Here is a 47,072-nt window from a genome sequence, read left to right as displayed (position 1 = left end):
AAAAAATCCTCGGGGCGCTCAACGCCCTTCAGCAGCTCATCCAGTAGTTCCTTGGAGATCGTCATGCATGCTTCCTTTCGATGAAGCATGGACCGGATCACTCATACACAAAAGACAGGACACTCTCGGCTGCCGGGGAATTCAGCACGCAGATTTCAGAGCGCGGTTTTCAGCAAAAAGCCTCAGGCGGCTTCCGACAGCACCCTGGCCAGATCGAACAGGCGGCGGCGCTGCGCCTCGGGAATGGCATAATAGGAGCGCACCAGTTCAAGCGCCTCTTTATCCGCCATCATATCGCCCTGCTGATGGCGCGGCTTTTCCGAACCGGCTTCGCTCAGCCCCTCAAAGAAGAAGGAAATCTGCACGCTGAGCGCATCAGACACGTCCCACAGACGAGAGGCGCTGACCCGGTTCATCCCGGTTTCATACTTCTGGATCTGCTGGAATTTAATGCCGACCTTATCGGCCAGCTGCTGTTGGGTCATGCCCAGCATCCAGCGACGATGGCGAATGCGCTTGCCGACATGTGCGTCAACGGGATGTTTCATCTATTTAACTCCATACTCACTAATATACAACAATCCGTTCCGACTGAACCGCGACACTTCCGCTCAACCCCGGTGTATTAGACCACAGCGCAGGCTTCAACCCAGGCGCGTCTCTCAAACTCCGCCAGATTTCGCATCACAATTTCTCATCCATCCCGTTACAGACATCGAAAATCCGCCACCCCGCCCCTGTCGCGCGCCGCATTCCTGCCCTGCCTGCCCCGCTTCGGGAGCAGGGCCTGGGCCCGGAGCTGCAACCGGGCCGGGGTGCAGATCTGACTGTTAACGCGCTTCACGCGAGTTGGCTGCCTTGCTGTGCAGATTTTTTCTTGGCAGATGCCTCGCAGCCCGCCAGGGTGCCGCGGAGCCGCCAGGGGATGACGGGATCCCTCTGGCATCTGTTCTGGCTAAGGATATGAAATAATGCGTAAAATGATGGCCTGGCAGATCAGCAGAACCGGTGAGTCTGCAAGCCTGACCGAGCTGCCGGTTCCGGTGCCCGGGCCGGGAGAAGTGCTGGTGCGCATCCGGGCGGCAGGTCTGAATTTCGCCGATCTGCTGATGGTTCAGGGCCGCTACCAGGTGCGCAACCCCCTGCCCTTCATCCCCGGGCTTGAACTGGCCGGAGAGGTTGTCGCGCCGGAATCAGGCGGCGCGGGCCCGGCTGCCGGCACCAGGGTGGCGGCGCATGTGAAATGCGGCGCCTTTGCCGAATATGCTCTGGTGCCCCGGCGCGATCTGCTGATCCTGCCGCCCGGAATGCCCTTCGCCACCGCCGCCGGGTTTCAGATCGCCTGGGGCACCTCGCATCTGGCGCTGAAAGAAAAGGCGCAGCTGCGCGCCGGCGAGACGCTCTTCGTTTCGGGCGCATCGGGCGGGGTCGGGCTGACCGCGGTCAGCCTTGGCCATCTGATGGGGGCACGGGTGATCGCCTCGGTGCGCGGCGCGGATAAAGCACAGATCGCCCGCGCTGCCGGGGCCGATGTGGTGATCGACAGCGACACCCCCGATCTGAAGGCCCTGCTGCGCGACCTCGGCGGTATCGATGTCACCTATGATACGGTGGGCGGGCCGGGTTTTGATGCGGCAATGCGCGCCACCCGGCCGGGCGGGCGGATGCTGGCAATTGGCTTTGCCGGGGGCGACGTGCCCCAGGTACCGCTCAACCAGCTCCTGGTGCGCAATATCTCGGTGATCGGCCTGTGGTGGGGCGGCTATCTTGATTTTGCCCCCGAAGTGCTGCGCGACAGCCTCGCCGAACTGCTCAGCTGGTGGGGCGAGGGCCGCATTCAGCCGCTGATTGCCGCCGAGCTGGCCTTTGCCGATCTGCAGCAGGGGCTCGACGCGATCCGCAGGCGCGAGGTCAGCGGCAAACTGGTGCTGCTGACCGGCTGAGCCCGGCCAGAGCTCAGCCAGGGTTCAGGCGGCCCTGTCGCAGCGGATCAGGCCGCGCTGCGATAGGCAAAGCGCAGCTCATGCAGCAAGGCCTCGGCCACCTCCCCCTTAAACCGCTCCTGGCGGTAAAGGCCGATCCGGGTCTGGCCCAGCGGCGGCAGCGCATTCTCATTCAGGATCGGCATGGTCGCCTCGGGCACGCCGCCTGCCACACGTACCGTCACCGCCAGATCCGCGGCGACCGAGGCATCGATCACCTGATCGCTCTCGCCATCCACCGCCATTTCCCAGGGGATACCCGCCGCCTCCAGCGCCTCCTGCGCCAGCGGGCGGAAGATACAGGCCTGTTTGAACCCCAGCCGCAAGGGGCGACGCTGCCAGCACGTGCCGTCAACCGCACCGATCCAGTACAGATTACGCTGATCCAGCACCTCGGCCCCGGCATCGGGCTGCTGTTCGGTGGTGACGATCACATCGAATTTGCCGCGGGCGAATTCCTCTTTCAGCAGCACAGTGAAAGACGAAACGAGGCTGATCCGCATCAGCGGATAGAGCTGGGACAGCCGCTTCATGATCGGCGGTATGGCGGGATAGACCACATCATAGGGCACGCCAAGCCGGATCTCGCCCTCAAAAGCCCCTGCCCCGAGCCGCGACACCGCCTCATCATTGAGCGCGATCATACGCCGCCCGTAAGACAGCAGCAGCTCGCCCTCGGGCGAGAGCACCAGCCGGCGCTGCGCGCGCAGGAACAGCACCTGCCCCAGCGCCTCCTCCAGCCGCTTCAGCTGCATCGAGACCGCCGATTGCGTCAGATTGAGAAATCCTGCCGCCCGCGTCACCCCGCCGGTATCAGCCACGGTGACGAAAGCGCGCAGCGCCGTCAGATCGAGGTTCCGCATCATATCACAAATCCTGATGTACCATGTCACAATCATTCGTTTTCATTATGCTAAATTCTTTGCCACAACATCAAGGGTGATGATGGCGCAGCCGATACAGATCACAAAAACAGATGGATCAGCAAAAGCCGAGGATGTGATGCCCGATCTTCCCCCCACCCTCTCCCACCGCTCCGGCTGGCTGCTGATCCTGCGGCCCGTCCGGCTGGCTTTGCGGCTCTGGCGCGGTTTTCTGCATGCGTATAGCCTCAGCGGGCAGCGCCGCGATCTGGCCCGGCTCGACGCCCGGATGCTGGAAGATATCAGCGTGACCCCGGATCAGGCGCGCAGGGAAAGCAGTCGCGCCTTCTGGGATGCACCGGACCACTGGAGGTTGTGAGCCCCCGCCCCGGGAGTGGTTTTTCCGGCCCGGACAGCGATAACGGTGCTCTCGCATGATTTTTCAGAAAACCGGGGGAGAATTTCTTGAAATCTGAGGCCTTAGCACCGATATTTCCCCCATAAGGTGCGCCGGACTCCCCGGCGTTGCCCTCAGGGACAACATCGGAGGCTTTAATGGCTCAGTATGAAACGGTGCGTGGTGTCGGCGTTGGCGCCCGCGCTCAGATTGATGAAGGGCTGCGCGCCCATATGAATAAGGTCTACGGGCTGATGTCCGTAGCGATGCTGATCACCGGGGCTGCGGCCTGGGCGATCTCGGGCCTTGCGGTCACCTCGGATGCCGCAGCCGGCGTCGCACAGATCGGCGCCAATAAATATCTGACCGATTTCGGCTATGCGCTTTATGCCTCGCCGCTGAAATGGGTTGTGATGTTCCTGCCGCTGGTGCTGGTCTTTGCCTTCTCGGCGATGATCAACCGTCTGTCGGCCTCGGCGGCGCAGCTGTTCTTCTACGTTTATGCCGTGGCAATGGGCGTGTCGATCTCGTCGATCTTCCTCGTCTTCACCGCGACCTCGATCGCACAGACCTTCCTGATCACCGCAATCGCTTTTGCGGGCCTGTCGCTCTATGGCTACACCACCAAGCGTGACCTCTCGGGCATGGGCACCTTCCTGATGATGGGGCTGATCGGCCTGGTGGTCGCTTCGATCGTCAATATCTTCATCGCTTCCTCGGCCCTGTCCTTCGCAGTGTCGGTGATCGGTGTGCTGATCTTTGCCGGTCTGACCGCCTATGACACCCAGAACATCAAGAACACCTATATCGAACATGCGGTGCATGGCGATCAGGAATGGCTGGGCAAAGCCGCGATCATGGGCGCGCTGAGCCTCTATCTCGACTTCATCAACCTGTTCATGTTCCTGCTGCAGTTCATGGGCAACCGCGAATAAGCGACGGAACCGAAAATGCGAAAGGGCCGGTCCATGCGACCGGCCCTTTTCATTTTGCGGGCAGGCTTTCCAGCCAGGCCCGGACCGCCGCCCGGCTTTGCAGATGCACCAGCCTGCCCTGCGCCGCCTCGCTGGCGGCAAGCCTCTGCATCTGCCGGCGCGCTGAATGCCGGCTGTCCCAGATCCAGCGCCAGAAGATCAGCGTATTGCGGTCCAGCCGCTCGGGGCAGCCCTCGGGCAGATCGGGCCGCGAGCGGCCCAGATAGCGCAGGCTGCGTTTCACCACCAGGTAAAACCGCAGCCCCAGCGGCAGGTCGAGCCAGATCAGCAGATCGGCCCGCGCCAGACGATTATCCCAGGTGGCGGAATGCCCGCCTTCGAACACCCATTCCTCTCCGGCCTCAACCCCATGGCAGAGCATGGTTTTCTCAGGGCGTGGCCGCTCGGACCAGCCAGGTTGCCAGTGGATATGATCGATATGGAAAACCGGCAGACCCAGCCTCTGGCCCAGGATTCGCGCCAGGGTCGATTTGCCCGATCCGGGCTGGCCGATGATCATCACCCTCTGCATTGCGCCCCCCCTTTACGCCAGTTGCAGCTCTGCCGCCCTGCCCGGGTGGCAGGAATGCGAAAAGGCCGCACCCTTGAGGGTACGGCCTTCATCCCGAAGGGAAAAGCAGATCTTACTTGATCTTGCCTTCTTTATATTCGACATGCTCGCGCTTGACGGGGTCATATTTCTTCACGACCATCTTTTCGGTCATGGTGCGGGCATTCTTCTTGGTCACATAGAAGTGCCCGGTGCCCGCCGTCGAGTTCAGACGGATCTTGATCGTCGTCGGCTTCGCCATAGTTCGTCTCTCCTGGATCGGGAAAAGACGCCTCTTCCCGCGAATATTCTTTGAACCAGCCTTTTAAGGGTCCAGGGGTCAGAGTCAACAGCCAAACCACAGGGTTTGGGGAATTATCCACCGCCTCCTCCACAGGAATGTGTCAGCACTGCCGCAGGCCCTTGACCCCCGGATTTTGCAAAGCCACGATCAGCTTTGCAAAACGGAGCTGACCATGGCCACGCAAAAGCTTTATGCCGGGGTAAAACTGCGCGAAATCCGCAGCCGCCTCAGCCTCACGCAGAAAGCCTTTGCCGAAAAGCTGGGCGTCTCGCTGCCCTATCTGAACCAGATGGAAAATAATCACCGCCCGGTCTCAGCCGCGGTGGTGCTGGCGCTGGCCCAGGAATTCGGTCTTGATGTGACCGAGCTGACCGTGGGCGAAAGCGAGCGACTGGTCACCGATATGCGCGAGGCCCTGGCCGATCCGGTTTTTACCGCCTCGGCCCCGCCGCTGGCCGATCTGCGCCTTGCCGCCTCCAACGCCCCGGCGCTGGCGCGGGCTTTCCTCGATCTGCACCGCGCCTACCGGCAAAGCCATGAGCGCCTTGCCTCGCTGGATGAGGCTCTGGGGCGCGAGGATACCGGCCTGCGCCCCTCGCCCTGGGAGGAGGTGCGCGATTTCTTCCATTATTGCGACAATTATATTGATGCCGTCGACCGCGCCGCCGAGCATTTTGCCTCCTCTGCCGGGCCGAAACGCGATGTCCTGAAACTGGCCGAGGATCTGCTGCACCGCAAAGGCATTTCGCTGCATTATGCCGAGTTGCCCGGGCTGCGCCATTACGATCCCGAGACCCGCCGCCTGACCATTTCCTCGCGCGCCCAGGATGGCACGAGGCGCTTTCAGCTGCTGTTCCAGCTGGCGCTGCTGACCCAGAATGAACTGATCGAGGCGACGCTGGATCTGGCGCGGTTCTCGACGCCCGAGGCGCGCGATATCGCCAAGATCGGCCTGGCTAACTACTTTGCCGGGGCGGCGCTGCTGCCCTACCGCGCCTTTCTTGAGGCCGCCCGCGAGACCCGCCATGATCTCGCCCGGCTTGCCGATCGCTTCGGCGCCTCGATCGAGCAGGTGGCGCATCGCCTCTCGACGCTGCAGCGCCCCGGAGCCAAGGGCATCCCCTTCTTCTTCGTCCGCGTCGATCAGGCCGGAACAATCACCAAGCGTCATTCAGCCACAAGGCTGCAATTCGCCCGTTTTGGCGGCGCCTGCCCGCTCTGGAACGTGCACCAGGCCTTTGAGACGCCCGGCAAATTCCTGCGCCAGTTTGTCGAGACCCCCGACGGGGTGCGCTATCTCAATATCGCCTGCGAAGTCTCCAAACCCGCCGAGGCCTTTCTCGCCCCGGTGCGCCGCTATGCCATTGGTCTGGGCTGCGAGGTGCAGCATGCGGCTGAGCTGGTCTATTCCGACGGGCTCGACCCGCGCGGCCGGTTCGAGCCAATCGGCATTTCCTGCCGGATCTGCGAGCGGGCGCATTGCCATCAGCGCTCGGTGCCACCGCTGGAGCGGCGGCTGCGCATCAACCCGCATGACCGCAACCTGCTGCCCTATGAGATTGCGCAATAGCCCGTGAACGTAAAAAGGGCAGAGCCGCAGCCCTGCCCTTTTCTGACTATTGATCCTGAGCCCCGGTCAGCTCAGACCGTGGCGCGCAGCGCCGCCGCGATCTGGTCTTTCAGCCGCGAGCGGTTGCGGCGCAGGCCTTCCTCATGCTCTTCCGATACGGTGTCGATGCGGCTCTCGGCCCGGTGCACCTGATCATTCACCACATCATATTCTTCCAACAGGCTGGCAAAGCGGCTGTCCGAGGTTTTCAGCGCCGTGATCCGGGCCTCTTCACCGGGGAATTCATCCTTCAGCGTATGCGGGGTATTCGACATGGGTCTGCTCTCCTTCCATTCTTTCCCCCTGTCTGACAGGTCTGATTCCGCCGCGCTTTGACCCCGATCAAATCAGCGCTGCGAAACCCGCCAGTCGGGATTGATCCAGGGCTCCTGGTTGGACGGCGGCAGCGGCTGGCGACCCAGAATGTGGTCGGCGGCCTTTTCGCCGGTCATGATCGAGGGACCGTTGAGATTGCCATTGGTCACCTGGGGGAAGATCGAGCTGTCGGCAAGGCGCAGCCCCTCGACCCCGATCACCCGGCATTCGGGATCGACCACCGCCATCGGATCGCTGGCGCGCCCCATCCGCGCCGTGCCGCAGGGGTGATAGGCGCTTTCGGCATGGTCGCGGATAAAGGCGTCGATCCCGGCATCGGTCTGAATATCCGCGCCGGGCTGGATCTCCTGTTTCACATATTGCGCCATCGGCGCCTGTGCGAAAACCTCGCGCGTCAGCCGCACACAGGCCCGGAAATCCACCCAGTCCTCGGGGTGAGACATATAGTTAAAGCGGATCACCGGCGCATCCTCGGGCCGGTTTGAGCGCAAAGTGACCGAGCCGCGCGATTTTGAGCGCATTGGCCCGACATGGACCTGGAAGCCATGGCCTCCCGCCGCCGCCTTACCATCATAGCGCACCGCAATCGGCAGGAAATGATACTGAATATCGGGATATTCCTTGCCCGCGGCCGAGCGGATAAAGCCGCAGCTCTCAAACTGGTTCGACGTGCCGGGGCCGCGATTCAGCAACAGCCAGTTCGCCCCGACCCAGGCTTTGCCGAACAGATTCCAGTATTTATACAAAGTGACCGGCTGCGAGGCCTGGTACTGCATATAGATCTCCATATGGTCCTGGAGATTGGCACCCACGCCCGGCCGGTCGGCCAGCACCTCGATGCCATGTTCACGCAGATGCGCCTCGGGCCCGAACCCCGACAGCATCAGCAGTTTCGGTGAATTGAGCGAAGAGGCGGCAATGATTACCTCCTGGCGCGCCCGGATCAGCTGACGCCCGGCCTTACTGTCGATCTCGACCCCCACCGCGCGGCCATCCTCGATCACCACCCGGCGCGCGAGGCCACGCACCATGGCGACCCTGCCGGTTTTCAGCGCCGGGCGCAGATAGGCACTGGCCGCCGACCAGCGTTTACCCCTGTGGATCGTCGCCTCCATCGGGCCGAAACCCTCCTGCTGGCGGCCATTATAATCTTCGGTCACCGGATAGCCTGCGGCCCGGCCTGCCTCGATAAAGGCATTGAACAAAGGATTGTCGCGCGGGCCCCGGCTGACGTGCAAAGGCCCATTGCTGCCGCGCCAGTCCGGGCCCGAACCGCCATGGCTGGTTTCCATCCGCTTAAAATAGGGCAGCACATCGGCATAGGACCAGCCATCCGCCCCCATTTCGGCCCAGAGGTCATAGTCTTTGGCATGGCCGCGCACATAGACCATGCCATTGATCGAGGAGGAGCCGCCGATCACCTTGCCGCGCGGCGTGGCCAGAACCCGCCCGCCCAGATGCGGCTCGGGCTCGGTTTTCAGCCCCCAGTCATAAAGCGGCATATTCATCGGATAGGACAAAGCGCCCGGCATATTGATAAAAGGCCCGGCATCCGAGCCGCCAAATTCGATCACCGTGACGGTTTTTCCGGCCTCGGCCAGCCGGTAAGCCATAGCGCAACCCGCCGAACCCGCTCCGATAATGACGTAATCGCGATCCATCGCGCTTTCTCCCTGCAATCGGGGCAAATCTTCGCCGGGGCCGGACTCTGCATCCGGCCGCCGGGCCTGCCGCCCTCTTCTTCATCGTGGTTTACGCCCCGGCACCCCTCCCGGATGCCGGTCCTTTCCGGCTCAGTAAGGCGCGTCGACCGGGCTCAGCCCGAGATAGACGCTTCTGACCTGAGAATAATGTTCGATAGCCGCATGGCCGTTTTCACGACCGACACCCGAGAGCTTAACCCCGCCAAACGGGGCCTCGACCGGGGTCAGATTATAGGCATTGATCCAGCAGGTTCCGGCCTCGAGCTGGCCGATCACCCGATGCGCCCTGGCGATGTCGCGGGTGAAAACCCCGGCGGCGAGGCCGAAATCGCTGGCATTGGCCCGGGCGATCACCTCTTCCTCGCTGTCGAAATCCAGAACCGCCATCACCGGGCCAAAGACCTCCTCGCGCGCCAGCTCCATGTGATCGGTGACATCGGCAAAGACCGTCGGCTCGACAAACCAGCCGTCATTTTGCGGCCCGCGCCCGCCGCCGGTGACCAGCCGCGCGCCCTCGGCCTTTGCCCGGGCGATAAAGCCGGTGACCTTCTCCAGCTGCAGGGCCGAGACCAGCGGCCCCATCTGCGTGCCCTCATCCTGCGGATCACCGAGCACGATCTTTTCGGCTCGTTCTTTCAGCCGGGCCAGGAAGCGCTCTTTCAGCCCCTTTTGCACAAAGACCCGCGTGCCATTCGAGCAGACCTGACCGGCGGAATAGAAATTCGCCAGCATGGCCGCGCCCACCGCATCCTCAAGGCTGGCATCATCGAACAGGATCAGCGGCGATTTACCGCCCAGCTCCATCGTGACATGGCGCAGCCCCTCGGCGGCTCTGGCATAGACCTTCTGCCCGGTGGCGACCGAGCCGGTCAGCGAGACCTTGGCGACGCGCGGATCCGAGATCAGCCCCGCGCCGACCGCGCCCCGGCCCTGCAGCACATTGAAAAGCCCTGGTGGCAGACCGGCCTCGATGAAAATCTCGGCCAGTTTCAGCGCGCCAAGCGGCGTCACTTCCGAGGGTTTGAAGATCATCGCATTGCCCATGGCCAGCGCCGGGGCCGATTTCCAGCAGGCGATCTGGCTGGGGTAATTCCAGGCGCCGATGCCGACGCAGACGCCGAGCGCCTCGCGGATCGTATAGACCATATCGCCGCCGAGCGGGATGGTCTCGCCGGTCACAGTGGGCGCGAGGCCGGCGAAATATTCCAGCGCATCCGCCCCCGAGGGCCAGTCGGCCACCCGGGTTTCCTGGATCGGCTTGCCGGTATCGAGGGTTTCGAGCTGCGCCAGCGCCTCGCCCCGGGCGCGGATCAGCGCCGCAGCCCGGTTCAAGATCCGGCCGCGCTCGACCGGGCGCAGAGCGGCCCAGGCCTTCTGCGCCCGCGCCGCCGAGGCGAGGGCGCGTTCCACCAGAGCCGGGGTCGCCTCATGCAGCCGCGCGATCACCTCGCCCGTGCCGGGATAGACCACCTCGATGACCGCCCCTGCCGCATCTTCGGCATAGCTTCCGTCGATAAAATGGCTGCCCTTCGGTTGCGCTTTCATGCGGCTTCTCCCTTCGCCAGCTCAGCATTCAGATAGGAAATGGCCATCCGCGCCGCGGCCCTGCCATCGGGCGTGCCCGATTTCAGCACCTCGCGCAGATAGAGACCGTCGATCATCGCCCCCAGGGCCTCGGCCAGTTCTGCAGCCCGCTCCCCGGCGATGGGACGCAGATTCGCCATCAGGTTTGACCTGAGTCGGCCCTGATAAATCGCCAGCAAACGCCGCGCCCCATCCGAGGTCTGGGCCAGAACCCAGAAATTCAGCCAGGCCCCCACAACCTCGCGGCGAAAATTTCCGGCGCTGAATGAGGCGCGCAGAATGGCCTCCAGACGCGCCTTTGCCCCCTCGCTGACCGCCAGTGCACCCCGCACCTCAGCGCCGTAAAGCGACAGCACATGGCGCATGGCCGCAAGGAAAATTTCTTCTTTTGAACCAAAGTAGTGATGCGCCAGCGCCGAGGACATTCCGGCCCGTTTGGCGATCTGACCCACGGTCACATCCAGCGAGCCCGAGCGGCCAATTTCAACGATCGTGGCTTTGATAAGAGCGTCCTTTCGGATAGGCTCCATTCCAAGCTTCGGCATGACCCGGCTCCATAAAACTCTTGCCATAAGGGGAAAGCATGAAGTTTATTGACTCGTCAATCAACAATAACATTTCAATCTGACACCGGGAGTCGAAATGAAAATTCGTTCCATGCTTCTTGCGACCACCCTCACCATGGCCACCGGCTCTGCAGGCCTGGCGGCGGGCTGCGATAAAATCCTGTTCTCGGATGTGGGCTGGACCGACATCACCGCCACCACCGCAGCCACCACCACCTTGCTCAATGCGCTCGGCTATGAGACCGAGATCATGCTGCTGGGCCTGCCGGTGACCTTCGCCAGCCTCGCCGAGGGCAATATCGATGTCTTCCTCGGCAACTGGATGCCGACCATGGAAGCCGATATCGGCCCCTACCGCGAGGCAGGCACCATCGACATCGTGCGCACCAACCTGCAGGGCGCGAAATATACCCTCGCCACCAATGCCGCCGGGGCGGCGCTGGGGATCACCGATTTCGCCAATATCAAAGACCATAAAGACGCGCTCGAGGGCCGGATCTATGGCATTGAGGCCGGCAATGACGGCAACCGCCTGATTATCGAGATGATCGAGAAAGATCAGTTCGGCCTGACCGGCTTTGAGATCGTTGAAAGCTCGGAGCAGGGTATGCTGGCCCAGGTCGAGCGCAACAGCTCGGACAATAAGCCGATCGTCTTCCTCGGCTGGGAACCGCATCCGATGAACTCGAATTTTGAGCTGACCTATCTCGCCGGCGGCGATGATGTTTTCGGCCCTGATTTCGGCGGCGCGGTTGTCGATACCAATACCCGCAAAGGCTATGTCCAGGAATGCCCCAACCAGGGTAAGTTCCTTGAAAATCTCGAATTTTCTCTGAAAATGGAAAATGAGATCATGGGCGCCATCCTCAATGACGGCACCGATCCGGCCGTGGCGGCCAAAACCTGGCTCGCCGCCAATCCCGAGGCCTGGAAGCCCTGGCTCGAGGGTGTGACCGCGAAAGACGGCTCGGATGCCATCGCCGCAGTCGAAGCAGGGCTGAAATAAGCCCCGGCATGCAGGCCGCGCCTTGCGGCCTGCATCTGCCCTTCCCGAGCCTCGGGCGCGTCGCATACTGCGCAGGGCCTGCCTTTTTCTTCTGCTGACACCTGGGTGACAATGAACTGGCTTGATATTCCCAAAATTCCGGTCGGGCCGACGGCAAAAACCGTGGTCGACTGGCTTAAAGCCAATTTTAAACCTGTATTTGACGCGATCAGCGATGGTCTCGGCTGGCTGATCAACAGCACGCTCCACCTGCTGCAATATCCGCATCCGCTGGTGATTGTGGCGCTGTTTCTGGCCTTTGCCTGGTGGCGGCACCGCTCGTGGAAGCTATGTCTGGTGGTGGCGCTCGGATTTCTGTTCATCCTGAACCAGAATTACTGGAAGGCCACCACCGAGACCCTGGTGCTGCTGTTTTATGCCTGCATCTTCTGTATGAGCCTTGGCGTGCCGATTGGCATTGCCTGTGCGCATCGCCCGCGCCTCTACGCCTGGATCTCGCCGGTGCTCGATCTGATGCAGACCCTGCCGACCTTCGTCTATCTGATCCCGGCGGTGGTGTTCTTCGGCCTTGGCATGGTGCCCGGTCTGCTGGCGACGGTGATCTTCGTGCTGCCAGCCCCAATCCGGCTGACTTATCTCGGCGTCTCCTCAACCCCCACCGCGCTGACCGAGGCCGCGACGGCTTTCGGGGCCACGCCCTGGCAGAAGCTGCGCAAGGTTGAGCTGCCCTGGGCGCTGCCACAGATCATGGTCGGGCTGAACCAGACCATCATGCTGTCTTTGTCGATGGTGGTGATCGCGGCCATGGTGGGCGCCAATGGCCTTGGCATTCCTGTGGTCCGGGCGCTGGGTCAGGGCAATACCGCGCTTGGCTTTGAATCCGGGCTGGTGATCGTGGTGGTCGCCGTCATGCTCGACCGTCTGCTGCGGGTGAGACAGAAATGAACAACGCCGTTGAATTTGATAATGTTTCCATCGTCTTCGGCGATGAGCCCGAAACCGCCCTGCCGCTGATGGACCAGGGGCTCAGCCGGGCCGAGGTTCAGGCGCAATCGGGCCAGGTTCTGGGGGTGCATGATTGCAGCCTCAGCGTCGCCCAGGGCGAGATCCTCGTGCTGATGGGCCTGTCAGGCTCGGGCAAATCCACCCTGCTGCGCGGCGTGAATGCGCTCAATCCGGTGGTGCGCGGCGAGGTCCGGGTCTGGGATGGCAGACAGATGGTCTCGGTCACCAAAGCCGGGCCGGATCAGCTGCGCGGGCTGCGCGCCAACCATATCGCTATGGTGTTCCAGCAGTTCGGCCTGCTGCCCTGGCGCACGGTGCGCGACAATGTCGGCCTCGGGCTGGAGCTGGCCGGCGTGGCCCCTGCCGAACGGCGCGCCCGCGTCGATCAGCAGCTGGAGCTGGTCAACCTGTCGCAATGGGGCGATCGCAAGGTTGGCGAGCTTTCGGGCGGGATGCAGCAGCGGGTGGGCCTCGCCCGCGCCTTTGTCACCGAAGCGCCGATCCTGCTGATGGATGAGCCTTTCTCGGCGCTTGATCCGCTGATCCGCGCCCGGCTGCAAGATGAGCTGCTCGATCTGCAGGCCAAGCTGAAGCGCACCATCGTCTTTGTCAGCCATGACCTCGATGAGGCTTTCAAGATCGGCAATCGCATCGCGCTGATGGAGGGCGGGCGGCTGGTACAATGCGGCACGGCGCGCGAGATCATCGCCAGGCCGGTCTCGGATTATGTGGCGGATTTCGTGGCGCATATGAACCCGCTCGGCGTGCTGACCGCGCGCGATGTGATGGCGCCGGGCGCCCTGGCCGGGGCCGGTGCGCAGGCGATTGATGCCGAGGCGCCGGTGCGCCAGGTGATGGAGGCCATCACCTCGGGCAGCGAAAGCCTGAGCGTGACCGAAAACGGCCAGGCCCTTGGCACGATCCGGGCCAAAGAAGTGCTGGCCCGGCTGCTGAACCCGCGCGGCTGATAAAAAGGGGCGCCACCCGCGCCCCTTCCCATTATCTGGTTCATCTGTCTGAAAATATCCTGCGGGGGTCCGGGGGTGCAAAACCCCCGGTGCCGTCGTGGTTCGGCAGGCCTCAGCCCAGCGAATAACCCGCGCCGCGTACCGTGCGCAAAGGGTCATCGCCGCCATATTGCATCAGCGATTTGCGCAGCCGTCCGACATGGACATCGACGGTCCTTGTATCGACATAGATATCGCGGCCCCAGACCCGGTCGAGCAGCTGTTCGCGCGACCAGACCCGGCCCGGCTTTTCCATCAGCGTGGTCAGCAGCCGGAATTCGGTCGGGCCAAGCTTCAGCAGCTGCGCGCTGCGATAGACCCGGTGGGTTTCCGGATCGAGACGGATATCGCCATATTCCAGCACCACCCCCACCACCGAGGGCCGCACCCGGCGCAGCTGCGCCCGGGCCCGGGCCATCAGCTCAAGCACCGAATAGGGCTTGATCACATAATCATCCGCGCCGGTTTCCAGACCACGGATCCGGTCCACCTCCTCGGCCCGGGCCGAGAGCATGATGATCGGGGTGGCGCGGGTCTCGGGGCGGATCTTCAGCCGCCGGCACACCTCGATCCCCGACAGCTTGGGCATCATCCAGTCGAGAATGATAATATCGGGCGCTTCCTCATCGACCAGCAAAAGCGCATCCTCGCCATTATCGGCGGAAACCACCCGAAAGCCTTCTGCATCAAGGTTATAGGCCAGAACCTCACGTTGTGCGGGTTCATCCTCAACCAGCAGCACCACCGGTCTGCCATCCTGTGCCATATACTGCTCCTTCACCTTTTAAACGCCGGAGATTCAGCTCCGGGCGGTGACCGCGTCATGTTTGGGCCGGTCATCCGAAGGCATTTCGCCCTCAACCAGATAGATCACCTGTTCGGCGATGCTGGTGGCGTGATCGCCGACCCGCTCGATATTCTTGGCGATGAAATGCAGATGCATCGAGGCGGTGATGGTGCGCGGATCCTCGAGCATATGGGTCAGCAGCTGGCGAAACAGCCCGCCATACATCTGATCGATCTCTTCATCGCGCAGCCGCACCTCGCGCGCCTTGACCGCATCGCGGGCGATATAGGCATCGAGCGCATCCGAGAGCTGCTGCACCACCAGCCGCGCCATGCGCCGGATCGTGCCCGAGGCGGTGCCGACCGGCGCGGCCTGCATCAGCACCAGGCTGCGCTTGGCGAGGTTTTTGGCATAATCCCCGGCCCGCTCCAGCGCCGAGGCCAGACGCATCACCGTCAGCACCGTGCGCAGATCGCTGGCCGCAGGGGCACGCTGTGCGATGATCCGGGCGCATTCGGTCTGGATGATCTCTTCCAGCCCGTCGATGGCCCTGTCCCCGGCCCGCACCTTCTCGGCCAGGGCCTCATCGCGCAGCTCCAGCGCCTCGGCCGCATCCAGCAGGGCTTTCTCGACCAGCCCGCCCATTTTCATCACCTGGGCCTGAACGCCCTCCAGCTCGCGGTCGAATGCGGAAACGATATGCTCGCTCATGCTCGGGCCTCCTCAGCCGATCCGGCCGGTAATGTAGGATTCAGTGCGCGGATCTTTCGGATTGGTGAAGATCTGCGAGGTATCATCATATTCCACCAGGTTGCCGAGGTGGAAGAAAGCGGTCTTCTGGCTGACCCTTGCGGCCTGCTGCATCGAATGGGTGACGATCACCACCGAGAAGTTTGAGCGCAGCTCGTCGATCAGCTCCTCGACCTGAGCCGTGGCAATCGGGTCAAGCGCCGAGCAGGGCTCATCCATCAGCAGCACCTCGGGCGAGGTGGCAACGGCACGGGCGATGCAGAGCCGCTGCTGCTGCCCGCCCGACAGGCCGGTGCCCGGCGCATGCAGGCGGTCCTTCACCTCATTCCACAAAGCCGCCTTACGCAGGCTCGATTCCACCACTGCATCCAGATCGGCCTTATTGCGGGTCAGACCATGGATGCGCGGGCCGTAAGCCACATTGTCATAGATCGATTTCGGGAAGGGATTGGGCTTTTGAAACACCATGCCAACCTTGGCGCGCAGCTGCACCGGATCGACGCGTTTATCGTAGATATTCTCGCCATCAAGCTCGATCATCCCCTCGACCCGGCAGATCGGGATGGTGTCATTCATCCGGTTCAGCGTGCGCAGAAAGGTCGATTTGCCGCAGCCCGAAGGGCCGATGAAGGCGGTCACGGCGCGGTCGAGGATCTCGATATTCACATCCCGGATCGCCTGGGCTTCGCCGTAATAGACCTGCACATTACGGGCACTGATCTTGCTCAGGTTGCTGTCCACGCTACGCTCCACCACTCGCATATCATTCATGTTCATACTCGCGTTTCTGACCGCATTTACCAGCGGCGTTCGAACTTGCGGCGCAACAGAATGGCCGTGACGTTCATGACAAGAAGGAAGATCAGCAGAACGATGATCGCGCCGCTCGAGCGTTCAAGGAAGGCCGGATCCGAGCGCGACACCCAGGAATAGACCTGGACCGGCAGCGCGGTGGCCGGATCGAGGAAACCGCCATCCACCGGGCTGGCGGGATAGTTCGAGACGAAAGCCACCATGCCAATCAACAGGAGCGGCGCGGTCTCGCCAAGCGCCGAGGCCAGGCCAAGGATGGTGCCGGTCAGAATGCCCGGCATCGCCAGCGGCAGCACATGATGGGTCACGGTCTGCATCTTCGAAGCCCCGATCCCAAGCGCCGCATCGCGGATCGAGGGCGGCACGGCGCGGATCGCGGCCCGGGTGGCGATGATGATCGTCGGCAGGGTCTGCAGGCTCAGCACCAGCGCGCCCACCAGCGAGGAAGACTGCGGGAAACCGGCGAAATTGATGAAGATCGCCAGGCCAAGGATACCATAGACAATCGAGGGCACCGCCGCGAGATTGGCGATATTGACCTCAATCAGATCGGTCCAGCGGTTCTTCGGCGCGAATTCCTCGAGATAGATCGAGGCGGCGACGCCCACCGGCACACACATGATCAGCACCAGCAGCATCATATAGGCCGAGCCGAGGATGGCGACGCCAAGCCCTGCCGATTCCGGGCGCTGATCCGAGGAATCGCTGTTGGTCAGGAAATCCCAGTTCCATTTCAGCCCCAGCATCCCCGCTTCCTGCAGCCGGTCGGCAAGGGTCAGCTGCGCTGCAGTGACATTGGCGTCGCGCTCGATACTGGCGCGGCTCACCCGGCCCTTGAGATAGCCGTCGATCCGGCCGGTGGTCAGCAGATCGACCCCGATCGTCTGGCCGATCAGCGCCGGGTTATCAATTACTTCAAAGCGCAGCTCGGCCGGGGCAGCTTTCGAGATCATGCCGGTGACATCTTTCGCCGGAATATCATCGGTCTGCACGCCTCTGGCGGCGAGGGCCGCGAGGAAGGCCTCATTCAGCACTTTGCCATAGGTGACAGTGGTCTGCTTCATCAGCTCATCGCGCTGACCATTGCCTTTCGGATCCAGCACCGCTTGCTCCAGCGTGACCGGCAGGGTGATCCGGGCCTGCCAGAAGGCGGATGAGCCATCGCGGATGATGGTGAAGATCATGAAGGCCAGAACGGCAAGGCTGGCGAGGATCGCGGCAAGGCCGATGTAGCGAAACAGAAACTCGGTCTGATTGCGCTGCTTCATCCGGGCACTGGCCCGATAAAGCGAACCGGCCTGCTGCTGCGGGCCGCGCGGCGGCGGGGCGCTGATATCGCTCATTCGTATTGCTCCCGGTATTTGCGCACAATCCAGACCGCCATCACATTCAGCATCAGCGTGATGACGAAGAGGGTCATGCCAAGGGCAAAGGCCACAAGGGTCTCAGGGCTGTTGAAATCGGTATCGCCGGTCAGCTGGCCGACGATCTTGACCGTCATCGTGGTCATCGCCTCGAAAGGGTTCATCGACAGTTTGGCCGCCGCCCCTGCCCCCATGACAACGATCATGGTCTCGCCGATGGCGCGGCTCGCGCCCATCAGCACCGCCCCGGCAATCCCGGGCAGAGCGGCAGGCAGAACCACCTGGCGTACGGTCTCGGACTTTGTCGAGCCAAGGCCAAGCGCGCCATCACGCAAAGACTGCGGCACGGCGTTGATGATGTCGTCGGAGAGTGAGGAGATGAAGGGGATGTTCAGAATGCCGATCACGATACCGGCGGTCATCACCGACGAGCCGGAGCTGCCAAGGCCGAGCGGCTGGGCGAAGAAGTCGCGCAGGAAGGGGCCGACGGTGGTCAGGGCAAACAGGCCGTAAACCACGGTCGGAATGCCTGCGATCACCTCGATCATCGGCTTGACCCAGGCCCGGGTGCGCTTTGAGGCATATTCGGCCAGATAGATCGCCGCGAACAGGCCTAGCGGCACCGCCACCAGCAAGGCGATCACCGTGATATAGATCGTGCCCCAGAACAAAGGGATAAAGCCCAGTTCCGAGCCGCCGCCGAATTTCGGATTCCAGGTCAGGCCAAAGAAGAAATCCGCAATCGGATACTGGCGGAAGAAATTGATGCTTTCCGAGAGCATCGACCAGACAATGCCGACCGTGGTCAGAATGGCGATCAGCGAGGCCAGCATCAGCAGCTTCATCACCACATTCTCAACCCGGTTGCGGGCCCAGAAATCGGGGGCGATCTGCTTCAGGGCAAAGACCAGCCCGGCCAGCGCCAGGGCCAGCACCAGGAAAGCGCGGAAGGTCGAGGCGGTGGCAACCGTGCTGCGGTACTCTTTCGCTGCGGTCAGTACCTCGGCCGAGACCGCCGAGCCGAGCGCGATCCCCTGTTTGCCAAGTTCGGCCCGGATATCGGTGGCAGCGGCATCAAGCGCGGCAATCGCCGCCTCATCCAGCGTGCCGCGCTCCAGCGCAATATCAAGCCCGGTGGCAAGGCGGCGCACATCCGCCATCGCCAGCTGGCGCGCGGTCGGATCGGCCTGAACCGTTTCCGGCAGATGCGCGGCGATATTACCCTCAATGGCAAAGGGCTGAACAACCAGCCAGACCAGCATCACGAGGAAGGCCGGCACAAAGGCCATAATGGCAGCATGCCAGCCGTAATAGGCTGGCAGCGAATGCAGTTTACCCGGCAGGCCCCCGGACAAAGCCAGCGCACGCTGGCGGCCGAGGACGAAACCGGCAGCGGCGAGGACCGCGAGGATCGTCAGTAGCAGGAGGACCGTCATGACCACGTCCGTATTGAGGATGGGAAGCCCGGACCGGGCCCGTCCCTTCTGCGCCGGATATGCTGCGGTTTTGTAACCTCTGTGTGACAGTTTCCTGAAAATCGTCACAAAACCGGAGAGAGACAGGGGCTCTGGCCCGGGCGGGAGCGCCGCTTAAACGGGCCGGAGCCCGTGCAAAAACAGCTGAAAACGGATCATCGACAGAAAAATCCCCGCCAGGTTGCCCGGGCGGGGAAAAAGCGAAAAGGTTCAGCCCCGGGCCAGCAGGGCGTCTATCTCGGCCCGGCTCGCCATTGAATCTGATGCCCCCGGCCGGGTAACGCTGATGCCGGCCGCGGCATTGGCGAATCGCAGGGCCTCTTCCACCGGCTGGCCCTCGGCCAGAGCGACGGCGAAGGCACCATTAAAGGAATCGCCCGCGCCGGTGGTCTCGGCCACCGCACCGGCCCGTGCCACCGGCACATGGATGGTACGGCTCTGGTCGCGGTAGAGCACGCCATTCTCGCCCAGAGTCACCACAACCGCCCCCACGCCGCGTGCCATCAGCGCATCAGCCGCAGCCTCGGCCCCGGCGCGGTCGGTGACCGCAATGCCGGTCAGCAGCTCGGCCTCGGATTCGTTTGGTGTCAGGTAATCGCACAGCGCCAGCAACTCATCATCAAGCGCGCGCGCCGGAGCCGGGTTGAGGATGGTTTTCACCCCGGCTTTGCGGGCAATCGCCAGACCGGCGCGCACAGATTCGACCGGGGTTTCGAGCTGGGTGACAAAGACCGAGGCCGAGCCGATCAGATCCGCGCGCGCCTCCAGATCCGCTGCTGTCATTTTACCCGCCGCGCCCGGGCAGACGATAATGGCATTATTGCCGGTTGCGGCCTCGATGAAGATGAAGGCCGAGCCGGTATGGGTTTCGGGATCTTCGGTCACATCAGCAATGATCCCGGTCTCGGACCAGATCTTGCGCGCCATTTTGGCGAAATCATCGGCACCGAGGCGGCTGATGAAATGCACCTCCGGCCCGGTTTCGCCTGAAGCGCGGGCTGCCGAAACCGCCTGGTTCGAGCCCTTGCCTCCGGCTTCGAGCTTGAACTTCTCGCCCATCACGGTCTCGCCGATCTTCGGCTGACGCTCAGCGCGGTAGACGGCATCAGCATTGAAAATTCCGAGAACCACGACAGGTTTCACAACGGACATAATCTTCTCCGGCAAAGATGAATCAAAGGGCGAGGCTCAGGTGTCAGGTGCGATCACGCCCTTGCGGAACATGAAGCAGCCATAGAAGCGGCGCTCGCCGGTTGCCACGACCGCATAGGCCTGTTTGGCCAGATCGTAAAAGGCAAAACGCTCGATCCCCGGCAGATCGCGCGCGCGGCCCTCTGCCGCATCCACCACTTTCTGCACCTCCTGCTGCACCTCCGGACGGGCTGCGGCATCGCCGACCACCTCCATCCGCCCGGCGAAATCGGCAACGAAATCATCGAGCGGCAGCACCGACAGGATCGCCTCGGCCGCTTCGGCCGCGGTCAGATTCTCCATGCTGAGCGGCTTACCGGCCACGGTATGGCGCGCCACCGCATCGGCCGGAAAGTTGGTATCGACAAGGATCAGCATATCGCCATGCCCCATCGCGCGCAGCGCGCCCAGCACCTCGGCATTCAGCCGGTGGTCAATTCCCTTAAGCATGGTCTTCCTCCGCTCTTTGCGCCAATTTACGCCCCAGGCCGGGCGACGTCCAGCAGCCCGCCCGGCGTCCGGAACAGGAGCAGCGCAATGCAGATCAGGCCAGAACAGCCCCAGGATCACAGCGGAATAGCCGCCCTGACCAGCGAAGCCTTTCGCAACGCCCCGCATAGCGGTGGCAATGAGGCGGCCATTATCGAGGCTTTGCGCGCCGATCAGGCGCTGATCCTGTCACTGGTGGCCGAAGCGGCGGGCGGCGCCGGACTGACCGGCCATATCTCAGCCTCGCGCTGCCGGATCGGGACGGCGGATCAGGCGCTGATCGCGCCGGTCTCGGTGCTGCCCGCGCATCAGGGCCAGGGCATTGGCTCGGCCCTGATCCGCGCCGCGCTGGAGGCGCTGCGCCTTCAGGGCTGGCCTGGTGTGGCACTGGTCGGCGATCCGGCTTTCTACGCCCGGTTCGGCTTTCAGGCGCGCCCGGGCCTCAGCTGCGAAGGCATCCCCGCTGAATATGTCCAGAGCCTGAGCCTCGGCAGCGCCCCTGCCCCCGTTGGCCCGCTGATCCTTCACCCGGCGTTTTTCACCGCCTGAATGACAAAGGGCCGCAGGAAAATCCCTGCGGCCCCTGTTTTCGTTCAGAGGATCGCTCAGCCGAAGACGCGGGTCAGCGCCACATCAATCGCACCGGTGATCTCGTCGATATTATCGGCGGTGGCGATCAGCGCCGGCGACAGGCAGAGGGTATTGTTAAAGCCCGGCAGCGAGCGGTTGGTCGCACCGATGATCACGCCCTGGGCGCCACATTCGGCCACAACCTGCTGCACCAGCTTTTCGGCTGCCGGTTCCTTGGTGATCCGGTCGGCCACCAGCTCGGCGCCAAGGAACAGGCCCTTGCCGCGCACATCGCCGATGATCTTATGCTTTTCCATCAGCACCTGGAGGTTCGCAAGGCAGCGCTCACCCATGGTGACGGTATTGCCGATCAGATCCTCGTCTTCGATGATGCGCATATTCTCCAGCGCCGCCGCCGGGCCGGAGGTGCAGCCGCCGAAGGTCGAGATATCGCGGAAATAGCTCATCGGATCAGCGGCATCCGATTTGAAGTAATCAAACACCCGCTCCGAGGTCACGGTGCAGGAGATCGCCGCATAGCCCGAGGCCACACCCTTCGCCATGGTGACGAAATCAGGTTTGATATCATAGAGCTGATAGCCGAACCAGGCGCCTGCCCGGCCCATGCCGCAGACCACTTCGTCGATATGCAGCAAGATATCATATTTGCGGCAGATTTCCTGGACCCGCTCCCAGTAGCCCTTCGGCGGCACGATCACACCGCCGCCTGCGGTCACCGGCTCAAGCACGAGGCAGCCGATGGTATCGGGGCCTTCGCGCAGGATCACTTCCTCAATCGCATCGGCGGCGCGCTCGCCGTAATTCTCGACATCCCACTGCTTGCGGTATTCGAGGCAATGCGGCACCCGGACGAAGCCATCCGGATAGGGGCCGTACTGCTCGGCGCGCTGGTCCTGGCCGGAAGTGGCCAGAGTGCCGATGGTGGTGCCGTGATAATCGCGGTCGCGGTAGAGGATCTTCCACTTCTTGCCGCCGTGATGTTTATGCGCGATCTGGCGCACCATCTTATAGACTTTCTCATTCGCCTCGGAGCCCGAGTTCGAATAATAGACCCGGCTCATCCCCGGCATTTTCGCGATCAGACGCTCGGCGAAGAGCGCGCCCGGGACCGAACCGGCAGCACCGGCGAAATAGTTCATCTTCACCAGCTGATCGCGCACGGCATTGGCAATCGATTCACGACCATAGCCGACGTTCACCGTCCAGACGCCGCCCGAGACCGCGTCGATATATTCCTTGCCCTTGGCATCCCAGACCCGGATGCCCTTACCCTCAACGATCACACGCGGATCGCTGGTCTCAAAAGCTTTGTGCTGCACCAGATGGTGCCAGATATGGGCGCGGTCAGCTTCAACCACGCGCTGCATATCATTCATACCCTGAATGGATTCCATAGCCTGTCTCCCGTCGCTCGGACTACCCCAGTGAGGGATTAGCACCCTCGCGGCAACAATCTTAGGGCCAGAAATATCCCAGACTTATAGCCAGTTCAGTGTCTGCCCCGCCCGCCCCGGGCTGGGGCGGCGACAAAGGCAATATTGACTAGGATTTGAAGAATTTTCAGCCGCGCTGGCAGTGCTGCGGCAAGGGATTGTTAAGGCTCTGCCCGCTATCAGCTGTGACTGAGGCAATATCGCCAGACATGGGACCAGGGCCTATGAATCATATCGTCAGCTACGATCTGCCCGCAGCAGGCGGCCCCGCTGCCGATGCCACGCTCTATGCCTTTTTACAGGGCCAGCGCGGGCAGCCGGTCTGTCTTTGCGCGCCGCCGGATTTTCGCCTCAGCAGCGGGCTGCTGCAGCTGCTGCTGGTCGCGGCCGCCGACTGGCAGGCCCGCGGCCTCGCCTTCACCATAGAGGGGGTCTCCGCCGAACAATCCGCTTTGCTGGATCTGACCGGTCTCACCGCCTTTCTCCCGAGGCAGGAGGCTGCCATTTGCCCCTGAAAGTGCTGGCCATCGACGATTCTCTGACCATCCGCACCCTGCTGCAGCACGCGCTGGAGGGCGAGGGTTTCAGCTGTACCATCGCCAGCGACGGCCTCGACGGGGTGGAACGCTTTGCCGAGGTCGCGCCGGATGTGGTGATCACCGATATCAATATGCCCCGGATGGACGGGTTCGGGGTGATTGCAGCGATCCGCTCCGGCCCGGGCAATACCAGGGTGCCGATCCTCGTGCTCAGCACCGAGAATGGCGAGGCGCTGAAGGCCCGGGCCCGGGCCGCCGGGGCAACCGGCTGGCTGGTCAAACCCTTTGAGCAGCAGCTGCTGATCACCACCCTGCGCCGGGTCACCGGCCGCCTGACACCGGGGGCAAATCCAGGATGAGCACGTTAAACGCGATCCGCGATACATTCTTCGAAGAGGCTGAAGAGCTGCTTGAGGCGCTGGCCGAGGGGCTGGCGCTGATGGAAAGCCAGCAGGCCGATGCGGAAACCGTGAATGCGGTGTTTCGCGCCGTGCATTCGATCAAGGGCGGGGCCGGCGCCTTTTCCCTGACGGCGCTGGTCGGTTTTGCGCATCGCTTTGAAACCGTGCTCGATGCCCTGCGCTGTGAGCGGATCGCGCTCAGCGATGAGGTGATCCATGTGCTGCTGCGCTCGGCTGATCATCTCGCCGACCAGGTCGAGGCGGCGCGTCAGGAGCGCGGGATTGAAGCCGGGCTGACCGCCGGTTTTCTTGCCAATCTGGACCTCTGCCTTGGCGATGAGGCGGCCAGCCTGACCGCCGAGGCTGATCCCGAGGCCGATTTTGGTTTCACCGCGCTGCGGCTGGAAATTCCCGACAGCCTGCCAGAACTGACCATTACCGGGGCCGAAGCCGGAGTGCCCGGCTGGCAGATCCGTTTTCAGCCCTGGCCACAGCTGTTTCACAACGGCCATGAACCGCTGCATCTGCTGACCGGCCTCAGCAGCCTCGGCAGGCTGCAGATCACCCCCGATCTCTCCGCCCGGCCCGGATTTGACGGCTATGAGGCGGAAAGCCTCTGGCTTGCCTGGGACATTTCGCTGAGCGGCCCGCAGAGCGCGGCCGAAATCGAAACCGCCTTCGATTTTGTCACCGGCCTGTGTGGTCTCACCATCCTCCCCGCCCCGCCCCCTGGCGCAGCAGGGGCTGATGGTGCCGCGGCAGAAAGGGCGGAAAGGGCCGGACCACCCCTTACCGCCACCACCGATGCGGCCTCGCAGCCGGAGGAAACCGCGGAACCCTCTGCCCTGCCCGAGACTCTCGCCGCAGAAGGGCCGCTGCGCCGCCGCGAACCACGCCCCCTGCCCGATGACAGCGATGGCCGCAGCCCCAAACCGACGCTGCGGGTCGAGCTGGAGCGGGTCGACCGGCTGATCAATGCGGTGGGCGAGCTGATCATCAACCAGGCGATGATCGAACAGAGCGTCCTTGATCTGGCCCTGCCCACCGATTGCGAGATTATCACCCATACCGAGGATTACCGCCTGCTCGCTCGCGATCTGCAGGAGGCGGTGATGGCGATCCGCGCCCAGCCGGTCAAACCCCTGTTCCAGCGCATGTCGCGCATCCTGCGCGAGGCGGCAGAGGCCACCGGCAAGGCGGCGCGGCTGATCAGCCTCGGCGAGGCAACCGAGGTCGACAAGACCGTGATCGAACGTCTTGCCGATCCGCTGACCCATATGATCCGCAACGCCGTCGACCATGGGCTGGAAAGCCCCGAGGACAGAATTGCGGCCGGAAAGGATCCCGAGGGCACCATCCGCCTCTCGGCCGCCCATCGCTCGGGCAGCGTGCTGATCACCCTGCGCGATGACGGCGCGGGACTGAACCGCGCGCGCATTCTCGAAAAAGCCGTGGCGCGCGGCCTTGTCGCCAGCGATGCCGAACTCAGCGATGCCGAGATCGATAACCTGCTGTTTCTTCCCGGTTTTTCTACGGCAGAAAAGGTCTCCAGCCTTTCAGGGCGCGGCGTGGGTCTGGATGTGGTCCGCAACGCGGTCACCGCCCTTGGCGGGCGGATTGCCATCACCTCCTGGCCCGGCCAGGGCACCGAATTCATGATATCCCTGCCGCTCACCCTCGCAGTGATGGACGGGATGATCATTTCCGTCTCCGGCCAGACCATGGTGATCCCGATCGCCTCGGTGATCGAGACCATTCGCCCCACCCCCGCCGATCTGCATCTGATCGGCACTTCTGACAATCTTTTGGCCATCCGCGGCCGCTTCCTGCCGATGATCGATGTTGCCCGCTCGCTCGGCTTTCCTGAGCGCGATCTCAGCCAGCCACCGCTGGTCCTGCTGGTTGAAACCGAAAGCCAGGCCCAATGCGCCCTGGTGGTGGATGCGGTCCATGACCAGCGTCAGGTGGTGATCAAAGGTCTTGAATCCAATTATGGCGCCATTCCCGGCGTCTCTGCCGCCACAGTGCTCGGCGATGGCCAGATTGCCCTCATTCTGGATGCCGAAGCCCTGACCTCTCATCGCCTCACCCAGATGCCGGCACGCAATCCGGCCAGCAGCGGAGCCTCTCATGCCACCCACTGATGCTGAAAGCCGGTCCGACGCCGAATTTGTCACCTTCTTCGCCGGCGGGCAGAGCTTTTCCCTGGACATCACCCATGTCCGCGAAATCCGCCGCTGGAGCACGGTCACCCCGCTGCCCCACACCCCCAAAGAGGTGCTTGGGGTGATGAACCTGCGTGGCTCGGTGATTCCGATCTATGATCTTTCCGCAAGATTTGGTCTCGGCGCGACGGTTGAAAATGCCCGCAACGTGGTTGTGGTGGCCACGATCGAAAACCAGACCGTCGGCCTTCTGGTCGAGGCTGTCTCGGAAATTCTTTCGGTTTCCAAAGAAGTTATTCAGGAGATGCCCGATGTGCGCAGTGATCCTGGCCGCGCCAGCATCACCGGCATCATCCGTATCGAGGAGGGCATGACCCGGGTCATCGATCTGGCCGCGGTCATCCGAAGCTGCGGGCGGCAGGCCGCATGACCCTGCTGTCTCCCGCGCCGCTCCGGCAAAACCGCCCCCCTCTCCCCGAAGAGCCACAGCTCTCCGAAAGCGATTTCCAGCGCATCGCGGCCTTTTCTCAGCGCGAATTCGGCCTGTGCCAGTCGGGGGACAAAAAGCAGCTGGTCCATTCGCGGCTGATCCGGCTGCTGCGTGAGACCGGCTGCCCCGATATTGCCACCCTGCTGCTCCGGCTCGAAACCGATCCGCAATGCCGCGAGCGAACCGCGCTGATCAGCGCGCTGACGACCAATGTCACCGCCTTTTTCCGCGAACCGCATCATTTCCGCCAGCTCGCCGATGAGCTGCTGCGCCCCCGGCTTGAGGCGCTCAGGCGCGGCGCGCGGCTGCGCATCTGGTCAGCGGGATGTTCTGCCGGCCAGGAACCCTGCTCCATCGCTCTGACCATTCTCGACCATCTGCCCGAGGCCTGCCGTCTTAATATCCGTATCCTCGCCACTGATATCGATGCGGCGATGATCTCGCGGGCCAGGCGCGGGCTATACTCGGCGGAAGAATGTTCCGGCCTGTCTGCACAGATGGAGCGCGAACATTTCCGCACGACCCCGGATGGACAAAGGCAGATCGGGCCAGAGGCCGGTGAAATGATCCGCTATGCGGCGCTGAACCTGATCGAGGACTGGCCGGTCCAGGGCCCTTTTGATGCCATTTTCTGCCGCAATGTCGCGATTTATTTCGACAAGCCGACGCAGATGACCCTCTGGCAGCGCTTCGCCCGCCTGCTCGCGCCGGGCGGCCTGCTGTTCATTGGCCATTCCGAACGGGTCAGCGGCCCGGCCGGCGACTGCCTGACCAGCGCCGGGATCACCACTTACCGCCTGTCTGCAACCCCGGATCGGAGGATGAAATGAGCCTGAAAGACAATCTGCGGGTGATGGTGGTCGATGATATGTCGGTGAGCCGGGCCCTGATCTCGCAATCGCTCGAGGAAATCGGCATCCGCCATTTCGCGACTGAGGCCGACAGCTCAGCCGTGCTCGGCAAGCTGGCGGCGCAGCCGGTGCATCTGGTGATCTCGGATATGAACATGCCCGGATTATCCGGTCTCGATCTGCTGCAGGCGCTGCGCCATAATGCGGCCACCCAGAAAATCGGCTTCATCCTGATCACCGGCACCCCCTCTCCCGAGGTGATGAAGCGCGGCCAGGAGCTGGGCCTGAACAATCTGATCCGCAAGCCTTTCACCGCGGCCTCGGTCAGATCCGCGATTGAGCGGGTGGTAGGGCCGCTGTGAGCGCGCGCGCCAGGCCAGAACCCCGGCTTTGCCGCTCCTTGTCGGATGCGCAGATTTTTGCCGCCCTCGCAGCCGGAATAACGGGGACGCGGGATCTTTTGCTGGGCCTCGAACGCAGCCTGCTCGAACCCCCGGGCGCAGCGACAGCGCTTAATCCGGCGCTTAGCAGCTGCCTCCAGGAGCTCGACCGTGCCTGCCAGCGTCTGCAGGATCTCGGGCAAATGGCAGCGACCGCCCGGGAAACCAGCCCGATGCGATCCCCCGATATGTCAGAAATCATCGCAAATCTGCCCCGTCTGGCCGAGATCCGGCAGCTGCTCGCCCACCGCTGTCAGAAGGAGGATGGCCCTGACAAAGACCAGGAGCACCCTGCCCAGCTGCTCTCTGCCGCACCTTCTGACCCCCTGTTCTGAACGGAGGCAGACCCGCCCATGTCAGTTCCCTGCCGCCACATTGCCGGATCAGACCAGCCCCCCGCAACAGGCTCCGACGACGGCTCAGGCCCCGGGGCATGGCCCACAGAACGGGCGGCGCGCCATGAAGCCGCGTAAGGTCGTTCTCGCCACATCGCGGGCGATTACCGCCGCACGTCTGTCACGGCGCATTTCCGCGCTGCCGGATTATCTGGTCTGCGGGCAGGCTGCGGATCTGTCCGCCGCCTATATCCTTGCTGAAAGCTGCGAGCCGCATCTGCTGCTGATCGGTGCCGAACTGACACGCCAGGCCGATTTCGACGGGCTGCTTGCCTTGCTGCGGGTGATCGGCATCGCCTGGAAGACCATCCCTGACAGGATTGCCGACCCCGAGGGGCGCTTCACCTTCCCCGAAGAGGGCGATACCGCCAGCCTGCTCAGCTGGCTCTCCGATCTTCCCGCGCCACAAAGCACACCACCTCCGCCAGCGCCTTCCGCCCCGGCCCAGGCCGCAACGCCTGGATTTCTGCCCGATCGGATCATTCTGATCGGCGCTTCGACCGGCGGCATTGACGCCCTGCTGACCATTCTTGCCAGTTTTCCGCCGGATTGTCCGCCCACCGTCATTGTCCAGCACACCGGCGCCGCGTTTTCGGACAGTCTGATCCGGCTGTTCGCCCGCTGCGCCGCCGCGCGGGTTGTCGCCGCCACGGCGGGCCTGGCGCTGCGGCCGGGCATGATCATGGTCGGAGCAGGCTGTGCGGGGCATCTGCGGCTCGACCCTTCCCGTCCCTGGCGCAGCGATCTCTCACCGGGGGCGCCGGTCTCGGGACATCTGCCCTCGATCGACGTGCTGTTTCGCTCGGCCGTACCCTTTGGCGCTTCGGTCAGTGCCGCCTTGCTGACCGGGATGGGGCGCGATGGGGCGAGGGGGCTGCTTGATCTGCGCCAGGCTGGTGCCACCACTTTCGCCCAGGACGAGGCCAGCTCGACCGTCTATGGCATGCCACGCGCGGCGGCCGAACTTGGCGCAGCCTGCGAAACCCTGCCGCTGAGCCGCATCGCCGCCGCATTGCTGGCATCATGTCACAATAAACCGGTCTCGCTGGTCAGATGAGGCTGCTGATGCAAAAAGCGCCCGCCGCCATGGCATCCCGGCTGATCCGGCTGTGGCGCAGGCTGCCCCGCGCCCGCCTGCCGAAGACATCAGCCCAGCTGCGACGGGGGCCCGGTTGGCCGCTGCCGCTGCCGCTGCAGATCAGCTTGCGGCCTATCACGCTCCGGGCAAGGCCCGGCTCAGCTGTCCAGCCGCAGCGAGATGCGGCGGCTCTGCCGCCCCTTCTCTTCGATCCTGTCGACCAGGATTGTGCCGATCTCGCCGGTCCGCGCCACATGTGTGCCACCACAGGGCTGAAAATCGATCCGCCCCTCGCCCTCGCCAATGCTGATCATCCGCAACCGGCCCTGCGCGGTGGCCGGTCGGCTGGCGAGCGCCGTCGCAAGCCCCGGCTCCCGGGTCAGCTCCTCATCGCTCACCCAGCTTTCACTGACGCGCAGATCCTGACCGGCAAGGCTGTTCAGAGCTTTTTCCAGCTCTACCCGGGGCCTGGCCATCGCCGTCATACTGAAATCAAGCCAGCCGCGACCGGCCCCGATCTGGCCGCCACAGACCGGGCGGGCAATCACCACCGACAGCAGGTGCAGCGCAGTATGCATGCGCATATGGCGATGCCTGCGGCTCCAGTCGAGGCGCTGCCGGATCTGCGCCCCCTTTGGCGGCAGCGAGACCGGTACCGAAGGCACCAGCACCAGCTCGCCACCAGGCTGGCGCAGCGCGGTGGCAATTGCGATCCGCCCCTGCTCCCAGAGCAGCAAACCGGAATCTCCTGGCTGACCGCCGCCCTGTGGATAGAAGATGCTGCGATCGGCAATAATCCCGCCTTCCGGCGTATGTCCCAGCACCCGCGCCTCACATTCCTGGAGGTAGGGATCCCTGCGGTACAGCAAGGTGGTCATTTCTCGCCTTCTGCGGCACGGCCTTGCGGATCGGCAACTGCACGGTCAGGCGCGGGTTCGGCCCGCTCACCCCCGGCACCGCTGATCAGCCGGGCCAGCTCATCGAGATTGCGCAGGGTGATATCGCTCTGGGCGAAGGGGATCTCGATATCTTCCAGCGGGAAGCGCTCTGCGATCATATGATTGATCTCAGTGCGCACACTGCTGGTGAAATTGACATCGCGCAGGATAACCCGCAGTTCGAAATCCATCGAATTCACCCCAAAGCCCTGAAACACCACCAGCGGCGCCGGATTGAGGATGACCAGCGGCTGCGCCTCGGCGATTTCACGCAGCACCCGCTCGACCTTACGGGTATCGGTGCCATAGGCGACGCCGACCGGCACAATCAGCCGGCCCGCGAGGCCGAACCTGGTCCAGTTGGTCACGCGCTGGCTCACCAGATCGGCATTTGGCACCACAACCACATTGCGGTCAAAAGTCTGAATGCGCGTCGAGCGTACCGAAATGGTCTTTACCACGCCCTGGGTGGTGCCGACCTCGATCCAGTCACCCTCGGAAACCGGGCGCTCGATCATCAGAATGATGCCCGAAACAAAGTTCTGCACAATATTCTGCAGACCGAAACCGATACCGACCGAGAGGGCCGAGGCGACGATGGCAAGGCCCGAGAGATCAATCCCGGTGGCATTGATCGCCACCAGAGCGGCGAGGAAGATACCGACATAGCCGGTGCCGGAGACAAGCGCATTCTGCCCGCCCCGGTCCATCCTGGTGCGGGGCAGAATGGTGTTGCGCAACGTGCCCTGGAACAGGCGGGTGATCAGATATCCAAGCGCGAAAATCATCGCGAAAACAAGGAAGTCGGTCGGGGATACCCGTGCCTCGCCGAGGCGGAATCCCGCGCCGAAACGGGTCCAGAGCTCACTCAGATCCGACAGCCGGCTGCCCCAGATCAGCGCGAAAACCGGCAGGGACAGCAGGCCGAGGCCAAAGCCGAACAGCACCGGCACCAGGCGCTCATTCTCGGCGACCGCATCATCTGCCGGATAAACCACCGCCCAGAGATCCGAGAGCAGACGCTGCAGGATAAGGATCAGCGCCAGCAGGCCGAGCGAAAGAATGGTCTGGAACACCAGAGCCGAGCCGGCGGTGACATAGCCGAAAGCCGCCAGGAGCGTGGCAACAAAGGCCAGGACCTTGATGCCGCGGCCGAGCAGGCTGAGCAGGCGGCCCTGGTAATTGCCGCTTTCATGATCGATGAACTGCACATTCATCAGCCGCCCGATCCGCCACAGGCAGAGCGCCCCGAAGCAGATCAGCGGGAAGGACAGCAAGGACAGCACGGCGTCGGAATAGCTCTGGCCGTCGAATACGATCTGGCGCAGGGTCTCGACCGCCAGAACTGCCCCCATCAATCCGGCGAGCACCCGGCCTTCGCTGCGGCGGCCCTCGGGAAGATCCAGCAGGCCCTCGGCGCTGTCGATCCGGGGAAAAGACCGCCCGCCCAGCCAGATCGCGCCAAAGACCATAAAGCCCAGCAGCGGCAGCGCCTGTGCCAGCTGGCTGGTGACCGGGCCAAGAAAGCCGGTACGGACCAGCGCCACCGACAAAGCGATCATGCCAATGGTCGGCACGACCACCAGGCCCAGCGATGCGAGCAGGCCGAAAATCCGGCGCCGCGCCTCGGTTTTGCCCAGCCGCAGCCGGTCGGAAAAAGCGGTAATCCAGGGCCGCGCAAAAACCGTGGTGGCGATGGCGATGATCGACAGGATCACGATCAGAGGCAGGGAATCGTAGAATTTGGCGCGGTCGCGCGGGTCGTTCCAGCCCGAGGACAGCTCTTTCCACAGCAGGATAATGCCGTCGCTCAGCCCGATCACCGCCTCAGGCCAGTGCACCGGATTGAGCGGCGAGGGCCAGAGCTTCAGCAGCTGATCGGCGGCGCGCTCACGCAGGATGGTATCGATTTCCTGGATCAGGCCATCGGCGCGGCGATAGGCGGCCTCGGCGGCGATTCCTGGCGCCTCTGCCCGGGTCAGCTGCTCGCTGAGTTCCTGACGTTTCTGCGCAATTTCCGGGGCTTCAGCGGCACCCCCCTCAGGAGGCACCCCCAGAGCGGCGATCTGATCACGCAAAGTGGCAATCCGGGCCGAATTGCTGCTCTGGGCGGTGCTCAGCCGGCCGCGCCAGTCGGCAAGACTGGCGCGCAGATCCTGGATCGCGCGGTCGCTCTGGCCCCCGCGCTCCAGCTCGGCCTCAGCCGCCTGGGCAATCTGGTCCCATTTCTCGAGATTGACCTCGGCCGCCTGCTGATCCGCCGCATAGAGCGGCGAGGTGCCCAGCAGGGCGCAGCTCAGAAATCCGAGGCACAGAATGAAAAAGAGCGCGCGCAGCGATACCGCTGCGCCGCGCCCGGTGTTTGCGGCATAAACCTGGATCGACATTAAAACTCGCTCAGACGTCTTCATAGACCGAGGGCAGTGCAACGGCGCCCCGGGCCAGCCACTCGGGGACAGGCAGCCCTTTTTCCCGCAGGAACACAGGGTTAAACAACTTCGACTGATAGCGGTTGCCATAGTCGCAGAGCACGGTCACGATGGTATGGCCCGGCCCCAGTTCGCGTGCGAGGCGGATCGCCCCGGCGATATTGATGGCGCTGGAGCCACCAAGGCAGAGCCCTTCCTCCTGCAGCAGATCGAAAATGATCGGCAAGGCTTCGGCATCCGGGATGCGCCAGGAGTGATCGGGGCGGAAGCCCTCAAGATTGGCGGTGATCCGGCCCTGGCCGATGCCCTCGGTGATCGAGGAGCCGGGGCTTTCAAACACTCCGCTGGTGTAAAAGCTGTGCAGCGCTGCCCCTTCCGGATCCGCGAGGCCGATCTTCACGCCTTTGGGCTGCAGATATTCTGCGACCCCGGCCAGGGTTCCGCCCGAGCCGACCGCTGCGACAAAGCCGTCGACCTTCCCGCCGGTCTGCTCCCAGATTTCGGGCCCGGTGGTCTCGACATGGGCCTGACGATTGGCGGTATTGTCGAACTGATTGGCCCAGATTGCCCCCTTCGGCTCGGTCCGGGCCAGGGCTTCGGCGAGGCGGCCGGAATAGCGCACGTAATTGTTCGGATTTTTATAGGGCGCGGCCGGAACCTGCACCAGATCTGCCCCGGCAAGGCGGATCATATCCTTTTTTTCCTGGCTCTGGGTCTCGGGAATGACGATCACGGTACGGAAACCCAGCGAATTGCCCACCAGCGCGAGGCCAATGCCGGTATTGCCGGCCGTGCCCTCGACAATCGTGCCGCCCGGTTCCAGCAGGCCGCGCTTCACCGCATCGCGGATGATGAACAGCGCGGCGCGGTCCTTGATCGACTGCCCGGGGTTCATGAATTCGCATTTACCCAGAATGGTGCAGCCGGTCAGTTCGCTCGCCTTGCGGAGTTTCAAAAGCGGCGTATTGCCGATTGTTTCGGCCAGATCACTGTGGATGCGCATCGGTTTCGTCCCGTTACCATTTGCTCTGGTGTAGGCAAGCCAGCGTGCAAACTCAAGCGCGGGCCGCGCTGCGCGGCAATAAAGCAACCGGGTTTTGCAAGGCTCCGGCGCGGTTCTGGCAACGGCTTCCCGCCAGAACCCGGCCCGGTGGATCATCCTTTGCCCCAGGCGGCTGATTTGGGAAGATTAATCCTCGGCGCGCAGAAAAAAGGGCGGGCCAGATGGCCCGCCCCGTTTATCCGCCGCACGCCATTGCGGCAGCTGTTGCCGCTCAGCCCTGCTGTGCCACCAGCAGACCGTCTTTCTGCAGCCCGGCATAGCATTCATCGAGCGACTTTGTCGCACGTTCGATCAGCGTATCAATCTCGGCCGGGGTAATGGTCAGTGGCGGCGAGATGATCATCCGGTCACCAACATGGCGCATGATCAGATCATTGGCGAAGCAGCGCTCACGCGCGCGCAGGCCAACGGTGCCCTCTTCCGAGGCGAATTTCGCGCCTTTGGTCTTATTCGGCACCAGCGCCAGCGACCCCATCAGGCCAACCAGCCGGGCCTCACCGACCAGCGGATGTTCTGCCAGTTTCGCCCAGCGTTCTGCCAGGTAGGGATGCGCCACATTCTGCACATGTTCGATAATCTGCTCATCTTGCAGGATCCGCAGGTTCTCCAGCGCGACCGCTGCCGCCACAGGATGGCCGGAATAGGTGTAGCCATGGTTAAAATCACCGCCCGAACCGACGACCTCTGCCACGTCATCCGAAAGGATCGAGCCGCCGACCGGCGCATAGCCCGAGGACAGGCCCTTGGCGATGGTGATGATATCGGGTTTGATATCAAAGGTTTGCGCTGCGAACCAGTTGCCGGTACGGCCAAAGCCGGTGATCACTTCGTCAAGGATCAGCAAAACATTGTATTTCTTACAAATGCGCTGAATTTCCGGCCAGTAGGTTTTCGGCGGGATGATCACACCGCCCGCGCCCTGCACGGCTTCACCGATGAAGGCCGCGACCTTGTCGGCGCCGAGCTCAAGGATTTTATCCTCCAGCTCCCGCGCCCGGGCGAGGCCGAATTCATCCTCGCTCATATCACCGCCCTCAGCCCACCAATAGGGCTGGTTGATATGCTCGATCCCGTCGATCTTACCGCCATGGGCATGGATCGGTTTCATACCGCCAAGGCTGCCGCCGCCGAGGGTCGAGCCGTGATAGCCGTTCCAGCGTGCGATGATGACGCGCTTTTCCGGCTGCTCTTTCACCTGCCAGTAGCGGCGGACGAGGCGGATATTGGTATCATTGGCTTCCGAGCCCGAGCCGGCAAAGAACACATGATTCAGATCGCCCGGTGCCAGTTCGGCCAGTTTCGCCGCCAGAGCGATGGCGGGCACGTGGGTGGTCTGGAAGAAGGTGTTGTAATAGGGCAGCTCCTGCATCTGGCGCGCCGCCACTTCGGCCAGTTCCTTACGGCCATAGCCAATATTCACGCACCACAGCCCCGCCATACCGTCGAGAATACGGTGCCCTTCCGAGTCGGTCAGCCAGCAGCCCTCGCCGCGCAAAATCACCCGCGCGCCTTTTTCCGCCAAAGCGGCCCTGTCGGTGAAAGGGTGGAAATGGTGAGCCGCATCAAGCCTTTGCAGCTCAGCTGTCGGCAAATTATTGGTGATCATGGTCATAGCGGCCACCTTCCGGAAACAGAGGAATCAGCAGGGCAAATCGCCCCTCGCCGCCAGATTACGGAGATTTTCCAAGCGCAGCAAGAAATTTGATCAAATTATTCCGCAAAGCGGATAAACGCGGGGCCGCGGCGAAAAAGCCGCGGATATCAGCGCGGTTTCAGGCCGGGAGACCCAGGGCGAGGGGTCCGGGGTCCGGCTCAGAACGCGCCTTCGGCCAGGGCAAGGCGCACATGATCGATGCCCTGCTGCAGATCGCGCGAAATTGCCGCACTCAGCCCGGCGGCATCGCCGCGCTCCATCGCCGCCAGCGCCTCATCATGCAGATCCGGCAGGCCCGAACTGCTGTAGCGCCCCATCACCACCCGCAGCGAAGGGCCGGCGCGCAGCCAGAGCGAATGGGCAAAATCCAGCAGGACCGGCGCTTCGGCCGCCTCATAAAGGGTGAAATGGAAACTGTGATTGGCGCGCAGATAGCCCGGGATACTGCCGGCAGCGATGGCGGCATTCACCTCGCCGTCAATCTCGCGCAGCCTTGCGATCAGTTCGGGCGTCAGCCGGGGCAGCGCCAGCTCGGCCAGATGCGGCTCAATCGCCTGGCGCGCCCAGGCCAGCTGGTCGAGCACAGATTGCGTCATCTGCGGCACGGCAACCCGCCGGTTGCCCTGGGGCATCAGCGCGCCCTCGGCGGTCAGACGGCGGATCGCCTCGCGCACCGGCGTCATCCCCGCTCCGAGCTCGGCGGTCAGGCCCTGAATGGTGACCGGCTGTCCGGGCGCCAGCGCGCCGAACAGGATCATATCCCGCAGTTTCGTCCAGGTGACCTCATGGGTCGGTATCTTGCGGCTGTCCGCTTCCATCTTGTCCCTCGCCGCATTCCGGCCTCTGCCCCCTTATACGGCGGCCTTTGCCGCAGGGTATGTCCAGCAGCCCCTGGCGATCAAGGCCAGGAGTGAGCCCTGGCGCCGCTTAAGCCTGCGCGAAATCAGCGCGCAGGCGCGCGCGCTCAGCCGCAAGCCAGAACAGCGTCAGAATCAAGGGCGCATTAGCCAGCCGCCCCGCCCGCTGCCAGGCCATCGCCTGATCGAAACTGACGATATGGCTGCGGATATCCTCGCCCTCGGCAGCAAGGCCGAACACCCCGCCCTGCAGATCGGGCAGATCGGTTAGAGCCAGATAGGACCAGAGATATTCGCTCATCACCCCGGGCGAGGGATAATATTCAGCCACCGGCAGCAGGGAGGTCAGGCTGAGCCCGGCCTCTTCGGCCGCCTCGCGCCGCGCCGCCTGTTCCGGGCTTTCACCGGGATCGATCCGCCCCGCCACCGCCTCGATCAGCCAGGGCCGTTGTTCGCCCCGCGCCAGCGGGCCGGGGCGGAACTGCTCGACCAGCAACAGCCGGTCGCGCAAAGGATCATAGGGCAGAACCGTCACCGCATCGCCCGAGACAAAGACCTCGCGCCGCAAAGGGGCCGAGAGCGTTCCGTCAAAGCGGCGGTGTTGCAGATCGATCTGATCGACGGCGAAATAGCCCCTGAAGGGCTGCTGCGCCTGGGCAATCTCCACCAGCGCGGCCTCGGGGCCATTTGCCGGGCTCAGCCCGTCGCGGGCCCGGGCCCGCAAGGCAGATCCGGCTCGCTGCAGCAGCGAGCCGTAGCAGCGCGCCACTGTCTGCGCCGGATAGTCGCCCTGCAGCGCCAGAATTTCACGCGCCAGCTGCCGCTCCAGTGCCGGATCGGCTGCCACACGCCCCTGGGTGACCGCCGCCCAGAAGCTGCGCGCCGCGCTATCTTGCAGCAGGGCCGCAAGTTCCGGGTCCGGCAGGCGCGGATCCGCTCCGGTCTGATCTGTCGTCATTCTCTCACCATCCAGGGCTTACCGCCAGCGCCGCCAGGCCCATTCGGTCAGCGGCCCGCCCAGCAGGCCCGCGATGATCAGCACCCCGATCACCCCGACCGACACCATACGGACCGCGTTTTTCATCATCAGATCCGCCCAGCCCAGCATGGCCTGCATCGGCCCGTCGAAATGCATGCGGAAAGCTTCCTTTACCATCTGATGGCCGGAAAACAGCAAAAGCGCGAGAAAGGCCAGGATGATTGAGGTTTTCAGCCCGGTGCCCACCGAATCTGCATAGGATTTATCGACCCCATTGCCCATCACCCGCCAGCCGCAGACAAAGCCGATCAGCGCCGTCAGCTCGCGAAACAGCCCGACCGCGGCATTTTCTCCAAGCGCTGGCACATGAGCATTGGCCGCCAGCCATCCAGCCAGAGCAAACCAGACCGAGGCCACAAGTTTCGCAGCGGTTGGCATAATCCTCCTCAGGTCAGAACAGGCTGACCAAAAATTGCACTGCGGCCCAGTATAGTAAAGATTCGGGCAATTTGCGGGAAGGCTTAAGGAATTTTGCCGCCCCAAGCCCTGTAAATGCCCAAAGCCCTGCAAATGCCGCCGCCCCGCCCTGCCACTCCGGATCCGCCCCGTGGTTACAGCTCAGCATCGATGGCGCGGATCAGCCGGGCCACCTCATCAGCGCTGGTGTAATGCGCCGCCGAAAGCCGCAGCACGCCCTGTGCCGGGTCAATGCCAAGGGCCCGCAAGGGCCGCACCGCGTAAAAATCACCGCCGCCGCAGGCGATGCCGCGCCGCCCCAGCGCCGCCGCCACCGGCTCGGCCGCGCCCTGCAGCTGCACCGCCACGGTCGGCGCGCGGTCTCCGGCCCGGCGCGGCCCGATCAGGCGCAGATCATTGCGTCCGCTCAGATAATCGAGCAGCGGCGCAATCACCGTGATCTCCTGGTCGCGCATCAACCGGTGCACGCCCTGCGCCTGCCCGAGCACGGTGCCGCCAATACCGTGATGCGCCGCCTGCAGTTCGATATAATCGGCCATACCGGCACAGGCCGCCACCTGCGCATGATCCGGCCCGGCCGGAGTATGGCGTTTGTAAAGCACCCCCTGGTTAAAGAAATGCCCCTGGCCCGGCAGTTCCGCGCCGAAAGCTGCGCTGATCAGCATGATCCCCTGATGCGGACCATAGGTCTTATAGGCTGAGAAAAGGTAAACATCGCAGCCGAGCGCGTGAAAATCCGGAAAGCCATGCGGCGCATAGGATACGCCATCAACCACGCTGCGCGCCCCTGCCTCGCGCACAATGGCACTGATCGCGGCCACATCATTGATCTCGGCAATGACATTCGAGCAATGCGGGAAAGCCACGAGGCGGACTTTACCATCAGCCAGCAGGCCGCGCAGATCCTCGGGATCAAGGCTGCCGGTGGTCGGATCCACCTGCCATTCGCGCAGCTCCACCCCTTCGGCCGCGAGGCGGCGCCAGACGCCGCTGTTCGCCTCATGATCCTGATCCGTCACAACAATCGCCGCATCCTGCCCCTTCAGCCACTGCCGCACCGCCTCGGCCAGGACGAAAGTATTGGCGCTGGTTGAGGGGCCGAAAGACAGCTCCTCCGGCGCCACCCCGCACAGCGCCGCCAGACGGCTGCGCGCCTCATCCATCTCGGCCCCGCCCGCCGCCGAGGCCGGGAAAGCGTGATAGGGCTGGACCTTGCGCTCAGTATAGAACCGGGTCAGCCGCGAGATCACCTGGGTGCAGGGATAAGAGCCGCCGGCATTTTCAAAAAAGGCATGCGCGCTGCAGCTGATTGCGGTGAAGGCCGGAAATTGCGACCGGGTAAACTCGAGGTCAAGCGCCGCCATTGGCTGATCCTTCTGATGCTCTGCCGCCCCCGCTGCCTGGCGTGGCGCAATGTCGCAGGTTAGACGCGGCTCCGGCGCGAGAGCAAGCCTGGGCATTGGCGGAATCACTCCTGCCGCCCGCGCCCGGCTCTGATCCGCCGCGAAAACGCCCGCAATGCCAGAAAACCCTGCGGCGGTGGCGGGCGCGCCCCCCTCCCAGCGCCGAAAAAATAACCATTTTTCAACGCCGGACCTGAATTGCGCCAAAGCGCGCTGCGATCCATGCTTGTTTCAGTTTTTTTCCTGCAATAGCGTCATCTTAGTACAGATTCCCTCACCGCCGGATTTGCGTCTGCACAGCTGCGAATTCTGGTTTCATGCCTGACTTTTTTCCTCGCATTCAGGAGCCTACATGTCCCGTTGTATAAGCTATTTCGCCGGAGCAGCTTCCCTTATCGCGCTTGCAGGCGCGGCCCGGGCCGCGGACCCGCAGCTGACCATTTTTGACTGGGCGGGATGGGAAATCGACGGCGCGCTCAAACCCTATGTTGAAAAACACGGGCAGAAGCCGACCTATTCTTTCTATGCCGATGATGACGAAGCCTTCCAGAAGGTCGCCTCGGGCTTTAAGGCCGATGTGGTCCACCCCTGCCCCGGCGCCGTGCCGAATTACCGCGAAGCCGGGCTGATTGAGCCCTGGGATACTTCAAAAGTTGAGGCTTTCGCCAATATCGATCCGCATCTGTTTGCATCGCATCACATCAAGGATGAGGGCGGCGTCTGGTTCCTGCCCTATGATTTCGCCTATACCGCCATCGCCTATAACAAGACCGAAGTGCCGGAAGAGGATGTCGGCTCGCTCGACGTCTTCCTGAACCCGAAATATGCTGGCCGTATCGCAATCTCGGACAATTCCGATGACGTCTGGGCGCTCGGCTTCCTCGCCACCGGCACCACCTCCTGGGATGAGGTGACCGATGAGCAGATCACCGCCGCGGCCGACTGGCTGCGTCAGGCTGCCCCCCAGGTGCGCAGCTGGTGGTCTGACCCCTCCGAGCTGGCGCAGATGATGGCCTCGGGTGAGGTTCTGGTCTCCTGGTCCTGGAATGACCCGGTCGCCATTCTGCAGGCCGAGGGCTTCCCGGTCGGGTTTAACCGCGCCCCGAAAGAGGGCTCGACCTCGTTCTTCTGCGGCTTCGTCAATATCAAAGACGGCCCGGGCAATGAGGATAAGGTCTATGACTGGGTCAATTCGATGTATGCCGTCGAAAGCCTGCCCTCGATCATCGAGGCCATTGGCTATGCCAATACCAATAAAGCCGCGACCGATGCGGTCTCGCCAGAGGTACTGAAAGGCGCCTTCCTCGATCCGATCGACAGCACCGTCTTCCTGCAAACGCCGATGGATCCGGATCTGCGCGCACGTCTGCTCGAAGAGTTTGAGCTGATCAAAATGGGCATGTAAGCCGCTTCGGCTGACAGAATGATCAGGCCCGGCAGTGCGGCTGCCGGGCCTGTTTTATGTCGCGGTCAGCGCTTCCGATCCTGATCTCAGATCCTGGCCTCAGATCACCGCCCGGATGGCAAAGCTTGAGTTGATCCGCGTCACCCCCGGCAGGCGCGACAGAATTTCCTTATGGATCCGCTCATAATCGCCGGGATTTTCGGCCTCGAGCCGGATCAGATAATCCTCCTCACCGGTCATCAGATAGCATTGCCGGATTTCGGGATGTTTCAGCACCTCGGCCTCGAAAGCGTTCAGAATATCCTCGGTCTGGCGCGACAGCGAGATCCGCACAATCACCACATGCCCCTCGCCCGCCGCCTGGCCCGCGATCAGCGCGGTATAGCCGCGGATCACGCCTTCTTCCTCGAGCAGCTGCACCCGGCGCAGACAGGCCGAGGGAGAAAGGCCCACCTCCTGCGCCAGCGCCACATTGGTCATCCGGGCATTGCGGCGCAAAGCCCGAATCAAGGCCCGGTCGATACGATCCAGCTCTGACATGAAATTGCGCCCTACGCATGAAAATATATGTAAGGCATCATATATCGCATAATCTTGCGCATATGCGAAGGACATTCGACGAAAATCCGGGCATCCTGTCGTGCAGCCCGGGCGGGTTCCCGGAAAAGCGAATGCAGGAAAAAAGATGAAAGTCATCGTATTGGGCGGCGGCGTTGTCGGGATCACCTCGGCCTGGTATCTGGCGAAAGCCGGGCATGAGGTGACGGTGATCGACCGCGAAGAGGGGCCGGCGCTTGAGACCTCTTTCGCCAATGCGGGCGAGGTTTCCTTTGGCTATTGCGGCCCCTGGGCAGCGCCTGGCATTCCGATGAAAGCGATCAAATGGGTGATGATGGAGCATGCTCCGCTGATCCTGAAGCTGAAGATCGACACCAGGATGATCTCCTGGCTGTTCAAAATGCTGCGCAACTGCACCGCGGCGCGCTATGCGATCAACAAAAGCCGTATGCTGCGCATCGCCGATTATTCGCGCGAAAGCTTTGCCCAGATCCGCGAGGAAACCGGCATTCAGTATGACCAGGGTATGAAGGGCACTTTGCAGCTGTTCCGCACCCAGGCCCAGCTCGACGCCTCGGCAAAAGACGTCAAGGCGCTGAAAGCCGATGGCATCCCCTGCGAGCTGCTCGATCCCGAGGCCTGCATCGCGGTTGAGCCCGCCCTCGCCCATGTGCGCGACCGCATCGTCGGCGGCCTGCAGACCCCGCTTGATGAGACCGGCGACTGCTTTAAATTCACCAATGAGCTGGCCCGTCTCTGCGAGGAGAAAGGCGTCACCTTCCGCTGGGGTGAAGAGATCCAGAAGATCCTGACCCGTGGTGGCCGCGCCTCCGGTGTGGTGACCAATAAGGGCACGATCCGCGCCGATGCGGTGGTGGTCAGCCTCGGCTCTTACTCGCCCGATATTGTGAAGCCGCTGGGCATTGATCTGCCGGTCTATCCGGTTAAGGGCTATTCGCTGACCATCCCGATCACCGATCCGGCCCGTGCCCCGGAATCGACCATTATGGATGAGACCTATAAGATCGCGATCACCCGTCTGGGCGACCGGATCCGGGTTGGCGGCATGGCGGAAATCTCGGGCTTTAATGACCGGCTGGATAAAAAGCGCCGCCGCACGCTGGAGCATTCGGTGATGGATCTGTTCCCGGGCGGCGATCCGAAACAGGCCTCGTTCTGGACCGGGCTGCGGCCGATGACGCCGGATGGCACGCCGGTGATCGGCGGCACGCAGATCCCGGGGCTGTTTCTCAATACCGGGCATGGCACGCTGGGCTGGACCATGAGCTGCGGCTCGGGCCGGGTGCTGGCCGATATCGTCTCGGGCAAGACCCCCGATATCGACGCGACCGACCTTTCGATTGAGCGCTACGCCTGAAACGATCCGCGCGCCGCCCTGGCGCGCCTCGCCTCCTGCCGGGGGCAGAAGCAAGCGGAAGATCAGTCCCGCCAGATCAGATCGGGGCTGATCGCTTTCAGACTGGCACAGCCGGTCTGGGCCATGGCCACCTCCAGCTCGGCGCGCAGGATGCTCAGCATATGCGCCACACCGCGCGCGCCGCCGACGCTGAGCGCATGCAGCTGTGGCCGGCCAATCATCACCGCCGTCGCCCCCAGCGCCAGCGCCTTCACCACATCACTGCCGCGCCTGATGCCACCATCAGCGAGGATCGGCAGCCGCCCCTGGAGCGCATCGGCAATGCGTGGCAAAAGCCGGGCGGTGGCAGGCAGAGTGTCCAGCGCCCGCCCGCCATGGTTCGAGACCACGATCGCATCGAAACCGGCCTCTGCGGCAAGCAGCGCATCCCTGGGGCTGCTGACCCCTTTCAGGATCAGCGGCAACCTGGTCGCGCCGCGCAGCCAGGCTATATCCTGCCAGCGCGGCGCAGTTTCCAGCGCACCGAGAAAGGCCGGGCTGCGGCCAGGTTGTTCCCTGACCGGGGCCTGGGCGAAACCGGCGATATTCACCGCCCTGACGCCTTCGGGCAGGCGAAAGCCGATCCGCGCCTCGGTATTGCGTAATTTCACCGCCGCATCTGCGGTCAGCAGGATCGCCCCTGCCCCGGCGGCCTCGGCCGCCCGGATCAGGGCCAGGCTATCCTCGCGCCGGTGCTGCCAGTAGAGCTGAAACCACCAGGGCCCCCGGGCTTCGGCACCAAATTCGGCCAGCGGGGTTGAGGCAAGGGTTGAGAAGCTAAACACCGCCTCGCCCGCCGCCGCACCAAGCGCGGTCTCAGCCTCGCCGCCGGGATGGGCCAGGTGGTGATAGGCCACCGGCGCCAGCAGCAGCGGATGCGCCAGCTCCATGCCCAAAAGCGATAAAGCGGTCGAGGCGCCGCGCAGATCGGCAAGCAGCCGGCCCTCGAGCGCGATCTGCCCCCAGGCCGAAAGATTAGCGGCATGGCTCAGCCCGTCGGCCGCGCCGCCCTCAAGCCAGGCCCCGACCATCGGATCGAGCCGCGCCCCCGCCAGCCGCTCATAATCACACAGCGCCACCACATCGGGCGGGATCTCAAAGGCAGCGCGCATTGCTTACATCTCGGCCCAGTGTCGGATCATATTGTGATAATGCGCCGTCAGCCCGGTCACCGCCGGATCATCATCGGCCAGGATCGAGCGGATGCGCATGATCGACTGATCGAGATCATAAAGCATATGGCGCTGCCAGTCGTCGCGCAGCATCGACTGGGCCCAGAAAAAAGAGCCCCAGCGCGAGCCGCGCGTTACCGGATTGACCGAATGCAGCGAAGTGGCCGGATAGACCACCGCATGGCCAGCGGGCAGTTTAACCTCATGTTTTCCATAGGTATCATGCACCACCAGCTCGCCCCCGTCATAATCTTCGGGCGGGGTCAGGAAGATCGTGGTCGAGACATCGGTGCGGATGCGCTGGCCGGTGCCGGGGATCACCCGGATCGAGCCATCGACATGGGCGCCGAAGGTCATCCCCTCATCATAGCGGTTGAACATCGGCGGCAGCACATGCAGCGGCAGCGCCGCCGAGGAATAGACCGGATTGCGGCCCAGCGCGCGCAGCACGATATTGGCCAGCTCGCGCCCTTCGGCACTGTCGGGCGGCACCTGCAGGTTCTTCTTCACCTGGGCCGCCTGCTCCCCGGCGGTGCTGCGCCCGTCGACCCAGGGCGTCCCCTCCAGCACCTGGCGGATATAGGCAAGCTCTTCTTTGGTCAGAAGATCGGGAATGGTGACCAGCATCTCAGGCTCCGTCTTGGATGGCCCCTTTACAGGCGCGGCGCGGAAAGAAGTTAAGTATTTCAGTCAGGATAGCATATTTCCTCAGATGAGAAAGGGCGACCAGAGGCCGCCCTTTCTGGTCTTTCCGGGGCCCGGGCCTCAGAACTCGTAGTTAAACTTCAGCAAAGCACTGCGGCCCGCCTGAACATTGGCAAAAAGCCCGACATGCGAGGCATCGTAAATCACCTCATCGAACAGATTGTTCACATTCAGCTGCACGCTGGCTTTGTCGTTCAGCTGATAGGCGGCCATCATATCGACGCGCCAGGCGGCCGGCAGAAGGCCGCTGTTCTCGGCATTGGTATAGCGCTTGCCCACATAGGTTGCGCCGCCGCCAATGGTCCAGGCGCTGTCGATGTTATAGGTGCTCCAGAGCGAGAAGCTGTGCTTCGCGATGTAATGCATCTGATTGCCGTTATAGAGACCATCCACCCAGACCGGCGCACTGCCGGTGCCGGTATTCACCGCACCGCCATCCACGATTTTAGCATCGGTATAGGTATAGCCCGCCGAAACCGCCCATTGATCATTGATCTGGCCACTCAGCCCCAGTTCCAGCCCCTGCGCCCGGTTTTCACCCACGGTCGCGGTCACGCCAAGCGGATCCGAGACCCGGGCATTGGTTTTCTCGGTGCGGAACAGCGCAGCGGTGAAGGAAAGCTGGTCGCTGAAGAAGTCCCATTTCGTGCCCAGCTCAAACGAACGGGTTTTCTCAGGCGCAAGATCTCTGTTGCTTGCGGTCAGCGTGCAGGCCCCGGCCCCTTCCGAGCCCCCTGCAAGACCGGCACACTGGCCCGAGGGGCTGGCCGAGGTCGAGAACGACCCGTAGATCGAGCCATTCGCCGCCGGCTTATAGACGAGGCCAGCCTGATAGCTCCAGATATTATCCTTGCGGCTCAGACCATTGGATTTCTGATCCACCCTGAATTTCTCATGGCGCAGGCCGAAATTGGCGATCCACTGCTCGTTGATGTCAACCGTATCAAACAGATAGAGCGACTGCGACCGCGTCACCACCGGTTCGCCCAGCGGGCCGTAGCTCATGCCGCTCATATCGACGAAATCATTCGGGTTGGGATTTTCCCAGTCCGGCGTGCGCATCGAGCCGCCGCCGATGCCAGTGATGGAACCCGAGCGCAGCTTCTCAACGCTGATCTCGGTACCAATCACCCAGCTATGGGTCATCCCGCCCAGCTCATGCTCGCCCTTCAGGCTGGCATTAAACGCCTCAACGACATTGGTGCGGTGACCACTGCGGCTTGAGCGGTCAAACAGCAGATCGCCACCTGGTGCATCCCCATTCGAATCCACCAGGGTCGGACGGGTGACGATATAGGCCTGCTGGTTTGAGATCCGGGTCAGACCGGCCTCGAAGGTCAGGCCATTGTCAAACTCATGCTCGACGCCCAGCGCCAGGCTGCGATTATAGACCTTACGGAAATCACGGTCCCAGAGGCCGCGGAACAGGCTGTGATCCAGATAATCCAGCGGGCGATAGGGATCGGCTGCGGTGCCCGTGCCATAGGACGTATCGCCGGTCAGATCACGATAGGCATCATTTGCCATCGGAATGCCGAAGGAGGGGGTGCTGTCAGCCGAGCTGAAATACATACCGGCTTTGACCGTGGTAGCATCCGAAACCTTCGCCGTCACACCGGCGGCAAAGCCCAGCTTATCGTCTTTGATCCCGCCACGGCCCGGCACTTCGCCATCCTGACCATAGAGGTTCAGCCGCAGCGCCACTGTCTCGCTGAGCGCCATATTGCTGTCGAGCTGCGCACGTTTCTGGCTGGCATTGCCGAAGCTCAGTGAGGCGTGGTTGAACGCCTCCCCCAGACGGGCCGATTTCGAGACCATATTCAGCGAGCCACCGGTGGCGCCACGTCCGGCATAGGCGCCGGTCGCGCCCTTCACCAGTTCGATGCGCTCAAGGTTAAAGGCTTCGTACGAGTTCCGGCCAAGCGCCCTCACCCCGTCAACCATCATATCGGTCGAGGCTTCATAGCCGCGGATAAAGGGGCGATCCCCCATCGGATTGCCGCCCTCGCCCGTGCCAAGGGTCACGCCAGGCGTGGTGCGCAGAACATCATAAACCGAAGAAGCGCCGCGCTGCTCAATTTCTTTCTGCGTGATCACCTGCACGGTTTTCGCCGTATTGATCAGCGGTGCCGTCAGCTTGACCGAGGAGCCTTCGGTCACTTTCAGGCTGTTCGCCGCCTCGCCGCCCTGACCGCCAGCCTGCAGCGTGATCGTCCCGAGTGCCTCGTTCCGGGCAGTTTCCTGCGCCTGAACCTCGCCCCCGACCACTACCGAAACGGCGAGAACGGGCAAAAGCCCAAGCGTAGGGAGCGGGCGGAGCGAACGCTCACCGCCGGAATTGGTTCTGTCAGAATCGCGCATAAGCCCCTCGAGTGATGGAATGCCGGCCGGCAATGCCGCTCCGGACATGGGTCACAGCTGGCTGGGAGTGGCTTGCTGCGGCTGAGACACGCCCCTTGTGGCAGGAGGCAGGACCGCAGCTCTGGTCTCAAAATCAAACCTCAGAATTTTGGTCAACATTAGACAGAACATCATAGGCTAAAAATTTATAGTTTTAATCAACATATGTGCTTTCAGGGGCACAAAACCCCCGCAACGCCCTGTGAGGCTCTGACAGGGGGCGCGGAGCCGCTCTGTCGCGCGCCGGAAGATGCCCGGCTTGCCGTCGCGCGACCCGGCTCGAAGCCCCCGCCGGATGGCTCAGCGCTCCCAGCCATAATGGCGCGCAAATCCGTAAGCGACTTCAGTCACAAAGGCGAAGACCGCGCCGAGAATCACCGCGATATCCGGATCGAGTGTCAGCTCGGCTGCCGTGCCGGGATCGAGCAGGCCCCAGGCGACCAGCGCCCCGGCCAGATAACGGGTCACAATCCTTGC

Annotated in this window: 46 protein-coding genes (1 of these 46 only partly in view); 17 read left to right on the top strand and 29 right to left on the bottom strand. The window is 63.1% G+C overall.

Annotated elements, in window-relative coordinates; genetic code table 11:
* Window positions 1-182: 182 nt before the first annotated feature.
* Complete coding sequence (locus H0485_RS09810; protein WP_226935188.1) at window positions 183-548, bottom strand: helix-turn-helix domain-containing protein; 366 nt, start codon at window positions 546-548, stop codon at window positions 183-185.
* A 432-nt stretch (window positions 549-980) separates the two neighbouring features.
* Here H0485_RS09810 and H0485_RS09805 point away from each other — a divergent pair, with 432 nt between their 5' ends.
* Complete coding sequence (locus H0485_RS09805) at window positions 981-1,943, top strand: NADPH:quinone oxidoreductase family protein (RefSeq protein WP_226935199.1); 963 nt, start codon at window positions 981-983, stop codon at window positions 1,941-1,943.
* A gap of 47 nt (window positions 1,944-1,990) precedes the next feature.
* Here H0485_RS09805 and H0485_RS09800 read toward each other — a convergent pair whose 3' ends face one another.
* Window positions 1,991-2,848: a LysR family transcriptional regulator gene (locus H0485_RS09800; protein ID WP_226935187.1), complete on the bottom strand. Its 858-nt coding sequence runs from the start codon at window positions 2,846-2,848 to the stop codon at window positions 1,991-1,993.
* On the opposite strand from H0485_RS09800, the gene H0485_RS09795 reads away from it, so the two are divergent.
* Both H0485_RS09795 and H0485_RS09790 read left to right on the top strand, forming a co-directional pair.
* A complete protein-coding gene (locus H0485_RS09795; RefSeq protein ID WP_226935186.1) occupies window positions 2,805-3,224 on the top strand; it encodes a DUF1127 domain-containing protein in 420 nt (139 codons plus the stop codon). The two genes, H0485_RS09800 and H0485_RS09795, sit on opposite strands and share 44 nt — an antisense overlap.
* 176 nt (window positions 3,225-3,400) lie before the next feature.
* Window positions 3,401-4,177, top strand: a complete 777-nt coding sequence (locus H0485_RS09790) for a Bax inhibitor-1/YccA family protein (RefSeq protein ID WP_226935185.1) — start codon at window positions 3,401-3,403, stop codon at window positions 4,175-4,177.
* Between the two features lie 49 nt (window positions 4,178-4,226).
* Here H0485_RS09790 and H0485_RS09785 read toward each other — a convergent pair whose 3' ends face one another.
* Window positions 4,227-4,748 (bottom strand): P-loop NTPase family protein, encoded by a 522-nt coding sequence (locus H0485_RS09785; RefSeq protein WP_226935184.1) that lies wholly within the window; start codon window positions 4,746-4,748, stop codon window positions 4,227-4,229.
* Between the two features lie 112 nt (window positions 4,749-4,860).
* Window positions 4,861-5,028 carry a 50S ribosomal protein L33 gene (gene rpmG, locus H0485_RS09780; protein ID WP_023666545.1) on the bottom strand — a complete coding sequence of 56 codons (168 nt, stop codon included), beginning with the start codon at window positions 5,026-5,028 and terminating at the stop codon, window positions 4,861-4,863.
* A gap of 214 nt (window positions 5,029-5,242) precedes the next feature.
* Here rpmG and H0485_RS09775 point away from each other — a divergent pair, with 214 nt between their 5' ends.
* Entirely contained in the window at window positions 5,243-6,640 is a 1,398-nt protein-coding gene (locus H0485_RS09775; protein WP_226935183.1) for a helix-turn-helix domain-containing protein, read from the top strand.
* Between the two features lie 71 nt (window positions 6,641-6,711).
* On the opposite strand, the gene H0485_RS09770 is transcribed toward H0485_RS09775, so the two are convergent.
* The 4 genes from H0485_RS09770 to betI form a co-directional block, all read right to left on the bottom strand.
* The gene (locus H0485_RS09770; RefSeq protein WP_226935182.1) at window positions 6,712-6,954 is read right to left on the bottom strand and encodes an HP1242/YdcH family protein; all 243 of its coding nucleotides are present in this window, start codon (window positions 6,952-6,954) and stop codon (window positions 6,712-6,714) included.
* A 72-nt stretch (window positions 6,955-7,026) separates the two neighbouring features.
* The gene (betA, locus tag H0485_RS09765) at window positions 7,027-8,676 is read right to left on the bottom strand and encodes a choline dehydrogenase (RefSeq protein ID WP_226935181.1); all 1,650 of its coding nucleotides are present in this window, start codon (window positions 8,674-8,676) and stop codon (window positions 7,027-7,029) included.
* Window positions 8,677-8,808: 132 nt separating this feature from the next.
* On the bottom strand, window positions 8,809-10,263 hold the full coding sequence (gene betB, locus H0485_RS09760; RefSeq protein WP_226935180.1) for a betaine-aldehyde dehydrogenase: 1,455 nt from the start codon (window positions 10,261-10,263) through the stop codon (window positions 8,809-8,811).
* On the bottom strand, window positions 10,260-10,847 hold the full coding sequence (gene betI, locus H0485_RS09755; protein ID WP_226935179.1) for a choline-binding transcriptional repressor BetI: 588 nt from the start codon (window positions 10,845-10,847) through the stop codon (window positions 10,260-10,262). Before betI ends, betB begins: the two co-directional genes overlap by 4 nt.
* 97 nt (window positions 10,848-10,944) lie before the next feature.
* Here betI and choX point away from each other — a divergent pair, with 97 nt between their 5' ends.
* The 3 genes from choX (at window position 10,945) to choV (ending at window position 13,847) form a co-directional block, all read left to right on the top strand.
* The gene (gene choX / locus H0485_RS09750) at window positions 10,945-11,874 is read left to right on the top strand and encodes a choline ABC transporter substrate-binding protein (protein ID WP_226935178.1); all 930 of its coding nucleotides are present in this window, start codon (window positions 10,945-10,947) and stop codon (window positions 11,872-11,874) included.
* Window positions 11,875-11,985: 111 nt separating this feature from the next.
* Window positions 11,986-12,819, top strand: a complete 834-nt coding sequence (gene choW, locus H0485_RS09745) for a choline ABC transporter permease subunit (RefSeq protein WP_226935177.1) — start codon at window positions 11,986-11,988, stop codon at window positions 12,817-12,819.
* Complete coding sequence (gene choV / locus H0485_RS09740) at window positions 12,816-13,847, top strand: choline ABC transporter ATP-binding protein (protein ID WP_226935176.1); 1,032 nt, start codon at window positions 12,816-12,818, stop codon at window positions 13,845-13,847. Before choW ends, choV begins: the two co-directional genes overlap by 4 nt.
* A 112-nt stretch (window positions 13,848-13,959) precedes the next feature.
* Here choV and phoB read toward each other — a convergent pair whose 3' ends face one another.
* The 7 genes from phoB to H0485_RS09705 form a co-directional block, all read right to left on the bottom strand.
* Complete coding sequence (gene phoB / locus H0485_RS09735; protein WP_226935175.1) at window positions 13,960-14,652, bottom strand: phosphate regulon transcriptional regulator PhoB; 693 nt, start codon at window positions 14,650-14,652, stop codon at window positions 13,960-13,962.
* A gap of 33 nt (window positions 14,653-14,685) precedes the next feature.
* On the bottom strand, window positions 14,686-15,384 hold the full coding sequence (phoU, locus tag H0485_RS09730; RefSeq protein ID WP_226935174.1) for a phosphate signaling complex protein PhoU: 699 nt from the start codon (window positions 15,382-15,384) through the stop codon (window positions 14,686-14,688).
* Window positions 15,385-15,396: 12 nt separating this feature from the next.
* Complete coding sequence (gene pstB, locus H0485_RS09725; protein ID WP_226935198.1) at window positions 15,397-16,194, bottom strand: phosphate ABC transporter ATP-binding protein PstB; 798 nt, start codon at window positions 16,192-16,194, stop codon at window positions 15,397-15,399.
* Between the two features lie 26 nt (window positions 16,195-16,220).
* Window positions 16,221-17,579 carry a phosphate ABC transporter permease PstA gene (pstA, locus tag H0485_RS09720; protein WP_226935173.1) on the bottom strand — a complete coding sequence of 453 codons (1,359 nt, stop codon included), beginning with the start codon at window positions 17,577-17,579 and terminating at the stop codon, window positions 16,221-16,223.
* Window positions 17,576-19,036: a phosphate ABC transporter permease subunit PstC gene (pstC, locus tag H0485_RS09715; protein WP_226935172.1), complete on the bottom strand. Its 1,461-nt coding sequence runs from the start codon at window positions 19,034-19,036 to the stop codon at window positions 17,576-17,578. The genes pstA and pstC overlap by 4 nt, the downstream gene beginning before the upstream one ends.
* 249 nt (window positions 19,037-19,285) lie before the next feature.
* On the bottom strand, window positions 19,286-20,227 hold the full coding sequence (rbsK, locus tag H0485_RS09710; protein ID WP_226935171.1) for a ribokinase: 942 nt from the start codon (window positions 20,225-20,227) through the stop codon (window positions 19,286-19,288).
* A gap of 36 nt (window positions 20,228-20,263) precedes the next feature.
* Window positions 20,264-20,716 (bottom strand): RbsD/FucU family protein, encoded by a 453-nt coding sequence (locus tag H0485_RS09705; protein ID WP_226935170.1) that lies wholly within the window; start codon window positions 20,714-20,716, stop codon window positions 20,264-20,266.
* Between the two features lie 87 nt (window positions 20,717-20,803).
* On the opposite strand from H0485_RS09705, the gene H0485_RS09700 reads away from it, so the two are divergent.
* On the top strand, window positions 20,804-21,304 hold the full coding sequence (locus H0485_RS09700; RefSeq protein WP_226935169.1) for a GNAT family N-acetyltransferase: 501 nt from the start codon (window positions 20,804-20,806) through the stop codon (window positions 21,302-21,304).
* 56 nt (window positions 21,305-21,360) lie between these two features.
* Here H0485_RS09700 and tpa read toward each other — a convergent pair whose 3' ends face one another.
* On the bottom strand, window positions 21,361-22,740 hold the full coding sequence (gene tpa / locus H0485_RS09695; RefSeq protein ID WP_226935168.1) for a hypotaurine--pyruvate aminotransferase Tpa: 1,380 nt from the start codon (window positions 22,738-22,740) through the stop codon (window positions 21,361-21,363).
* A gap of 263 nt (window positions 22,741-23,003) precedes the next feature.
* Between tpa and H0485_RS09690 the strand changes: the two genes are divergently transcribed.
* The 7 genes from H0485_RS09690 (at window position 23,004) to H0485_RS09660 (ending at window position 29,117) form a co-directional block, all read left to right on the top strand.
* A complete protein-coding gene (locus H0485_RS09690; RefSeq protein WP_226935167.1) occupies window positions 23,004-23,294 on the top strand; it encodes a hypothetical protein in 291 nt (96 codons plus the stop codon).
* Entirely contained in the window at window positions 23,285-23,677 is a 393-nt protein-coding gene (locus tag H0485_RS09685; RefSeq protein WP_226935166.1) for a response regulator, read from the top strand. Before H0485_RS09690 ends, H0485_RS09685 begins: the two co-directional genes overlap by 10 nt.
* On the top strand, window positions 23,674-25,863 hold the full coding sequence (locus tag H0485_RS09680) for a chemotaxis protein CheA (protein ID WP_226935165.1): 2,190 nt from the start codon (window positions 23,674-23,676) through the stop codon (window positions 25,861-25,863). The genes H0485_RS09685 and H0485_RS09680 overlap by 4 nt, the downstream gene beginning before the upstream one ends.
* Window positions 25,850-26,314: a chemotaxis protein CheW gene (locus tag H0485_RS09675; protein WP_226935164.1), complete on the top strand. Its 465-nt coding sequence runs from the start codon at window positions 25,850-25,852 to the stop codon at window positions 26,312-26,314. Before H0485_RS09680 ends, H0485_RS09675 begins: the two co-directional genes overlap by 14 nt.
* A complete protein-coding gene (locus H0485_RS09670) occupies window positions 26,311-27,204 on the top strand; it encodes a CheR family methyltransferase (protein WP_226935163.1) in 894 nt (297 codons plus the stop codon). The genes H0485_RS09675 and H0485_RS09670 overlap by 4 nt, the downstream gene beginning before the upstream one ends.
* Window positions 27,201-27,587: a response regulator gene (locus H0485_RS09665; protein WP_226935162.1), complete on the top strand. Its 387-nt coding sequence runs from the start codon at window positions 27,201-27,203 to the stop codon at window positions 27,585-27,587. The genes H0485_RS09670 and H0485_RS09665 overlap by 4 nt, the downstream gene beginning before the upstream one ends.
* 537 nt (window positions 27,588-28,124) lie before the next feature.
* On the top strand, window positions 28,125-29,117 hold the full coding sequence (locus tag H0485_RS09660; protein ID WP_226935161.1) for a CheB methylesterase domain-containing protein: 993 nt from the start codon (window positions 28,125-28,127) through the stop codon (window positions 29,115-29,117).
* A gap of 179 nt (window positions 29,118-29,296) precedes the next feature.
* On the opposite strand, the gene H0485_RS09655 is transcribed toward H0485_RS09660, so the two are convergent.
* From H0485_RS09655 to H0485_RS09620, 8 genes are all read right to left on the bottom strand, one after another.
* Window positions 29,297-30,016, bottom strand: coding sequence for an alanyl-tRNA editing protein (locus H0485_RS09655; protein WP_226935160.1), 720 nt, complete (start codon window positions 30,014-30,016; stop codon window positions 29,297-29,299).
* Entirely contained in the window at window positions 30,013-32,463 is a 2,451-nt protein-coding gene (locus tag H0485_RS09650) for a DUF3772 domain-containing protein (RefSeq protein WP_226935159.1), read from the bottom strand. The genes H0485_RS09655 and H0485_RS09650 overlap by 4 nt, the downstream gene beginning before the upstream one ends.
* Before the next feature lie 10 nt (window positions 32,464-32,473).
* Window positions 32,474-33,508, bottom strand: a complete 1,035-nt coding sequence (locus tag H0485_RS09645; protein ID WP_226935158.1) for a cysteine synthase A — start codon at window positions 33,506-33,508, stop codon at window positions 32,474-32,476.
* A gap of 271 nt (window positions 33,509-33,779) precedes the next feature.
* Entirely contained in the window at window positions 33,780-35,180 is a 1,401-nt protein-coding gene (locus tag H0485_RS09640; protein WP_226935157.1) for an aspartate aminotransferase family protein, read from the bottom strand.
* A gap of 200 nt (window positions 35,181-35,380) precedes the next feature.
* On the bottom strand, window positions 35,381-36,040 hold the full coding sequence (locus tag H0485_RS09635; protein WP_226935156.1) for a GntR family transcriptional regulator: 660 nt from the start codon (window positions 36,038-36,040) through the stop codon (window positions 35,381-35,383).
* A gap of 109 nt (window positions 36,041-36,149) precedes the next feature.
* Window positions 36,150-37,037 carry an NUDIX domain-containing protein gene (locus tag H0485_RS09630; protein ID WP_226935155.1) on the bottom strand — a complete coding sequence of 296 codons (888 nt, stop codon included), beginning with the start codon at window positions 37,035-37,037 and terminating at the stop codon, window positions 36,150-36,152.
* Window positions 37,038-37,055: 18 nt separating this feature from the next.
* On the bottom strand, window positions 37,056-37,496 hold the full coding sequence (locus tag H0485_RS09625) for a TrgA family protein (protein ID WP_226935154.1): 441 nt from the start codon (window positions 37,494-37,496) through the stop codon (window positions 37,056-37,058).
* Window positions 37,497-37,669: 173 nt separating this feature from the next.
* Window positions 37,670-38,899, bottom strand: coding sequence for an aminotransferase class V-fold PLP-dependent enzyme (locus H0485_RS09620; RefSeq protein WP_226935153.1), 1,230 nt, complete (start codon window positions 38,897-38,899; stop codon window positions 37,670-37,672).
* A gap of 391 nt (window positions 38,900-39,290) precedes the next feature.
* On the opposite strand from H0485_RS09620, the gene H0485_RS09615 reads away from it, so the two are divergent.
* Complete coding sequence (locus tag H0485_RS09615) at window positions 39,291-40,343, top strand: ABC transporter substrate-binding protein (RefSeq protein ID WP_226935152.1); 1,053 nt, start codon at window positions 39,291-39,293, stop codon at window positions 40,341-40,343.
* Between the two features lie 99 nt (window positions 40,344-40,442).
* On the opposite strand, the gene H0485_RS09610 is transcribed toward H0485_RS09615, so the two are convergent.
* Entirely contained in the window at window positions 40,443-40,883 is a 441-nt protein-coding gene (locus H0485_RS09610; RefSeq protein ID WP_226935151.1) for an Lrp/AsnC family transcriptional regulator, read from the bottom strand.
* Window positions 40,884-40,983: 100 nt separating this feature from the next.
* Here H0485_RS09610 and H0485_RS09605 point away from each other — a divergent pair, with 100 nt between their 5' ends.
* The gene (locus H0485_RS09605; RefSeq protein WP_435531491.1) at window positions 40,984-42,279 is read left to right on the top strand and encodes a D-amino acid dehydrogenase; all 1,296 of its coding nucleotides are present in this window, start codon (window positions 40,984-40,986) and stop codon (window positions 42,277-42,279) included.
* Window positions 42,280-42,341: 62 nt separating this feature from the next.
* Here H0485_RS09605 and H0485_RS09600 read toward each other — a convergent pair whose 3' ends face one another.
* The 4 genes from H0485_RS09600 to H0485_RS09585 form a co-directional block, all read right to left on the bottom strand.
* Window positions 42,342-43,430 carry an alpha-hydroxy acid oxidase gene (locus tag H0485_RS09600; RefSeq protein ID WP_226935150.1) on the bottom strand — a complete coding sequence of 363 codons (1,089 nt, stop codon included), beginning with the start codon at window positions 43,428-43,430 and terminating at the stop codon, window positions 42,342-42,344.
* Between the two features lie 3 nt (window positions 43,431-43,433).
* On the bottom strand, window positions 43,434-44,117 hold the full coding sequence (locus H0485_RS09595; protein WP_226935149.1) for a Fe2+-dependent dioxygenase: 684 nt from the start codon (window positions 44,115-44,117) through the stop codon (window positions 43,434-43,436).
* Window positions 44,118-44,255: 138 nt separating this feature from the next.
* Entirely contained in the window at window positions 44,256-46,556 is a 2,301-nt protein-coding gene (locus H0485_RS09590; RefSeq protein WP_226935148.1) for a TonB-dependent receptor, read from the bottom strand.
* A 339-nt stretch (window positions 46,557-46,895) separates the two neighbouring features.
* Window positions 46,896-47,072: the 3' portion of a hypothetical protein gene (locus H0485_RS09585; protein ID WP_226935147.1), read on the bottom strand. It continues 15 nt past the right edge of the window; 177 of the gene's 192 nt are visible here — the last part of the coding sequence; its start codon lies off the right edge, out of view — the gene reads right to left on this strand; its stop codon occupies window positions 46,896-46,898.

The organism is Pseudogemmobacter faecipullorum (assembly GCF_020539525.1).
Lineage (GTDB): Bacteria > Pseudomonadota > Alphaproteobacteria > Rhodobacterales > Rhodobacteraceae > Pseudogemmobacter > Pseudogemmobacter faecipullorum.
The sequence above is the reverse complement of the archived record's forward strand: the minus strand, read 5'-3'. Positions and strand labels throughout refer to the sequence as shown.

What these genes read in the sequence shown, in the direction of transcription:
- H0485_RS09800 (WP_226935187.1), bottom strand. Translation starts at nt 2,848, where the DNA reads ATGATGCGGAACCTCGATCTGACGGCGCTGCGCGCTTTCGTCACCGTG.
- H0485_RS09635 (WP_226935156.1), bottom strand. Translation starts at nt 36,040, where the DNA reads ATGGAAGCGGACAGCCGCAAGATACCGACCCATGAGGTCACCTGGACG.
- pstA (WP_226935173.1), bottom strand. Translation starts at nt 17,579, where the DNA reads ATGAGCGATATCAGCGCCCCGCCGCCGCGCGGCCCGCAGCAGCAGGCC.
- H0485_RS09610 (WP_226935151.1), bottom strand. Translation starts at nt 40,883, where the DNA reads ATGTCAGAGCTGGATCGTATCGACCGGGCCTTGATTCGGGCTTTGCGC.
- H0485_RS09770 (WP_226935182.1), bottom strand. Translation starts at nt 6,954, where the DNA reads ATGTCGAATACCCCGCATACGCTGAAGGATGAATTCCCCGGTGAAGAG.
- H0485_RS09675 (WP_226935164.1), top strand. Translation starts at nt 25,850, where the DNA reads ATGCCACCCACTGATGCTGAAAGCCGGTCCGACGCCGAATTTGTCACC.
- betA (WP_226935181.1), bottom strand. Translation starts at nt 8,676, where the DNA reads ATGGATCGCGATTACGTCATTATCGGAGCGGGTTCGGCGGGTTGCGCT.
- H0485_RS09785 (WP_226935184.1), bottom strand. Translation starts at nt 4,748, where the DNA reads ATGCAGAGGGTGATGATCATCGGCCAGCCCGGATCGGGCAAATCGACC.
- H0485_RS09600 (WP_226935150.1), bottom strand. Translation starts at nt 43,430, where the DNA reads ATGCGCGCTGCCTTTGAGATCCCGCCCGATGTGGTGGCGCTGTGTGAT.
- rpmG (WP_023666545.1), bottom strand. Translation starts at nt 5,028, where the DNA reads ATGGCGAAGCCGACGACGATCAAGATCCGTCTGAACTCGACGGCGGGC.
- betI (WP_226935179.1), bottom strand. Translation starts at nt 10,847, where the DNA reads ATGCCGAAGCTTGGAATGGAGCCTATCCGAAAGGACGCTCTTATCAAA.
- phoB (WP_226935175.1), bottom strand. Translation starts at nt 14,652, where the DNA reads ATGGCACAGGATGGCAGACCGGTGGTGCTGCTGGTTGAGGATGAACCC.
- H0485_RS09690 (WP_226935167.1), top strand. Translation starts at nt 23,004, where the DNA reads ATGAATCATATCGTCAGCTACGATCTGCCCGCAGCAGGCGGCCCCGCT.
- pstB (WP_226935198.1), bottom strand. Translation starts at nt 16,194, where the DNA reads ATGAATGATATGCGAGTGGTGGAGCGTAGCGTGGACAGCAACCTGAGC.
- H0485_RS09660 (WP_226935161.1), top strand. Translation starts at nt 28,125, where the DNA reads ATGAAGCCGCGTAAGGTCGTTCTCGCCACATCGCGGGCGATTACCGCC.
- H0485_RS09590 (WP_226935148.1), bottom strand. Translation starts at nt 46,556, where the DNA reads ATGCGCGATTCTGACAGAACCAATTCCGGCGGTGAGCGTTCGCTCCGC.
- rbsK (WP_226935171.1), bottom strand. Translation starts at nt 20,227, where the DNA reads ATGTCCGTTGTGAAACCTGTCGTGGTTCTCGGAATTTTCAATGCTGAT.
- H0485_RS09680 (WP_226935165.1), top strand. Translation starts at nt 23,674, where the DNA reads ATGAGCACGTTAAACGCGATCCGCGATACATTCTTCGAAGAGGCTGAA.
- H0485_RS09665 (WP_226935162.1), top strand. Translation starts at nt 27,201, where the DNA reads ATGAGCCTGAAAGACAATCTGCGGGTGATGGTGGTCGATGATATGTCG.
- H0485_RS09810 (WP_226935188.1), bottom strand. Translation starts at nt 548, where the DNA reads ATGAAACATCCCGTTGACGCACATGTCGGCAAGCGCATTCGCCATCGT.
- phoU (WP_226935174.1), bottom strand. Translation starts at nt 15,384, where the DNA reads ATGAGCGAGCATATCGTTTCCGCATTCGACCGCGAGCTGGAGGGCGTT.
- H0485_RS09670 (WP_226935163.1), top strand. Translation starts at nt 26,311, where the DNA reads ATGACCCTGCTGTCTCCCGCGCCGCTCCGGCAAAACCGCCCCCCTCTC.
- H0485_RS09650 (WP_226935159.1), bottom strand. Translation starts at nt 32,463, where the DNA reads ATGTCGATCCAGGTTTATGCCGCAAACACCGGGCGCGGCGCAGCGGTA.
- H0485_RS09620 (WP_226935153.1), bottom strand. Translation starts at nt 38,899, where the DNA reads ATGGCGGCGCTTGACCTCGAGTTTACCCGGTCGCAATTTCCGGCCTTC.
- pstC (WP_226935172.1), bottom strand. Translation starts at nt 19,036, where the DNA reads ATGACGGTCCTCCTGCTACTGACGATCCTCGCGGTCCTCGCCGCTGCC.
- choV (WP_226935176.1), top strand. Translation starts at nt 12,816, where the DNA reads ATGAACAACGCCGTTGAATTTGATAATGTTTCCATCGTCTTCGGCGAT.
- H0485_RS09775 (WP_226935183.1), top strand. Translation starts at nt 5,243, where the DNA reads ATGGCCACGCAAAAGCTTTATGCCGGGGTAAAACTGCGCGAAATCCGC.
- H0485_RS09705 (WP_226935170.1), bottom strand. Translation starts at nt 20,716, where the DNA reads ATGCTTAAGGGAATTGACCACCGGCTGAATGCCGAGGTGCTGGGCGCG.
- H0485_RS09630 (WP_226935155.1), bottom strand. Translation starts at nt 37,037, where the DNA reads ATGACGACAGATCAGACCGGAGCGGATCCGCGCCTGCCGGACCCGGAA.
- H0485_RS09805 (WP_226935199.1), top strand. Translation starts at nt 981, where the DNA reads ATGATGGCCTGGCAGATCAGCAGAACCGGTGAGTCTGCAAGCCTGACC.
- H0485_RS09645 (WP_226935158.1), bottom strand. Translation starts at nt 33,508, where the DNA reads ATGCGCATCCACAGTGATCTGGCCGAAACAATCGGCAATACGCCGCTT.
- choW (WP_226935177.1), top strand. Translation starts at nt 11,986, where the DNA reads ATGAACTGGCTTGATATTCCCAAAATTCCGGTCGGGCCGACGGCAAAA.
- H0485_RS09655 (WP_226935160.1), bottom strand. Translation starts at nt 30,016, where the DNA reads ATGACCACCTTGCTGTACCGCAGGGATCCCTACCTCCAGGAATGTGAG.
- H0485_RS09640 (WP_226935157.1), bottom strand. Translation starts at nt 35,180, where the DNA reads ATGACCATGATCACCAATAATTTGCCGACAGCTGAGCTGCAAAGGCTT.
- H0485_RS09700 (WP_226935169.1), top strand. Translation starts at nt 20,804, where the DNA reads ATGCAGATCAGGCCAGAACAGCCCCAGGATCACAGCGGAATAGCCGCC.
- tpa (WP_226935168.1), bottom strand. Translation starts at nt 22,740, where the DNA reads ATGGAATCCATTCAGGGTATGAATGATATGCAGCGCGTGGTTGAAGCT.
- H0485_RS09595 (WP_226935149.1), bottom strand. Translation starts at nt 44,117, where the DNA reads ATGCTGGTCACCATTCCCGATCTTCTGACCAAAGAAGAGCTTGCCTAT.
- H0485_RS09615 (WP_226935152.1), top strand. Translation starts at nt 39,291, where the DNA reads ATGTCCCGTTGTATAAGCTATTTCGCCGGAGCAGCTTCCCTTATCGCG.
- H0485_RS09790 (WP_226935185.1), top strand. Translation starts at nt 3,401, where the DNA reads ATGGCTCAGTATGAAACGGTGCGTGGTGTCGGCGTTGGCGCCCGCGCT.
- H0485_RS09625 (WP_226935154.1), bottom strand. Translation starts at nt 37,496, where the DNA reads ATGCCAACCGCTGCGAAACTTGTGGCCTCGGTCTGGTTTGCTCTGGCT.
- choX (WP_226935178.1), top strand. Translation starts at nt 10,945, where the DNA reads ATGAAAATTCGTTCCATGCTTCTTGCGACCACCCTCACCATGGCCACC.
- betB (WP_226935180.1), bottom strand. Translation starts at nt 10,263, where the DNA reads ATGAAAGCGCAACCGAAGGGCAGCCATTTTATCGACGGAAGCTATGCC.